Source organism: Pseudomonas poae (genome assembly GCA_028869255.1).
GTDB classification, from domain to species: Bacteria; Pseudomonadota; Gammaproteobacteria; order Pseudomonadales; family Pseudomonadaceae; genus Aquipseudomonas; species Aquipseudomonas poae_C.
Genome location: CP110972.1, coordinates 522291 through 578907, shown reverse-complemented (window position 1 = coordinate 578907; position 56617 = coordinate 522291). Strand labels below are relative to the sequence as shown.

The window sequence follows — 56617 nt, the reverse complement described above, 5'->3', positions numbered from 1 at the left end:
AAAGTCGGTCAGCCAGGCGTGCAGGCCTTCCTCGAGGATTTCATCGATGGCGGTAAAGCGCAGGCGCGCGTCCATCTCGGCGGCCAGGCGCTGCGCCGGGCGACCGTTGAGGCCAGGCAGGCTGGCGAGGATCTGGTCGATCTCTTCGCTGCAGGCCCGCAGGGAACGTGGGACATCGGCGCGCAACAGCAGCAGCTCGGCGACTTGCCGGGCGCCGGGCGCGTCGCGGTAAATCTCAGTGTAGGCCTCGAACGAGGACAACGCCCGCAGCAAGGCGCTCCACTGATAGTAGGCGTGGGCCGTGCCATCGGTGACGGCTTCGGCGCGCTCGCCGGCCATTTCATAGCGCGCATCCAACAGGCGCAGGGTGTTGTCGGCGCGCTCGATAAAGGTACCCAGGCGAATAAAACGGAACGCGTCGTTACGCATGATGGTGCCGTAAGTGGCGCCCCGGAACAGGTGGGAACGCTCCTTGACCCACTCACAGAACCGGCTCATGCCGTAACGGCTCAAGCCCTGTTGGGAGATGTCGCGAATATCCAGCCAGGTGGCGTTGATGTTTTCCCACATGTCGGCGGTAATTCGCCCACGCACGGCATGCGCACTGGCCCGTGCGGCGCCGAGGCAGCTGTAGATACTGGCCGGGTTGGCCGCATCCAGGGCGAAGAAATGCAGCAGGTGTTCGGCGTGCAGTTCGCCGTGGCGCTCGCGGTAGTCATCCAGGGTACCGGTGATCAACAGCGGCATGGCCAGTTCATGCAGGCCATCGCCGCGCCCATCCTGGGGCATCAGCGACAGCGAATAGCTGACATCAAGCATGCGTGCGAGGTTTTCCGCACGCTCCAGGTAGCGCGACATCCAGTACAAATCCGAGGCAGTTCTACTCAACATATTTCAATCCTCGACCACCCAGGTGTCTTTGGTACCACCGCCCTGGGATGAATTGACCACCAGCGAACCTTCGCGCAGCGCCACGCGGGTCAGGCCGCCGGGCACCACGCGGGTTTCCTTGCCGGACAACACAAACGGGCGCAGGTCGATATGACGCGGCGCGATGCCGTTTTCGACAAAGGTCGGGCAGGTGGATAAACACAGGGTGGGTTGCGCGATATAGGCGTGGGGCTTGGCCTTGATACGTGCACGGAAGGCTTCGATTTCCGCCGTCGTGGAGGCCGGGCCGACCAGCATGCCGTAGCCACCGGAGCCTTGGGTTTCCTTGACCACCAGGTCCGGCAGGTTGGCCAGCACGTGGGATAACTCGTCGGGCTTACGGCATTGGAACGTAGGAACGTTCTGCAGGATCGGCTCTTCATCCAGGTAAAAACGGATCATCTCGGTGACGAAGGGGTACACCGATTTGTCATCCGCCACCCCAGTGCCGATCGCGTTAGCCAGCACCACATTGCCCGAACGATAGGCGGCCAGCAGGCCAGGCACGCCGAGCATGGAATCGGGATTGAAGGCCAGCGGGTCGAGGAACGCATCGTCGAGGCGACGGTAGATCACGTCCACCGCTTTGGGGCCATCGGTGGTGCGCATGAACACGCGGTCATCGCGCACGAACAGGTCGGCGCCTTCCACCAGTTCCACACCCATTTCCCGCGCCAGAAAGGCGTGCTCAAAGAAGGCGCTGTTGAAGCGGCCCGGGGTCAGCACTACCACGCTGGGGTTATCAAGGGGGCTGGAGCTTTTCAGGGTGTCGAGCAGCAGGTTGGGATAATGGTCGATGGGCGCAATGCGCTGGGCGGCGAACAGTTCGGGGAACAGGCGCATCATCATCTTGCGGTCTTCGAGCATGTAGCTGACGCCGCTCGGGGTACGCAAGTTGTCTTCCAGCACATACCAGGTGCCGTCGCCATCGCGTACCAGATCGACCCCGGAGATGTGGGAATACAGATCGCGGTGCAGGTTGAGCCCCTGCATCGCCAACTGGTACTGCTCGTTGGCCAGCACCTGTTCGGCGGGGATGATCCCGGCCTTGATGATGCGCTGTTCGTGGTACAGGTCGGCGAGAAACATGTTCAACGCCTTGACCCGCTGGATGCAGCCACGCTCGACGGTCCGCCATTCGCTGGCGGGAATACTGCGCGGGATGGTGTCGAAGGGAATCAGGCGCTCGGTGCCTTGCTCGTCGCCGTAGAGGGTAAAGGTGATCCCGGCGCGGTGAAACAGCAAATCGGCTTCACGCCGGCGCTGGGCCAGCAATTCTGCCGGGGTTTCAGCCAACCAGCGGGCGAACTCGCGGTAATGGGGGCGAACCTGCCCTGCCCCGTCGTACATTTCGTCGTAATAAGTGCGGATCATGCCGAACTCCTTGTCACCCGGACGCAAGAACCATCGCAAGGCCCGTGCCAGCGGCATAAACACTTAAAAATCAGTGAGTTGAATTAACAAAAGGATCTGACCGCACCGTCCTGGTGCGCAGAATGCCCGGTGTACCGCCGTACGCCTCATCGCAATGCGGGCTTTGGCTATCAACAGCATAGTCAGAGTTGATTTCACTGCCCGCCTGCGCGTGCGGATAATCGCAACCATCTGCTGAACAGGATGCGTCCTACCGTTTCAGCTCACCGCTCTTCCCTTTAGGCCACCCTCTTTGGGTGGCTTTTTTTTGGTGCTTAAAAACCTCACGCAAGTTCCGTGGAGTTTTCCTACTGCACAAACAAAATCGGCCGACCCAAAGGTCAGCCGATACGCTGTGTTGCTCATAAAATGCAGCTACATGGGTAACCCACGCACCTCCTGCTTGACGCCCCATCCCTCGATAATTCCGCCCAAAGGCTCGACCACCGCCTCAAAGTCTTGCTCGAAGTCTCCTATGCCGTCGTAGGTTGCGAACATGATTTTGCTTAGCTCCAGGTACCAGGCGCCATCGTCGCGCGCACTGACCTGGGCATTCAGGGACTCCCCACGAAACTCACCCGCAGCCCTGCGCGCCCGTTCCTCATCCGGGAAAATGGCGTAGAACTCGATGGGGTGGAAACGTGAAAAATCGAAGCCGCCTTCTTTCATGCGGCGCAGAACGTTGGTGCTGATGTCTTCTTGATAGGCTGTGCTCATGAAAAGTGCTCCTCAAATTGATGGATAGACTTTCCGTGCTTCCCGAAGCCCGCGCCGTACTGGCGCGGGAACTACGGCTGTAACATCACCTGGGGCAATGACACCGCTGGAAAACAAGCATGTAGCTGACAAGACCAGACCTTAGCGATTCATTCGCTGATCTCACTTGCAGAGTAGCGCGAAGCTAGCACCTCCACCAGAGGTGCTTGAATGGCATACAGGGATTGTTCAGGCGGCGGGAGAGATGTCGAGGATCTGGATACTGTTCTGGTCTTTGAGGATCTTGACCGTAGGCTCGGGTTTGCGCCCCTCCAAGTCATTGAGGTCCAGCTCGGCGGCGACGGGCACCAGTTTGTTGCGAATCATGTGTGCCGCATCTTCGAGGCTGGGCTTCTGGTCGCAGGTGAACTGCTCCACGGACTGCACGCCGTGATCATCAACGAAGGTAATCTGCCACTTTTGCATCGGTGCCTCCTCGATAAAACCCATGTGTGGGCTCACATCTATCTGGACCTTGAGGGCTCGCCAAACGTTCCACCCAAGGCCGGAGGCACCTGATCAACTGCGCTTATTTTTCAGCGTGTTCTTTCAAGGCTTTCAAGGTGTTGAACGGCGCGTCCACCACAAACTTGTTGGCCAGCCACGAAGGCACGCTGCCGCCTGGCTCGGTGTGCACCTAGTAGGTGACTTCGGTCTGGTTGTCACCTTTTGGCACCAGTTTCCAGAAGCCGTCGACTTGGGCAACCCGCACGTAGCCTTTTTCTTCAGGCTTGTAGGTAGGCACCCCTTCCAGTTTACGAGTCAACGTACCGTCGGCGGCCTTGGTGGTGGTGATATGCAGGTAGGAATCACGGTCTGTTACCGGGAATGGCGCTTTGAATTGAGTGTAGGTCCAGCTCTCGTCGCCTTTCTTGTCGACCAGCTTCTGGGATTTGCATTCATGAATCCAGGAGCAGGCACCGGCGACGTCTTCCTGCAGGGCGACGATTTTTGCAACAGGCGCCTTGATCACTGTCACACCGCGATACGCCTTGTATTTGGAGCCGGCGATTTCACTCAGGGACACTTTGATACCGTCTTCGTCCTTGGCGACTTGCCAATCCTCAGCCTGGGCAGTGGCAGCAAACAACACCGTAAAACCGCACAACACAGCCATTCGTTTCAGCGAACCCATTGTTATATTCCTTATTGTCGACGTTCTGAAAAAAGTTCCGGTAGTAAAGCCCATCAAGCCGCCGTCATCTGCTCCCACCAGCCGATCAAGCGGATCGCATCGGACTGGTCGGTGCCGCACACCTCGATATCCGCCTTGAAATCACTGCACACCGCCGGGCGTTCCGGTTGCCCGAACAGCTGGCATAGCTGTTCGACCGACAGGTGCAGACAGCGTTCGCCCGCCGGTTTGCCGTTGGGCATTCCAGGTAGCGGCGAACTGATGGAGGGGGCGATGCAGCAAGCGCCACAGCCTTCACGGCATTTCATGACCAGCAGGTCCTCGACGACTCAATGTGGATGGCCGGGCTAGAGTACGCCCTTAAACAGCCGTTTTAAAATGGGCTAACAGGGGTTTTTCGCACAAAACAAAAGTGACCGACCAGTCTGCGACAGATGGTCGAGGGGCGGCGTCACGTTTACCGGAAACGTTTACTGCTTGAACTCGAATTCCAACGCGGCGCCTTCCACCTCGCGCCGCTCTTCGTTGCGCAGTTGCAGCTTCATCTCATTGCTGAGCAAGCGGCCATTGATCTGGAAAGCGCTGTTGTCGGTGGGTTTCTCACCGAACATCGGCGGCAACAGCGGCACGCTCTTGGGTTTGGGCGCAGTGCCCAGCGGCTGCAGGTGCCGGACCATATCCGAAGGCAGGGACAGATCCAACTGTGCCGGTGGCAATTGGGTTTGTGCCACCTCTTGAGCCGACTTGGAGGATTTACGTTTTTTCGCCGTGGCGGCTTTTTTCTTGGCCACCGCAGCTTTTTGGGCCGTCGCCGTTTTTTTCGCGGGAGTCTTCTGCTGGGTACTGGCAGCGGGCTTGGCGTCAGTCACAGGCGTTGCCGCCAGCACCGGGCTGACGTTACACAGGCTTAGCAGGCCAATCACCAAAACAGCACGAACAATTGAGGTCATATCGCCAACAGCATTAACGGCAGAGGGCCATATGCTCGCTTGTTGTGCACGGCATGACAAGCGCGGTGATTAGCCAGCTATCGGAACTGTCCCCCTTCCGAGCCTCAAAAACCGGCCGCCGTCTCTTGGCATAACTGGCTGGCCAGCATCCCCAGAGTCATCAGCGCCCGCTCTGCCTCGCGGTTCCACGGCGTGCCGCAGTTGAGGCGGATGCAGTGGTTGAACTGCTCGGTATTACTGAAGATCAACCCCGGCGCAATACTGATGCCCTGTTGCAGGGCACGCACGTGCAGTTCCTGGGTATTGACCCGCCCAGGCAAACTGACCCACAGGATAAAGCCACCGGTCGGACGGGTCATCTGTGTGCCTTCCGGAAAGTATTGCTGCACCGCCAACTGGAACGCGCTGAGGTTCTTACGGTATTCCTGGCGGATGTAGCGCAGGTGCCGGTCGTAGCCGCCGTTCTCCAGGTACGCCGCAACACCCATTTGCGTCACGCTGCATGCCGAATGGGTGCTGAACATCTGCAGTCGCTGGATTTCCTGCTGGTACTTGCCGGCGATCATCCAGCCGATGCGTACCCCGGGGGACAAGGTCTTGGAAAAGCTCGAGCAGTAGATGACCCGGTCCAGGCGGTCATAGGCTTTAAGCGCCTTGGTACGCCCCAGTTCGAACATCAGCTCGCCGTAGATATCGTCCTCGACAATCTGGATGTCGAAATCCGAGGCCAGGCGCAGCAATTGTTTCTGCCGCTCCTCGGGCATAGTGCCACCCAGGGGGTTGCTCAGGCGCGTGGTCAGCACCAGGGCCTTGATCGACCATTGGTTGGCCGCCAGTTGCAGGGCTTCCAGGCTCATGCCAGTGGACGGATCGCTGGGAATCTCGATTACCTTGAGGCCTAGCAGATCGGCCAACTGCAGCAAGCCGTAATAGGTCGGTGACTCTGCCGCAATCAAATCGCCGGGGCGCGTCAGCACCCGCAACGACATTTGCAGCGCATCCACGCACCCGTGGGTGATGACCACTTCGGAGGGGTCTACCACCACGCCCGCATCGCGCATGCGAATCGCAACCTGGCGGCGCAGTGGCTCGAAACCGGGGCTGAACATGTAACTGAACGCGCGCGGGCTCTGAAAACGCGTGACCTTGGCCAGTTGCTGGTGCAAGGCACGCACCGGCAAGTAGTCGACACTCGGCACGGCGGCGCCCAACGGAAATACACCTTCACGGCGCGACTCGCCCAATACCTGCTGAATGATGCTGCTGCGGGTGACCAACCCCGGGCGCTCGACCCGGGCGATGTCCGGCGTCGGCGCGGTCAGCGCCGGCGTCTGGTGCACGTAGTAGCCGGACTGCGGCCGCGCCCGGATCAGCCCCTGGTCTTCCAGGTTGGCGTAGGCCTGCAACACCGTGGCGTGGCTGACGTTGAGCTGCGAGCTCATCTTGCGCACCGAAGGCACGCGCTCACCCGGTTGATAGACACCGCGCCGGATGTCCTCAGCCAGTTGCTGGGCAATACGTTGGTAAAGCAACAGATTGGTCATGACGCAGCACTCGATTTCACGGGTATTTTATTTTTGTGTGAAACATACCGGCACAGTTTAGAAGTGTACGGGGACAGTTGCCACAATAGTCGAGCGCAGGCGGGAGTGACAGTAAAAACTGTGGGAGGGACGGTGCGACGATTCGACTTGCCCCCGATGGCGTTAGGTCAGTCAACCTCTTTGGTAACTGACACTCCCTCATCGGGGGCAAGTCGAATCGTCGCACCGCCCCTCCCACATTTTGATCTGTGCCAGGCTGCTAGCGGGCGGCGCCGAGTTGGCCCTTCGCGTCGGAGAACACGATCTCCACGCGACGGTTCTGCGCCCTGCCCCGCTCGGAGGCGTTGGCTTCCACCGGGTACTGGTCACCATACCCTTCGACCTGAATGCGTTTTTCGTCGACGCCCAGGTCCACCAGCACATCCGCCACCGATTGCGCACGGTCACGGGACAGCTTGAGGTTTTCCTGCTCGCCGCCGGTATTGTCGGCATAGCCCTCGATGCGCACCACACGCTTGGGGTTCAGTTGCAGGAACTGCACGATCTTCAGCACGGTGCGATTGGCCGAGTTTTTCAGCTCCGCGTCACCGGTGTCGAACAGCACATCGCCCAGGGTCATCACCAGGCCGCGATCGGTCTGGGTAGTGGCCAGGCTGGCGATCTGTTCTTCGAGCCATTTGCCCTGCTGCTGCACGCTGATCAGCTTGCTTTCACGCAGGGCTAGTTGCAGGCGCTGGCGCTCCAGCTCGAGCTTGGCGCCACGCTCCTGATTGAGCGCCTGTTCGGTGTGTTCACGGGCGATGGCGCTGTAGCGCTGGCTCAGATAGGCGTAGTGCACCACGTCCGCCCCGCTGCCCCAGTAACTGGACAAGCGATCGGCGCGGGCCAGGGACTCACCGGCGCGGATCACGTCCTTGGGCGCGATACGCAACACATTGGCGTCTTCCTTGACCTTCTGGAAGTCGCTGCCGGCCTGTTGCAGGGCCTGCTCGCTGTTCGGATGGCTGGCACAACCGCCCAGCACCGCACTGCCCAGCAGCACTGCACAGCTCAAACCACGAAACATCGGGCTCATTGGGCTTCTCCCAGTTGCAATTGCTTGCGCAGACGGGTGATGCGCGTGTTGAGCACGTTCAGTTGTTCCTGGCTCTTGCGGGTCAGCACTTGGGCTTCAGCCAGGCGCGCATCCAGCTCGGCCTGTTCGGCCTGCATGCGTGCGTCTTTGTAGGATTGGTCGGCCATGTCGGCCCTGGCCTGGGCGAATTTATCCTCGGCCAGTTTCAGTTCAGGCGATTCATCGGTGTTGGCACCCACGGCGTTGGCTTGGTCCAAGGCTTGCTGGGTGAGGCGAATTTGTTCATTCGGCGCAGGATCGGCTGCACATCCCGCCAGAGCGACAACGGCGAGGGCCGCGAAAAGAGGTCGAAGAGTCACTGAAAATCCCTACTTTGTTGGGGTGCCGACGGGTTGTTGCAATTGCGCTTTCCAACGTTCGAGATTGCGCTGCAGCGCGGCTTCCGTCACACCAGACCCGGGCAATTCTGTCATCTTTTTGGCGAGCTGTCCGCGCAACCACGGATCATTGCAGGCCGAGTTGTGGGAAATCGCCAGGTACAGGCCGGGCTGATCGATGGGTACGTCGCGGGCGACCAAGTCGTTGCTCATGCCCAGCGTCTGGGCCATGGCCATGCCGGAATAGCGCCCGGCCAGCACGTAATCCACTTCGCCCAGCAGCAGTTTCTGGAACGCCGGCGTCAGGCTGGGCAAACGCTGCAGGGTGAGTTGCTGGCCGGCAAAGGTTTCGAACTCACGGCTCAGGCGAGCACGCTCCGAGACCGCGCCCTTGTGGCCGTGCAGGTCGGCCGCCGTAGTGTAGGCCAGCGCGGAGTCCTTGCGCGTCCACACCAGGTAGTCGGTCTGCACCAGCGCCGGGTGGATGTAGTCGAGGGTTTCCAGTTCGCCCAGGTTCAGCGGCGCGTCGGCGAGAATGTCCATGCGCCCGCTGCGCACTTCGTCCAGGGCCAGGGAGCGTTTGCCGCCGTAGAGCAGGTCGACTTTAAGCCCCAGTTCCTTGGCCACTTGCTGCAACACATCCGCGGTGGCGCCGATCAGGTGCGTGGGGTCTTGAGGGTCACGCCAGAGTAACGGTGGTGCGTCCGGGCTGCCGGTGATCACCAGGCGCTCACATTTGCCGGCGGCGAAGGCCAGGCTCGGCAGCAACGTAAGGCCCAGCAGTAGGGTCCAGGGACGCAATTCCATGGCAAAGCTCTCCAGCAAGTCAAAAAAAGCCCGGTCACAAGACCGGGCTCTTTATAAGTGAAGCGACTGGATTAGACCAGCTTCTCCAACTCGGGCACAGCTTCGAACAAGTCCGCGACCAGGCCGTAATCCGCCACCTGGAAGATCGGTGCTTCTTCGTCCTTGTTGATCGCAACGATCACTTTGGAGTCTTTCATACCGGCCAAGTGCTGGATCGCGCCGGAGATACCGACGGCGATGTACAGCTGTGGCGCGACGATCTTGCCGGTCTGGCCGACCTGCATGTCGTTGGGTACGAAACCTGCGTCGACGGCCGCGCGGGAAGCGCCGACCGCAGCGCCGAGCTTGTCGGCCAGGGCGTACAGGTGCTTGAAGTTGTCACCGTTCTGCATGCCGCGACCGCCGGAAACGACGATTTTGGCAGCGGTCAGCTCAGGGCGATCCGACTTGGCCAGCTCTTCGCCAACAAAGCTGGAGGTGCCAGCGTCGTGGGCAGCAGCGACGGCTTCAACGGCAGCCGAACCACCTTCGGCGGCAACCGGGTCGAAACCGGTGGCACGCACGGTGATCACTTTGATCGCGGCAGTCGATTGCACGGTGGCAATGGCGTTACCGGCGTAGATCGGGCGCTTGAAAGTGTCGGCGCTTTCTACCGAAACGATCTCGGAGATCTGGTCAACGTCCAGCTGCGCGGCAACGCGTGGCAGGATGTTTTTGCCGTTGGAAGTGGCGGCAGCCAAAATATGGCTGTAGCCGGCGCCCAGCTCTGCTACCAGAGGGGCAACGTTTTCCGGCAACTGGTGAGCGTACGCGGCGTTGTCGGCCAGCAGTACTTTGCTCACGCCAGCGACTTTGGCGGCGGCCTCAGCCACGGCGCCAGCGCCTTGACCGGCGACCAGCACGTGAATGTCGCCACCGATTTTAGCGGCAGCGGCCACGGTATTCAGGGTGGCCGGGGCCAGTACCTTGTTGTCGTGTTCGGCGATTACGAGGATAGCCATGATCAGATCACCTTCGCTTCGTTTTTCAGTTTCTCAACCAGTTCAGCCACCGACTTGACCTTGATGCCCGCGCTGCGTGCAGCCGGCGCTTCGACTTTGACGGTCTTGTTGGTGGAGGCGGTGGAAACGCCCAGGGCTTCTGGAGTCAACGACTCAAGCGGCTTCTTCTTGGCTTTCATGATGTTTGGCAGGGACGCGTAGCGCGGCTCGTTCAAACGCAGGTCGGTGGTAACGATGGCCGGCAGTTTCAGCGAAACGGTTTGCGCGCCGCCGTCGATTTCACGGGTCACAGCGACGCTGTCGCCGTTCACTTCGACTTTGGAAGCGAAGGTGCCCTGGCCGTAACCGGTCAGTGCAGCCAGCATCTGGCCAGTCTGGTTGTTGTCGCTGTCGATCGCCTGTTTGCCGAGGATCACCAGTTGAGGCTGTTCCTTGTCGACAACGGCTTTGAGCAACTTGGCCACGGCCAGGGAGGTCAGCTCTTCAGCCGACTCAACCAGGATCGCGCGGTCGGCACCCAGTGCCAAGGCGGTACGCAGCTGCTCTTGAGCAGTGGTAGGGCCGATGGAAACCACAACGATTTCAGTCGCCACGCCTTTTTCTTTCAGGCGTACGGCTTCTTCCACAGCAATTTCACAGAAAGGGTTCATCGACATCTTGACGTTAGCAAGATCGACGCCGGAATTGTCCGCCTTGACGCGAACTTTCACGTTGTAATCGACAACGCGTTTGACAGCTACAAGAACCTTCATGGATTCCTCGTTACTCTCCGGTGAAAAGAAAGTCGCCTAGGCGAACCTGGCGGTTGATGCTCATCGGCACACAAGGGCACCTCCAAAAACGGCGGCGAATGACCTTGCTCACGGGAAATGATGACCGTTCGTCAGTGGTGACTGAGAGGTCATTCTTTATCGCGGCGTGTAAACTGCGCGCCGTTGTAGTGGCCCGCGTCACCCGTCTAGCTTTTGGACGTGCTCTTGAAACCTTCAGTCTGCCTACGGTAAGCGCAAAACCGACCGTATCTTGACCGGAACGCCTATTCTGGTCAATACGGCAAAATGGTCAGTCATAAGCCGCGTTGCTTTGATTTACCTAGCCTGCGGGCAATTCAAACAAACGTTTGTATTGGACGCTGCCAGTGGTCTATATATAATGCGCCACCTAGAGAGAAAGGTGGGTCTTGCCGTTGCCGCAAGACGACACCGAACCTCCACCCATTAGAAAAAAAGCCTGTTGAGCCTTGAGTAGGAGATAGCCTGTGGAACGCGAATACATGGAATTCGACGTGGTCATCGTCGGCGCTGGCCCGGCGGGCCTGTCCGCCGCCTGCCGATTGAAGCAGAAGGCCGCCGAAGCCGGTAAGGAAATCAGCGTCTGCGTGGTCGAGAAAGGCTCCGAAGTCGGCGCTCACATCCTTTCCGGTGCCGTGTTTGAACCCCGCGCCCTGAACGAACTGTTCCCGGACTGGAAGGAACTCGGCGCCCCGCTCAACACCCCGGTGGTGCGCGATGACATCTATGTACTGCGCAGCCCCGAGGCGTCCACCAAGGTGCCTGACTTCTTTGTGCCCAAGACTATGCACAACGAAGGCAACTACATCATCTCGCTGGGCAACCTGTGCCGCTGGCTCGCCCAGCAGGCCGAGAACCTGGGCGTGGAGATTTACCCAGGCTTCGCCGCCCAGGAAGCGTTGTTCGATGAAAACGGCGTAGTGCGCGGGATCGTCACCGGCGACCTCGGTGTCGACCGCGAAGGCAATCCGAAAGACGGCCTGTACACCCCGGGCATGGAACTGCGTGGCAAGTACACGCTGTTCGCCGAAGGTTGCCGTGGTCACATCGGCAAGCAACTGATCCAGCGCTTCAACCTGGACAGCGACGCCGACGCCCAGCACTACGGCATCGGCCTGAAGGAAATCTGGGAAATCGACCCGGCCAAACATCAGCCTGGCCTGGTGGTGCACACCGCCGGTTGGCCGCTGGACATCATGAGCGCCGAGAACACCGGCGGCTCGTTCCTCTATCACTTGGAAAACAACCAGGTGGTCGTCGGCCTGATCGTCGATCTGTCCTACAGCAACACGTTCCTGTCGCCGTTCGATGAGTTCCAGCGCCTCAAGCATCACCCGGTGCTGGCCCAGTACCTGGAAGGCGGCAAGCGCATCAGCTACGGCGCACGGGCCATCTGCAAAGGCGGACTGAACTCGCTGCCGAAGATGGTCTTCAAAGGCGGCGCGCTGATCGGTTGCGACCTCGGCACCCTGAACTTCGCCAAGATCAAAGGCAGCCACACGGCGATGAAGTCCGGCATGCTCGCGGCTGAAGCGGTAGCTGATCGCCTGTTCGCGGAATCCGAAGGCGGTGATGAACTGACCGCTTACGTCGACAGCTTCAAGTCAAGCTGGCTCTACGAAGAACTGTTCGCCAGCCGTAACTTCGGCCCGGCGATGCACAAGTTCGGCCCGATCATCGGTGCCGGCTTCAACTGGTTCGACCAGAACATCCTCGGCGGCAAAATGCCGTTCACCTTGCACGACACCAAGCCGGACTACGCCTGCCTGAAGCTCGCCAAGGACAGCAAGAAGATCAACTACCCAAAACCCGACGGCAAGCTGAGCTTCGACAAGCTGAGCTCGGTGTTCATCTCCGGCACCAACCACGAAGAAGAGCAGCCATGCCACTTGAAGCTCAAGGACGCGAGCATCCCGATCGGCACCAACCTGCCGCTCTACGATGAACCGGCGCAGCGCTACTGCCCAGCCGGCGTGTATGAAGTGGTGACCAAGGAAGATGGTGAGAAGCGCTTCCAGATCAACGCCCAGAACTGCGTGCACTGCAAGACCTGTGACATCAAGGACCCTTCGCAGAACATCACCTGGGTGACGCCGGAAGGCGCGGGCGGGCCGACTTACCCGAATATGTAAGTCATTGGCTTGACCAGAAGGCTCCCAGACGGGGGCCTTTTTTATGCCCGGCACCGATCAAATGTGGGAGCTGGCTTGCCTGCTCCCACATTGACTGTGTTACATCAGGCCGCCCGCTCTTCGCCCGGGTTACGCAAAAAGTAGCGCTTATATTCCCGACTGAACTGCGACGTACTCTGATACCCCACGCTGTGCGCCGCCTGCGCCACGCCCATGCCGTCGACCAACAGCAACTGCTGAGCCTTCAATAACCGCAGACGCTTCAGATACTGCACCGGCGACAACAAGGTGCAGCGCTTGAAATGCTCATGAAAGGTCGACGCACTCATGTGCGCATACCCCGCCAGGGTTTCGATATTCAGCGGTTCGGCGTAATGCGCATGCAGGTGATTCAACGACGTGGCGATCCGCGAAAACTGCCCCTGTTGCTCCACCAAGGCGCGCAACACATCGGCCTGCGGGCCGCGCAGCGCGGTGAACAATAATTCGCGCACCCGCGCCGGGCCCATGATCCGGCTTTCCAGCGGATCGTGCAGGCACTGCAACAGCCGCTCGACGCAGCCGCGCATCGCATCATCCAGCACCACCGAACTCATCGACTCCAGGGTCTGCGCGGCCGGCGGCGGGCCCGCCTGGATGCCCATGGCCATCACCAACTCGCCCAGCACCACGCGATCAATGCCGACGGTAACGCCATACAGCGGCGCATTCGGCAGGGCAAAGGTCTCGCATTCGAAGGGCACCGGCATCGCCTGGATCAGGTAATGCCCGGCGCCATATTCCAGGGTACGCGGGCCCAGATAGGCGACTTTGCTGCCCTGGGCGACGATCATCAGGCTCGGCTCGTAAATCTGCGGCCCACGCGCCACATCGCAGCTGGCGCGCAATACCTGCACGCCGGGCAGGTTCGTCGGGGAAAAACCGTCGCGGGGCGTAAGCCCCTTTATCAAGGCCACCAGCGTGGCGTTGGCGTCGAGATGGCGGGTCAACAACATAAAAGCAGTTCTCAGAAGTATTCAGACCGGAACATCCGCAAGCTTCAAGCCTCAAGCTGCAAGAGAGCGTGCAGTTTACAGCGTGCAGCTTAAGGCTTGACGCTTTTAGCGGCGCCTCCGGAGCTTTAGGCATGAGGTTCGGAGCAATCGCCATGGCCGCATCGGGGGGTGGCGCGGAGAATGGCCCGCCTTACCTGTCACTGCTTTTGCGAGGTTTTCCCCATGTACACCGCCATCGGTTATGCCGCCCAGTCGGCCACCACTCCCCTCGCCCCCATGTCGTTTGAACGCCGCAGCCCTCGCGCCGATGACGTGGCGATCGAGATCCTGTACTGCGGCGTGTGCCACTCCGATATCCACCAGGCACGCAACGAGTGGGGCATCGCCGTGTACCCGCTGATGCCGGGCCACGAGATCGTCGGCAAAGTCACTGCAGTCGGCGCCAGCGTCACCGCGCATAAAGTCGGCGACCTGGTCGGCGTGGGCTGCATGGTCGACTCGTGCCGTCACTGCGAAGCCTGCAAATCGGACCTGGAGCAATACTGCCTCGAAGGCCCGACCATGACCTACGCTACCCCGGACCGGGTTGATGGCAGCAACACCATGGGCGGCTACTCCGACAGCATCGTGGTCAGCGAACACTTTGTGGTGAAGATCCCGGCCAAGCTCGACCTGGCCAGCGCCGCGCCGATTCTGTGCGCAGGCATCACCACCTACTCGCCGCTCAAGCACTACGGCGTCAAGGCTGGCGATAAAGTCGGCATTCTGGGCATGGGCGGCCTGGGCCATATGGGCATCAAGTTCGCCAAGGCCATGGGCGCGGAAGTGACCCTGTTCACCCGCTCTGCAAGCAAGGCCGAGGAAGGCCGTCGCCAGGGCGCCGATCACGTGATCGTGTCCACCGACGCCGAGCAGATGAAAGCCGCCGCCGGCAGCTTCGACTTCCTGCTGGATACCATCCCGGTACAGCACGATCTGAACCCCTACCTCGACGTGCTGCGCTTTGACGGCGTGCATATCCTGGTCGGCCTGATCGAGCCGGTGGACCCACCGGTCCACGCCGGCAAGCTGGTGATGAGCCGCCGCGTACTGGCGGGGTCGCTGATCGGCGGCATTGCCGAAACCCAGGAAGTCCTGGATTTCTGCGCCGAGCATGACATCACCTGCGACATCGAAATGCTCGACATCCGCCAGATCAACGAGGCTTACGCCCGCATGATCGCCGGTGATGTGAAGTACCGCTTTGTCATCGACATGGCGACCTTGAAGGTCTGATCAGCCCTTCGCACCCAACTCCGCTGACAGCCGCGCTGCGACCTGTTTGATCACAGGGATCAGCTCGGCCATCTTCTCCAGCGGCATGTAGGGCACGGTACTGGCGATGCTGATGCCGGCGACGATTCGCCGGCTGGCATCGCGCACCGGTGCCGCCACGCAGCGGATCGACGGTTCGTTGTCTTCCAGATCGAAGGCGTAGCCTCCCACCACATACTCACGCATGCGCTGCTCGAACTGCGCCCAGGATTGTTCCGGGTGCTGCGGCCATTGCAGGTTTTTCCCACCCACCGGCTGGCTGACTTCGTACAAGCGTTGCCACTCCTCCACCGTGTCATCCAGCAGTAACGCCTTGCCGATACCGGTGCGCGCCAACGGCATGCGGTGGCCGACCCGCGAGCGCATTTCCGGGCCGTTACGGCCGGGGTTCTTGTGCAGGTAGAGCACGTCGTCGTACTCGCGAATGGCCAGGTGGATGGTGTCGCCGGTCAGCGCCGACAACTCATCCAGATACGGAATGGCCAGGGTCACCAATGGCAGCTCTTCGCGGGCCTGAAAGCCCAGCTCGATCAGCTTGGGGCCCAACAGGTAGCCGACCTGCGGCACCACGCGCAGGTAACGCTCCTCCACCAGGCAACTGGCCAGGCGGTGGGTTGTGCTGCGGGTGGTGCCGATGCGCCGGGCGATCTCTTTCAAGTCGCGTGCACCAGCCGCCACCGCCTGCACCACGCCCAGGCCACGCAGCAGGGTCTGGGTGCCGGTGGGCGCGGCGTCTTTGACGGGGGTGTGGGCGTTTTCCTGCATATCGGGCCTATAAGTGTAAAAGCGGGGGCATTATGACAAATACCGAAGGTCAGCACAGCGCAGATCCTAAGGTGGGAGCGGGCTTGCTCGCGAATGCGGTGTGTCAGTCAACCCACCTGTTTTTGACAGACCGCATTCGCGAGCAAGCCCGCTCCCACATTGGATTTTCTGTGTTGTTTAGACCGAGCTTTTATCGCTGTTTCATACGGTCGATAATCACCGCCAGCAACAGGATCGAACCCCGGATCACGTACTGGTAGAAGGTGTCGATGTTCTTCAGGTTCATCGCGTTCTCGATGATCGCCAGAATCAGCACCCCGGCAATCACATGGCGGATCATGCCGATGCCGCCGCTCAGCGACACACCACCCAATACACAGGCCGAAATCACCGTGAGCTCGAAGCCCTGACCAATCATCGGCTGGCCCGAGGTCATGCGTGACGCAAGGATCACCCCCGCCAGCGCGCCGATCAGGCCGTGCACGGCAAAGATGATGATCTTGGTTCGATCAACGTTCACCCCGGCCAACAGCGCCGCCTCCTGGTTACCGCCGATGGCCATGGTGTTGCGCCCGTAGGTGGTGTAGTTGAGCAACCAGCCGAAGAACACAAAGCACAGCACGGTGATGATGATCGGCACCGGCACGCCCAGCAGTTGGCCGTTGCCGAACACGAAGAAGCGCTCATCCATCACCCCTACGGCCTTGCCGTTGGAAAAGATATAGGCCAGGCCGCGCACGATCTGCATGGTCGCCAAGGTCGCGATCAGCGCGTTGATGCGCAATTTGGCGATGACGATGCCATTGATCAGCCCCACCACCAGGCCCATGGCCAACGCCGCCGATACGCCGAGCACCACGCTGTCGGTGTCGCGAATCACGATCCCCGCCACCACCCCGGCACAGGCAATCACCGAGCCCACCGACAAGTCGAAGTGCCCCGACGCCAGGCAGAACAACATGGTGCAGGCGGCGATGCCGACCGTGGAAATCGCCAGGCCCAGCCCGCGCATGTTCAGTGGCGAGAGGAAGTTGTCGATAAACACGGCGCTGAGCACAAAGATGCTCAATGCTGCCAGCAGCATCACCCAGTCATCGAGGAACTTGCGCTGGTTGAAACCCGGCCAGAAGCCCTTTGCAGTTTTTACCTGAGACATACCCAAACCCTCTTGTTCTTCAAGCCCGCGAACGCGGGAGCGCCAGTTGCAGCAGCCGTGCTTCATCCGCTTGATCGCGGTCCAGTTCGCCGGTCAGGGCGCCTTCGCTCATCACCAGGATGCGGTCGGAAATACCCATCACTTCCATCAGGTCGCTGGACACCACGATCACCGCAATGCCGCTGGCCGCCAGGTTATGGATGATCTGGTAGATCTCCGACTTGGCGCCGATATCGATGCCACGGGTCGGTTCGTCCAGCAGCAGCACCTTCATCGGCATCGACAGCCAGCGGCCCAAAATCGCCTTTTGCTGATTGCCGCCCGACAGGTACATGATTTTCTGTTCGGCATTCGGCGTTTTGACTTTCATCGCCTTGATCTGCTGGTTGGCGTTGCCCTTTTCCCAGCCGTCACGCAGCAGCCAGCCAAATGTGGAATGGGCGCCACGCGCGCTGATATTGATGTTTTCGGCCACGCTGGACAGCGGGATGATCCCTTCTTTCTTGCGGTCTTCCGGGCACAGCAACACGCCGGCGGCGATAGCATCGCGGGGTGAATGCAGCTGCAGTTTTTGCCCGCATAGCTCAAGGCTTCCAGCGGTGCTGCGATTCAAACCGCTGAGCAAACGAAACAGCTCGGTTCGCCCGGCGCCGACCAACCCGAACAGCCCGAGAATCTCGCCCTTGCGCACTTGAAAACTGACCGGCTCGCGCAAGCCAGGCCCCAGCAAACCCTCGACCTTGAGGGCGACCTCGCCGTGCTCACGCGGGCGGTAGTCGTAGATGTCCTGGATATCGCGGCCGACCATGCAGGTCACCAGTTGGTCGTGGGTCAGCGCGCTCATGTCGTCGAAGGTGCGCACGTAGCGGCCGTCCTTGAACACCGTGACGGCGTTGCATATGCGGAACACTTCTTCCATGCGATGCGACACGTAAAGCACCACTTTGCCCTCATCGCGAAGGCGCGTGATGATCGCCATCAGCCGGTCGATTTCCCGTGCAGACAAGCTGCTGGTCGGCTCATCAAAGGCAATCACATGCGCGCCACGCGACAGTGCCTTGGCGATTTCCACCAGTTGGCGCTGGCCCAGGGACAGGCGCCCAAGCTTCTCATCCGGGTCGATTTCATCGGCGAGCCCCTTGAGGCACGCCAGCGCCTGCTTGCGCAGCAGGCCGCGATTGACCACGCCGAAGCGCGTCGGCAAATGCCCGAGAAACAGGTTCTCGGCCACGCTCATTTCCGGCACCAGGTGCAACTCCTGGTGGATCACCGCCACGCCGCTGGCAATGCTGTCGGCGGCGGATTTGAAGTCCATGGTCTGGGCGCCGATCTGCAACGTGCCGCTGCTCGGCAGGTAGGCGCCACCGAGGATTTTCAACAGCGTCGACTTGCCGGCGCCGTTCTCGCCCATCAGCGCGTGCACCTCACGCGGCCGCGCTTCAAAGCTGATCTGCGCCAGGGCTTTTACACCGGGAAACTCCTTGCCGATGCCGTTGAAACGCAGGGCCGCGCCGCTCATTTCCACAGACCGATTTTGCTCAACTCTTCCTTGAAGTTGGCGCGGGTGATCAGGGTGACGTTGTCCAGGGCGGTGAACTTGGCCGGCTCAGTGCCTTTGGTGACCCACTCGAACATCGCGCTGGCGGTTTTATAGCCCGACGCGTCAGGGCTCAGCAGCATTGAGCCGTAGAAGCCGGTATCGGATTTTTTCAGTTCCTCGATGGCGTCGGTGCCGTTGATACCCACCCCGATCACATTGGCCGCCTTGAAGCCGGCGCTTTCAGTGGCGCGCACGCCGCCCAGTACGGTGCTGTCGTTCATGCCGCCGATCAGCAGGTTTTTCGCGCCGCTCGGCAGTTTCACCAGGGCCGAGTTGGTGGCGTCCATGCTGCCGGGTACGTCGAGGGTTTTCTGTGCGCTGAACAGGATATGGTCAGCCGGCAGGCCGGCGGCCTTGAGCCCTGCGACCGAGCCGTCGGTGCGTTTTTTACCGGTTTCGAGCTCGTCGAAGGTGTTGATCACGGCGTAGGTTTCTTTCCAGTCCCAGCCACGTTTTTTTGCTTCAGTGGCCATGGCTTCGCCTTGTTTCTGGCCGATTTTGTAGGCGTCCAGGCCGACGTAAGGCACGTCTTCCATAGGCTTGCCTTTGGCGTCGACGAAACGGTCGTCCACTGCCAACACCTTGAGGTTATTGAGCTTGGCCTTGGCCATGATCGCCGGGCCCAGGGACACGTCCGGCGGGCAGATCACAAAACCCTTGGCGCCGTTGGCGGCCAGGGTGTCGATGGCCGACAGGGTTTTCTCACCATCGGGCACGGCGATCTTGATCACGGTGAACCCCTGGTCCTTGCCGGCTTTTTCGGCGAAGGCCCATTCGGTCTGGAACCAGGGTTCTTCGGCTTGCTTGACCAGGAAGCCGATCTTCACTTCTTCGGCAGAGACGACCCCGCTGAAGGCCATCGTGAGCGCCAGGGCGCCGAGTGTCTTCTTGAACATGAACCACCTCTTCTTGTTATCGAAAAATCTTAGTCGTGGTACATCACAGAACGCCCGCCATCGATCATCAGGCAGGTTGCATTGATAAAGGGCGCCTCGTCAGTCGCCAGAAACAGTGCCGTCATCGCCACCTCGACCGGCTGGCCGATGCGTTTGGGCGGGTGCAGGTCGAACGCACGCTGGCGCTCGGCATGCGGGTCGGGAAAACCGTTCCAGTAATCGACATTCAGCTGGGTTTCGATATAGCCCGGGGCGATGGCATTCACGCGGATGCCCTTGGGCGCGTATTCGATACCGAGGGCGCGGGTGAGGCCGAGCAGGCCGTGCTTGGCCACCGGGTACGGGAAGCAACCGGGGATGATGTGGCTGGAATGGGTGGAGGCGATATTGATGATGTTGCCGATGCCTTGCTCGATCATGTGCGGCAGCACCGTGCGGCAGCCGAACCAGGCGCCGTCGAGGTCGATGGCGAAGCAGCGGCGCCAGTCCTCGTCGGTCATCTCCAGCGGGTCACGGAACACATTCACCCCGGCGCAGTTGACCAGCACATCCACCCGGCCGAAGCGCTCGATGGCCAGGTTGACCAGCGACTGCCATTGATCCTTGGAAGTGATGTCGCAGCCTTGCGCGACAATCTCGGCGCCGCGTTCGCGCCAGTGGGCGGCGACTTTCTCGACTTTTGCGGCCTGGATATCCGCGATCACCAGGCGTGCCTGCTGGGCCTGGAAGCAGGCGACGATCGCCTCGCCAATGCCCTGGGCGGCGCCGGTGATGATCACCACTTTGTTTTTCAGCCGCTCGCCGTAAGTCGGCTCGGGCACGGCGGGTAATGCCAACGGTTGGGGCTGCATCGCTTCACCTGTTTTATTTTTGGTAGTGAGTGCTGATGCAGCCGACTATAAACCCATCATTTGAAATATCTCAATATATAAATTTGCATCCCATATATTGAGCTAAAAACAAAAAAATGTGGGAGCGGGCTTGCTCGCGAATACGGTTATTCAGCCAATGATTTATTGACTGACACACCGCATTCGCGAGCAAGCCCGCTCCCACATTTGCTCTACCGTGTTTGGCTAGCCGAGGGCGAAGTCGCGCAGCGCATCGCCTTCCATGCGATAGCGCACCCATTCCTCCTGCGGCTGGGCGCCGATGGATTTGTAGAAGGCAATCGCCGGCTCGTTCCAGTCCAGCACACTCCACTCGAAGCGGCCGCAACCGTTGTCGCAGGCGATCTTGGCCAAATGGCGCAACAGCTTCTTGCCGGCGCCGCCACCGCGTTGTTCCGGGTTGATGTACAGGTCTTCGAGGTACAGGCAGTTGCTGCCGAGCCAGGTGGAATAGCTGAAAAAGAACACGGCAAAACCGATCGGCAAACCGTCCCGCGAACAGATCAGGCCATGGGCAGTGGCGCCCTCGCTGAACAGGCTGCGTTCGATATCCACCACACTGGCGATCACTTCATGCCGGGCTTTCTCGTACTCGGCAAGCTCGGTGATAAAAGCCAGGATTTGCGCAGCATCGCTGGGCACGGCGGGGCGAATCTCGATGGACATGGGTGCGCCTTGGGCAATTTCAAAGCCCACATACTAAAGCGGTTTGATGACGAGTTGCAGCGCAATTTCGTGGTCACCGGCACACAAAATCTTACAGGTGACGCAAGACCGTTCGTCGCCATCCAGGCACGAACGCGTGGGCCGGGCTGACCAATAGAGGGTAAGGACATTAATCATATGGAGACACCCCCATGAAGAATTCCAAGTTTGCCGCCCTCGCCCTCACCGGCCTGTTGTCTGCTGCGTCGCTGAGCGCGTTTGCCGCCAGCTCGACCACCGGGCCTACCGACCCGACGCCTGACGCCACCACCGAGTCGCAGAAATCCATGGGCACCGGACTCGACACCAATGGCGGCGCGATTATCCAACCGGGCGCCGACCCCCGCACCCAGGGTAACGACACCCAACGCCAGGCACCGGCTGCCGTGGGTAACGGCAAGATGGGTCCGTCGATCAATCAGCCCAACATCAACAAGGGCGATGACTCGAACGTGCCTGGCGCGCCAAAACAGCCTGCGCCTTGAGGCCTCGATAGCCAAACGAACACCCGATCATTTCCCAGTGAAGAGGTACGCATGAACGTCGATAGAAACCTTGAAAAAGAAGTCCTCACCCGCCTGCTGCACGCCCACCCGAACGGCCTGGGCAAGGAGGTGCTGGATAACTACCGCGGTGAAAAGGAGGTCGCCAGTGTCTTGGCGTTTCTGCAAGACCGCGGGCTTATCAAGGATGGGCATGTGACCACCGACGACGCCGGTGAATATTCGTTGAACCTGCCGATCAAACTGACCGCCTCCGGTGTGGATGAGGCGCGCAAGCTGGAAGGTGAAGGTTCTCGTTCCAACTGACGTGACAAAACTCATGTGGGAGCGGGCCTGCCCGCGATAGCGGGCCTGCCCGCGATAGCGGAATGTCAGTCAGCCCATTTGGAACTGACCCACCGCATTCGCGGGCAAGCCCGCTCCCACATTTTTTGGCCGGTGTTTATTCGGCGAGCAATGCGTCGACTTCAGGGGTGCCAGGTGAGGTTGCCGGGCCCCAGCGCGTCACCGCCAGTGCAGCCGCCGCATTCGCTCGGCGTGCCGCTGCAGCCGGTGTCAGGCCATTGGCCAACCCGGCGATAAACACGCCCGCATGGGCATCCCCGGCGCCATTGCTGTCCACGGCCTTTACCTTGAATCCGGGCACATGCTCTATCTCATCCGCACGCCCTACCCAGCAGCCATTCGGCCCATCGCGTACCACCAGCAGCGTTTCGGCTGGCAGATGCCGGCTCAGCTCGGGCAGCGCGGCGCCAATGTCCGCCGCAGCGGTGAACGCCAGGGCTTCGGGGCCATTGCTGGTCCAGATGTCAATGCGCGGCAATAACGCACGCATCAAGGCCGAGTCCGGCGCCTTGACCAACGGGCCCGGGTCGAACACCACCACGATCTCCCGGGGCAACGCGAGCAGCCAGTCGATCAGCGGCTGCGCCTTGCCCTCCAGCAGCAGGCTGTAGCCGCTGACATACACATAGTCGTCTGCCTGCGGCAGCACACTGGCCAAGTCCTCGGCACTCAGCTCACCCTCGGCCCCGATATGGGAGATGAAGGTGCGCTCAGTGGTGGCTTCGGTCAGCGACACGCACAAACCGGTGTCCTTGCCGCTGCTGGCCGCCAGGGCCATTTCAACGCCCTCGGCCTGCATCGCCGCACGGGCGAGGTCACCGAAGCGCCCGGGGCCGTGACGGCCCAGGTAGACCACCGGCAAGCCATTGCGGCGCGCGGCGGCCATCACGTTGAAGCCTCCGCCGGCTTCGAAGCTGGCGGAGTGCGCCAGTACGTCGCCGCCGGTCGCGGGCAAGGTGTCGAGGGCCATGACCAGGTCGATGATGACCTGGCCGGTGTGCAGCAATCTAGACATTGGGGCTCTCTACTAAAGCCGGACGACGGTCAGCCGCGCCGCCCAGTACCGCATAAATCCCGCCGGCTACCAGGAAGGTGACGATCCAGCCCAGGCCGTTGTGGCCCAGCCAGGAGTCGGACAAAGGCCCGGCGAACCAGATGTTTTCGGCGGTAGTGCCGATGGTGGTGAAGCTGAAACCCAGCACGATGGCCACGGCCCACGCGCCGAAGGCACGCCATTCCACACCGCCGCGATACCAGTAGAGGCTGCTTGGGCTCACATCCAGCAAGTCTTTGGGGCTGTAGTAGTGACGATGGATCAGGTCGACCACGAAGATCCCGACCCACGCGGTGATCGGCACTGCCAGCAGCGAGATGAAGGTAATGAACGGGCCGTAGAAACTGTCGGCGATCAGCATGAAGTAGATAGAGCCGGCAAAGATCGCCACGATATCGACGATCACCGCGTGTACGCGCTTGACCTTCAACCCGAGGGTCAAGGTGGTGAGACCGGCCGAGTACACCGACAGGTTATTGGACAGCAGCAGCCCGCCAAACGCGGTGATCAGGTACGGCACGGCCATCCAGGTCGGCAGCATGTCGCGGATCGCGATGATCGGGTCCGTGGCCGAGGCCAGGTCGTTGTTGCCCACCGACAACAGGCCGCCGAGGGTGATCAGCAGCACCAGCGGAATGCCCGCGCCAAATGCGGCAGACGCCACCAGGCGCACGGCCTTGACGCTGCGGTGCTGGTAGCGCGACATATCTGCACCGGCGTTGGCCCAGCCAATACCGGTACCGGCCGCCATGGTGCCGACGCCGATGATCATCGCGCTCAGCGGCGCCGGGGTGGCGTTGAACACCGCGCTCCAATCGATGGTGGCGCAGAGGAAGCCGCCGACCAGGATATTCAGTGCGCCGAATACATAAGTCGCCCACTTCTGGATCACCAGCAAGGTGGCGTGGCCCAGGCCGGAAACGGACAGGGTCAGCAGCACGAAGATGGCGATGAAGATCAGGGTCAGCAGCGGTGCGCTTTTGGCCTCGACCGGCGAGCCGAACAGGATCGAACACAACGACAGCAGCACGAAGGCGGCGGTGGTGGTATTGACGGTTTCCCAGCCCAGGCGCGACATCAGCGACACCAGGGTCGGCCCGATATTGCCGCGCACGCCGAAGATGGCACGGGACAGCGTCAGGCTGGGTGCCCGCCCACGACGACCGGCAATCGAGATGATGCCCACCACCGCAAAGGAACCGGCGGCGCCGAGGATCGCCACGATGACCGCCTGCCAGATGGCCAGGCCACGAAACGCCACCAAGGTCGCGCCCAGCGGCAAGCCGAGGATGCTGATATTGGCCGCGAACCACACCCAGAACAGTTGCAGCGGATGGCCGTTGCACTCGCTTTCAGGGACCGGCTCGATACCGCGTGTTTCCAATTGCCCAGCGCTTTGGCCGGAAGAAGTGCTGCTCATGGGGGTGCTCCTGATGCCTGTATTGTTGTGGTTGTGGCAGATAGTCAAAGCTTTAACCGGTCGTCCTGACTCAATGCGGTCGGTGTAGGAGCTGGCTTGCCTGCGATGGCGGTGTAGTGACTGCTACACCGCCATCGCAGGCAGCCAGCTCCCACACTCTTGATCTGTGGTGCTCAGCGCAATTCAAGCAGCCCTTGAACCAGTGGCTGCAAATCAAGGTGATTCACGGTTTTGACCTGTTCGATCATCGCCTCAGGCCAGCACTGCATCCCCAGACACGCGCCCAACATGGCGCCGAGGATCGCGGCGATGGTGTCGGTATCGCCGCCGAGGCTGGCGGCCAGGCACACGGCTTCAAAGGCACTCAATGCGCCCACCGCCACTTGCTGGGCGAGGGCAAACGACACCACCACCGACTCCTGGGAGGCGACGGAGGTGCCGATCAATTCGTACAGCAGGTCGGCAAACAGCGCTTTGTCGCCGCTGCCGACACTTAAGGTCCGCGCCCAACTGATGCGTGTGGAAATGCGTCCACCGGCAATCCAATGGCCATGGCTTTCCGCTTGCTGAGCGATCTGCGTACCGATGTTGAGCGCTTCCCCCAAGTCCACGCCGTTGATGCCGGCCGACACCACCGCCGCCACCGCTGCCGCGCTGGAGATACCCAACGAGGTGTTATGAGTCACCTGACACGCCTGGATCACTGCCTGGATAAACCCAGCAGGGTCGCTGACATCGGCCGCAATCCCCACCGGCGTGATGCGCATGGCCGCGCCATTGGTGGTGCCGTAGCGCCCGGATTCTTCCGGGGTGTGGCCGGCGAGGATCATGTCGATTGCACGTTTGGTGGACGGGCCGAGCAAATCCTGGGAGCCCTTGGCGCGCATCACCGCTTCCCAGTCGATCAGGCGTTGGGCGAGTACGGTCGGCTCGATCTTGCCCTGGCCTTCCACCAGCAGCTCACCCACCAGGATTGCCTGCTCGGTATCGTCAGTGATGGAACCGGCCGGCATGTTCGGCGCGATCGGCTGGTCGCCGTCGGCATCTTCCAGGGCGGTAATGGCGCCGAAGCGCACCCGGACTTGCTCACGGCTCAAGGACTGGGTGGGCATGCCCAGGGCATCGCCCAACGCCAAGCCGTAGAAGGCACCGAGTGCGCGATTTTGCAGAGTCATTTCGAAGTTCCAAACGGGAGGTGCAGGCGAAAGTGCAGAGGGTCGAGCAAGCTTTCGACGTACTCCATAAAGCGTTCGCGGCGGTCGAAGGTGGTGCGCGAGGCTTTGAGAAACACAGTGCCGGCCGGGCGACCGAGCAGCTCGGCGTCTTCATCGCTCAAGGGCTCGGCGCCGATCCACTGGTCACCTTCGGCGCCCACGTAGCCATAGGCGGCCAGGGTAATAGTCAGGGAATCGTCGATCAGGCCGACGCGCGGCAAGCTTTCCAAGCCACCGGAGGCGGGCATCAGCGAGCGCTCCAGCGACACGGCCGTGCCGTCGGTGGTGCGCCGGCGGCGGTCGAGGGCAATGAATTGGTCGCTGCCGAAGCGGCTGAGCAAGTCGGGGCGGGTCACGGCTTCCAGGCGCAGGATATCGGTGATCACCAGTGCGCCGGTATCGGCCAGGGCCTGGGCCCAGCCGCTGCGTTGGTCGAGCACCATGCCGTCAAACGTGACGATGGAGCCAACGCCGCTCTGGGTGGCGATGTAATTGCGGCGTTTAAGCTCGGCAAGGGCTTCGCGCAAGGTGCCTCGGCTGACCGCAAACTCTTCGGCCAATTGATGCTCGCCCGGCAGCAGGAAACCGTCGGCCATCACTCCCCCCTCGATACGGCGGATGAGCTCGTCGACGACGCGTTTTTTCTTATCAAATCGAACATGTCTAATCATGTACAAATTGATAACCGAAAGCGCCTGATGACAGCAAGCGAATTATTTCAGGGAGATAAAAAAATCGGCCTCAGGGCTCCAGGCCGATACGGAAAAACTCGCCGCCGCTCCATACGCCAAGCCAGTTCTGACCGTTGATCGGACGGCTCACCGCCAACTCGACCAATTGGTAAAACACGTTGCGATGTACCAGCGCTTCGAGGTTGGTGCGCACCCGCAGATAGGGCGACGGTTCCTGGGTGACCGGGTCGATCACCACCCGCAATGGGTGTTCGATATCGGCCTGGATGTGCTCGTCGACGTTAGTGGTAAACCGCAGCACTTGGCTTTCGCCCTGGCCTTCGACTTCCAGGGTAACCGCGACAAACGGCGCGTCATCGACGCTGATGCCGACTTTTTCCACGGGGGTGACCAGGAAATACTCATCGCCATCGCGGCGGATGATGTTGGAGAACAGCTTGACCATCGGCTTGCGCCCGATCGGTGTGCCTTGGTAGAACCAGGTGCCGTCGCGGGCGATGCGCATGTCGATAGTGCCGCACAAATCCGGGTTCCACAGATGCACCGGCGCCGGCCCCTTGCCCTTGGGCAGTTGCGCCAACAGATCATTGGCCTTGGCGGAATCGGTCATGGGAATCTCCTGTTGCTTACTGATCGCTCATGCCCAGCAAGCCTCGGGCGTATTGCGCCAGGGGGCGGGCAATCAGATCTTGTGGCCTGTTGTCGTGGAACGTCAGTAAACCGCCACGACTGCGAATACGCGCAGTATCAATCAAATACTGGGTGCTGGTCTCGATCAACATGATCTGGATCACCCCGCTGTCGAGGCCGACGCGGTCGAGGGCCTGCTGGTCGGTCCACTCGTCGGCATTGCCGATACGGTCATCCGCCGCAGCAAATCGGCAATACAACAGGTAGTGAGCGCCGGCCGCACGGGCTTCGGACATCGCCTGCTCCAGACCTTCGGGCTGGCGGGCGCGGCGCACCATGGGGAAATATTCGACGAAGCCGTTGAAGGCCTCCTCAGCCACCACGTTGGGTCGCGGGTAGGCACTGCCCGGCGGCACAAAGGCGCCTGGGCGATAAACACAAAGGAGTCCGGCTGTATGCGAACCGAGGCGGTACGACGGGTATCGCTGTGGTCGAGCAACCCGGCGTCGCTCATCTGATAACGGGTGCCTTCGGCCATATCGCTGACGGTCATGCAACCACTCAGCGTCAACGACGCCAGCAACAAAACCAGACTACGCATCCTAATCCTCCAGAAGCCGGTGACGGAAAACCGGCGAATGGGCACGAGATGCAGAATCCGCGCCACTCAGCAGCGCCTCAAATCAAATGTGGCAGCGGGCTTGCTCGCGAAAGCGGTGGCTCAGTCGATATTTCTGCTGACTGACACTCCGTCTTCGCGAGCAAGCCCGCTCCCACATTGGGCTAAGTGCGGTCTCAGCCGCCGATGATTTTCATGATGGTGGCACCGCCGGAGAAAGCCACTTCCTGCTTGTCACCCAAGGCTTTCATCAGCAAGCCCTGCAAGGCCGGCAATGCCTGGTGACGCGGTTGGTCGAGCAGGTCGCCGACATAGTGACGGTTACTCGACGACAGGCAGCCATGCAACCAACCGGTGGACGACAGGCGCAGCCGCGAACAGGTGCGGCAGAACGGCACGCTTTCGTTGGCGATCACACCGAAGAAGCCTTTACCCGGCACTTCATAGCGCACCGCCGTAGCATCCACCGGCGCGTTGGCTTGCAGGTATTCGTGGTGTTCGCCGATCAGGCTGAGCAGTTGTTGCAGGCTGACGAATTGCTGCAGGAACGCATTGGAGTCCTTGGCCAGGTGGCCCATGCGCATCAGCTCGATAAACCGCAGCTCGTAGCCACGCTCCAGGCAGTAGTCGAGCAGCGGCATCACCTGGTCCAGGTTCTGGCCACGCAGCGGCACCATATTGACCTTGATTTTGATCCCCGCCGCTCGCGCCTGGTCCATACCGTCGAGTACGGTGGCCAGGTCGCCACCACGGGCGATGCTGCGGAAGGCGTCGGCATCCAGGGTGTCGAGGGAGACGTTGATCCGGCGAATCCCGGCATCCACCAGCAGCGGCAATTTGCGCGCAAGCAGTTGGCCGTTGGTGGTCAGGCTGATATCACTGAGGCCCATCCCCCCAACGGCGCCCATGAAGGCTTCCAGTTTGGGGCTGACCAGCGGCTCACCGCCGGTGATGCGCAAGCGCTCAATACCCGCTGCCTCTATCAGATAGGCCACGCCACGCGCCATGGCCTCGGCCGAGAGTTCGTCCTGGGCAGCCACCAACCGCTTGCCGTTCGGCACGCAGTAGGTACACGCGTAATTGCAGGCTGAGGTCAGGCTGATCCGCAAATTGCGAAAACGCCTGCCTTGACGATCAACGATCATGGATCACTCCGGCAGAGGATGATTCGGGCACGCTAAAAGCTGACCTATAAATCAGCTTTTAGCAAGATCCTTGCCTGAGTATATTCCTGGGGTACTGCACCTGGCTGTAAATAATCAGCTGGCAGGCGTTTCGACGGGAGGCTGTGGCAGCTCCGTACTGTGCTTGCGCTTGTTACCCATGCGCACGCCGATGTCCATCAGGAATTGGAAGAAACCTTCCTGATCTTCCAGCACATTACTCCAGAACGGCGAGTGGTACAGCGCTACGGCGCCGTGCACCAAAGCCCACGCGGCGCAGTAGTGGAAATACGGTGGCACGTCTTCGAGCTTGCCTTCGCTAATACGGCCCTTGATCAGCAGGGTCAGGCGTTCGAAGTTCGAAGCACGGATCTTGTGCAGCTCCTCGACCATTTCCGGCACCTGATGGCCTTTAACCACCTTCTCTTCCAGGCGGTCGAACAGTCGGTAGCGCTGCGGGTCACGCATGCGGAACTCGAAGTAGGCACGCGACAGCGCCTCCTTGTCCTTGTCGACGTCAGCCGAGTGCAGCAGCTCGTTCAGGTCGCGCTCGTAGTCGAGCATCAGGCGCAGGTAGATTTCGGCCTTGGACTTGAAGTGCTTGTAGATCGTGCCTTTGCCGATACCCACGGCATCCGCAATCATCTCGACGGTGACACTGTCTTCACCTTGTTCGAGGAACAACTTGAGTGCGGTGTCGAGAATTTCCTGCTCACGGCGGCGAAACTCACGGACCTTACGGGGTTCTTTGTGCATGAGGAAGAGGTCTGCAGAGGTCGGAATTAGGGAGGGTTGCGCAGGGCCACGGATACGTGGCGATACGATTTACCCGATGCGAGGGATTATCCCGACTGAACGGTCGTTGGGCAACGCCTATGTGAACCCGCAACGCACTTTACTTTCAGCACGCCAACGAATTCATTGGTTCCAGTCAGAAATAATACGCAACAACTATCGCTGCGCACCCGTTCAATGAGAACTCAAGCGAAGCGCGCGTATTCCAAATCTGTTTAAAAAACGATCAGATGCGACTGGACTGAATGGGATACTGATCAATACTTGAACTGTCGGCGTGGCATCTCCCCCAAGTGACGCGTCGACCTGGGTACCGACGGACTGCGTGCCCTTGTTTTACTCCTAATGGTCTTAACCCGGATTCACCCCCCAGAACCCGGGTTTTTTTTGCCTGCGATTTGAGCGGCTCAGCCAGCCACGCGGGCCAAGGGAAACAGACGCTTGAAGTTTTCGGTGGTCTGCTCAGCAAAGCGCTCGTAGGACTCGCCACGCAGCATCGCCAGATAATCCGCCACATCGCGCACGTATTCCGGCAGGTTCGGCTTGCCACGATGGGGAATCGGCGCCAGGTACGGCGAATCGGTTTCCACCAGCAGGCGGTCGGCCGGCACCTGGCGCGCCACGTCGCGCAGCGCATCGGCATTGCGGAAGGTGACAATGCCCGACAAGGAAATGTAAAAGCCCAGGTCCAGGGCGGCCTTGGCCATGTCCCAATCCTCGGTGAAGCAATGCAGCACACCGGCTTGGGGCAATGCGGCTTCACGCAGCAGGGTCAGGGTGTCGGCGCGGGCGCCACGGGTGTGGACGATCACCGGCTTGCCGGTTTGCTGGGCGGCTTGCAGGTGCAGGCGGAAAGACGCCTGCTGCAGTTCGGCGGCCTCCGGCTCGTAGTGGTAGTCCAGGCCGGTTTCGCCAATCGCCACCACCCGCGGGTGGTTGAGCTCGCCGAGCAGCCAGTCGAGGGCCGGGGCTTCGCCGGGCTTGAGGTCCAGCGGGTGGATACCCACCGAGCAATCCACGTCGGCATAGCGCTCAGCCAGGGCTTTGACATCGGCTGCGTTCTCGGCGCTCACGCCGATGCACAGGAAGTGCCCTACCCCGCGCTGGCGGGCGGCTTCGAGGGCGGCGTCGAGGGAGCCGCCGTGCTGGGCAAGGTCGAGGCGATCAAGGTGGCAATGGGAATCTACGAGCATAAGAATTTACAACTTGAGTCACGGGAAGTGTCTGGCCAACGATACACCCGTCGGCCACGGAAATTAACGCCGGCCGAGCAAACCGACCCACTGCACCAGCAGCGCTTCGAGCAACAGCACGCGGTTGAGGTTGGCCTTGCCGAGCACCTTCTGGCGCTGGGCGAGGATCCAGTCCTGGATATTCAGCACCTTGTCCTGCGCACTTTTCTGCGCGAGGTACTGCACCACCTTGCGCATGTCGGGCAGGCCCAGGCCGCTTTCATCCTGGGTCAGCTGGTAGCGCAGGATCAGGCTCGACCAGTCGCAGAACCAGTCGAACAGCAGCAGCAGGGGAATATCCTTCCAGGCGGCTTCAGCCAACTGGGTGGCGGACAGCTCTTGCTTGAGCAACTTTTTCACGCCATCCACCACCAGGGCACGCTGTTCACGTACACCTTGGGCCTGCAGCTTGACGGCGGCCAGCGGCGAACCGGCAGCCAGCGTCAGCAACTCGACACGTTCCTGCTCCGAGCACTCCGGCAGCGCCTGTGCCAGCCACTGCAGGCTCATGGCCTCGCTCGGCAACGGGCACGCCTGCTGCACGCAACGGCTGCGGATGGTCGGCAACAAGCGGCTGGACTGGTGGCTGACCAGCAACAGCACCGTATCGCCGGAAGGCTCCTCCAGGCTTTTGAGCAAGGCGTTGGCGGCGTTGATGTTCATCGCCTCCACGGGTTCGATCAACACCACCTTGCGCCCGCCCATCTGCGCGGTCTGCACCACGAAGCTGACGAGGTCCCGCACCTGGTCGACCTTGATCGCCTTGTCGGCTTCCTCGGGCTCCAGCAAATAGTTGTCGGGGTGGCTGCCGGCCTTGAGCAGCAGGCAGGATTTGCAGTCGCCACAGGCTTGGAGGTTGACCGGGCGCTGGCACAACAGACTGGCCATCAGGCGCTCGGCCAAAGCACGCTTGCCGATACCGATTGGCCCATGCAGCAGGTAGGCATGCGCATGCTGGGCCCGGCCGGCCAACTGCTGCCAGAGGCTATCCTGCCACGGGTAGGCTTCAGCCACGGGCGCGCTCCAGCAGGATCGGCAGCAACGCATCGATGGCTTGCTGCACCTGGGCCAGTGGCTGGGCGGCGTCCAGCAGGAGTAGCGCGCAGGCTCAGCCTTGGCACGCTGGAGGAAAGCGCTGCGCACGGCGTCGAAGAACGCCTGGCCTTCCAGCTCGAAACGGTCCAGGCGACCACGGGCGCTGGCGCGAGCCATGCCGACTTCCACCGGCAGGTCAAACAGCAGGGTCAGGTCAGGGCGCAGGTCGCCTTGAACGAAGGTTTCCAGGGTGGCAATGCGCTCCAGACACAAGCCGCGGCCCCCGCCCTGGTAGGCATAGGTTGAGTCGGTAAAGCGGTCGCAAATTACCACGGCGCCGCGTGCCAGGGCTGGGCGGATGACTTCGGCCAGGTGCTGCGCACGGGCAGCAAACACCAGCAATAGCTCGGTATCCGGGTTCATCTGTTCTTCACCCGGGGCCAGCAGCACTTCACGAATGCGCTCGGCCAGCGGTGTGCCGCCGGGCTCACGCGTCAGCACCACTTCGATGCCCTCGGCGCGCAAGCGCTCGGCCAGGTAATCGCGGTTGGTACTTTTGCCGGCGCCTTCGGGGCCTTCCAGGGTAATAAACAAGCCAGTCACAGGCAGTCCTTAGTCAGAGTCATTGCGGGCTTTGCGGTGCGGTGGCGTCCGGCGCGGGCTCGGCCGGCTTTTCTACCGGAGCTTCAGCCGGGGCATCGGCAGGCGGTGCTGCCTCTTGCGCAGGTTTCACCGCCGGCGCCGGGCTGGAGCGGTAATCGGCGCGACGCTTGAGCTGGAACTCACGCACGGCGGCATTATGCGCATCCAGGTCATCCGAGAAAATATGGCTGCCATCGCCACGGGCGACGAAATACAGGCTGCTGCCCGGCACCGGGTTGAGCGCCGCATGGATCGCCTCGCGGCCGACCATCGCAATCGGCGTCGGCGGCAGCCCGGCAATCATGTAGGTGTTGTAGGGGTTGGCTTCCTTGAGGTGGGCGCGGGTCAACTTGCCGTTGTAGCGCTCACCCAGGCCGTAGATCACGGTGGGGTCGGTCTGCAGCAGCATCCCGATCTTCATGCGACGTACAAAGACACCGGCGATCTGCCCACGCTCTTCAGGCACACCGGTCTCCTTCTCCACCAGGAGGCCATGATCAGCGCTTGATAAGGGTCGGTGTACGGCGCATCGGCGGCGCGTTTGCTCCACTCCTGGGCCAGTACATCATCCAGGCGGTTGTAGGCTTTTTTCAGGAACTCGACATCGGTCATCCCACGCACGAAGCGGTAGGTATCCGGGAAGAACCGGCCCTCAGGGAACACCCCAGGGTGGCCGAGCTTGTCCATCACTTCGCTGTCACTCAGGCCAGCGAGGGTCTGGACGATCTTTTCGTGCTTGGCCAGGGCCGAACGCACCTGGCGGAAGTTCCAGCCCTCTACCAGCGTGAGGCTGTATTGCACCACTTCACCGCGTTGCCACACGCCGATCAGACCTTCAGCTGTCAGGCCGGGGGTCATGCGGTATTCGCCACTGTGCAATGGCTGCCCGTCGAGATTGAAACGCCAGTACAGACGCAGCCAGAAAGCACCGTCCAGCACGCCGTCGGCTTCCAGGCGATTGAACGTGCCGGTGGGGGTGGCCCCCGCCGGTACGTCGAGCAATTGCTCCTGGGTCAGCTTCAAAGGCTGCTTCAAGGCAGAATCGAGTTTCCAGGCGCCAACGCCCAACAGCAACGCCGCCGAGACCAGACCGATCAGCAGCAGTACAACCAGTTTTCGTATCAACTCAAATATCCAATAGCGCGCGAACAATGCCCTGCAGTTTACGGGTGAGCGGCCCAACCGACCAGCTCATCGCAGCGCAGCCACGCACCGGCCAAATGCCATAAACGCTGTTGCACACAAAGACTTCGTCGGCCTGCTGCAACAGCTCCAGGCTGATATCGGCCACGGCCACCGGGATGCCCAGGGCTTGCGCCTGTGCCAGAACCTCGGCGCGCATGACCCCGGCAACCCCGCAACGATTCAGATCAGCGGTTAGTAACAAACCATTGCGCACTAGGAACAGGTTACTGAATACGCCTTCGATGACGCGACCAGACATATCCCGCATCAAACCTTCGGCATGCTCGGCATCTTGCCACTCGGCGCGGGCGATCACCTGTTCCAGGCGGTTGAGGTGTTTGAGGCCGGCCAGCAAAGGCTGTTCGGACAATCGGGTAGCACACGGAAACAGGCGGATACCGTCAGTTCCATGGGCTTGGGGATAGGTAGCGGGCGCACTGCCCTGCAAGATACGGCGTACCGGCGCGCCAGGGTTGATGCCATAACCGCGCAGGCTGTCGCCACGCGTGAGGATCAATTTGAGAACACCGTCGCCGAGGGCCGCGGCATAGGCCAGCACTTCGATGCGGATCAACGCGTGATCCGCATTGAGTGCGAGGCGCGTGCAGCCCTCATCGAGACGCTGCAGGTGGCGGTCGAGCAGCACCGGCTGCCCGGCCTTGATGGCGATGGTCTCGAACAGCCCATCGCCATACGCCAGGCCGCGATCTTTCAGGGGCACCGTGTCCGCTGGCTGACCGTCGACCCAGCTGTGCATCACTCGGCGAACCGGCGGAACACCAGGGAACCGTTGGTGCCGCCAAAACCGAACGAGTTGGAGATCACCACGTCGATCGGCATTGGCTGTGCTTCGTGAGGCACGAAGTTCAGGTCGCAGCCTTCGTCTGGCTCATCCAGGTTGATGGTCGGCGGAGCGACCTGATCCTTGATGGCCATTACGCTGAAGATCGCTTCGACCGCGCCCGCCGCACCCAACAGGTGGCCGGTCATGGACTTGGTGGAGCTGACCGCCAGGTTGTAGGCGTGCTCGCCGAACACCGACTTGATGGCTTCGGCTTCCGCCAGGTCGCCGGTCGGGGTCGAGGTGCCGTGGGCGTTGATGTACTGCACCTGGTCCGGGTTGACCTTGGCATCGCGCAGCGCATTGGTAATGCAGCGTGCGGCGCCGGCACCGTCGGACGGTGGCGAGGTCATGTGGTAGGCGTCGCCGCTCATGCCAAAACCGATCAGCTCGGCGTAAATGGTGGCGCCACGCGCCTTGGCATGCTCCAGCTCTTCGAGTACCAGGGCACCGGCGCCGTCGGACAGCACGAAACCGTCACGGCCCTTGTCCCACGGACGGCTGGCACGGGTCGGCTCGTCGTTGCGGGTCGACAGCGCACGGGAGGCACCGAAGCCGCCCATGCCGAGGCCGCAGGCCGCCATTTCGGCGCCGCCGGCAATCATCACGTCGGCTTCGTCATAGGCGATATTGCGCGCCGCCATGCCGATGCAGTGGGTGCCGGTGGTGCACGCCGTGGCGATGGCGTAGTTCGGCCCCTGTGCGCCCAGGTGGATGGACAGGAAACCGGAAATCATATTGATGATCGAGCCCGGGACGAAGAACGGTGAAATTCGACGGGGGCCGGAATCGTGCAGCGTGCGGCTGGTTTCTTCGATATTGGTCAAACCGCCAATACCCGATCCCATGGCCACGCCGATGCGGTCACGGTTGGCGTCGGTGACTTCCAGGCCGGCATTACGCACCGCCTGAAAACCGGCTGCCAGGCCGTATTGAATGAACAGGTCGAGTTTGCGGGACTCTTTGACCGAGAGATATTCCTCGACATTGAAGCCCTTTACCGAGCCGCCAAAACGGGTGGAATAGGCAGAAAGGTCCGTGTGTTCGATCAGACCAATACCACTGCGGCCAGCCAGAATGCCCTGCCAACTGCTCGGCACATCCGTGCCCAGTGGCGACAACATACCCATACCGGTGACTACGACGCGTCTACGCGACACAGCACTCTCCTTTTTCTAATGACGACACTTTTGCTTCAGCGCTTACTTTTCATCAGGGCTAAAGAAAAAACCGCACGCCGTTACAGCAGTGCGGTTTTTCCCTAACAGCAAGCGACGACTACAAACTATTACGCCTGGTGGCTAGTAACGTAGTCGATAGCAGCTTGAACAGTAGTGATTTTTTCAGCTTCTTCGTCCGGGATTTCGGTCTCGAATTCCTCTTCCAGAGCCATCACCAGCTCAACGGTGTCAAGGGAATCGGCACCCAGGTCTTCTACGAAGGAAGCAGTGTTGACCACTTCTTCTTCTTTAACGCCCAGTTGCTCGGCGACGATTTTCTTGACGCGCTCTTCGATGGTGCTCATACCTTGTTTAACTCCTAATGGACAAATTCAGGCAGCTGGCCAGTGGGTAAGTGTATAGAAAGCCATTTCAGCTTTTCAACTGAAAGCTTCACCCTGTACCCGGTCCGCCACCTGCCTATAAATTAAGTTGCAGCTTTATAACGGATTTTAGACAGCTCGTATGACATTTTTTTGAAGCGATCCGTCACAATTTAGCTCATGTACATCCCGCCGTTCACCGGGATTGTAGCCCCAGTCACGTATGCCGCACCGTCGGATGCCAGGAAAGTGACCACATTCGCGATCTCTTGAGCCTGGCCCAGACGGCCCAGCGGAATCTGCGTCAGCAAGCCTTCACGCTGTGCCTCCGGCAGTTCGCGGGTCATATCGGTGTCGATGAACCCTGGGGCCACCGAGTTGACCGTAATCGACCGCGAGCCGACTTCACGCGCCAGAGCACGGCTGAAACCTTCCAGACCGGCCTTGGCGGCTGCGTAGTTTACTTGGCCTGCGTTGCCCATGGCACCCACTACGGAGCCAATATTGATAATTCGACCCCAACGCGCCTTGGTCATGCCGCGCAAAACGCCCTTGGACAGGCGAAACAGACTGTTCAAGTTGGTGTCGACCACGTCGTACCACTCGTCGTCTTTCATGCGCATCATCAGATTGTCGCGGGTGATACCGGCGTTATTCACCAGAATAGCCGGCGCACCGAACTGTGCGCTGATTTCGGCCAGTACGGCAGCCACGGACTCATCGCTGGTGACGTTCAGCTCAAGGCCAGTGCCTTGAACGCCGTTTTCCTTCAGGGTCGCGGCGATACGCTCGGCGCCCGAAGCGGAAGTGGCGGTGCCGATTACAACGGCGCCCTGACGGCCCAGTTCCAGGGCGATCGCCTGGCCAATGCCACGGCTTGCGCCGGTAACCAGTGCAACTTTACCTTGCAGACTCATGCAGGCTTCTCCTAAGTGCGGGAATCAGGCCAGTGCCGCGCGAGCGGCAGCGAAGGCATCCGGGGTATTCAGGTTGGCGGTCGACACACCGTCGGCGCAGCGTTTGTTCAGGCCGGCCAGGACTTTACCCGGGCCGCACTCGACCAGTTCGGTGGCGCCATTGGCGGCCAGGGTCTGAACCGATTCAACCCAGCGTACGGGCTTGTAGAGCTGTTCCAGCAGGTCGCGCTTGAGGGTGTCGAGGTCGGCAGCCACGGCTGCGCTGACGTTCTGCACCAGCGGGATCTGCGGCGCTTGCCAGTTAATGGCGGCGATGGACTCGGCAAAACGCTCGGCCGCCGGGCGCATCAGCTCGCAGTGCGATGGCACGCTTACCGGCAACGGCAGCGCACGCTTGGCACCACGGGCCTTGCAGCCTTCGATGGCGCGCTCGACCGCCGCCTTGGCGCCGGCGATCACCACCTGGCCCGGGGAGTTGAAGTTCACCGCGCTGACCACTTCGCCCTGCGCCGCTTCGGCGCAGGCTTCGATCACCACGGCATCGTCCAGCCCCAGGATTGCGGCCATGCCGCCCTGCCCGGCCGGAACGGCTTCCTGCATCAGCTGGCCACGACGTTCGACCAGCTTCACCGCCTCACCGAGGGTCAGGCTGCCCGCCGCCACCAGGGCGCTGTACTCGCCCAGGCTATGACCGGCCACGTAAGCCGGGCGCGCGCCACCTTCCGCCAGCCACAAGCGCCACAGGGCGATCGAAGCCGTCAGGATAGCTGGCTGGGTTTTGTCGGTTTGATTGAGTTGCTCTTCCGGCCCTTGCTGGGTCAGCGCCCACAGGTCGTAACCCAGGGCATCGGAAGCTTCCTTGAAAGTTTCCAGGATCAACGGATGTTGCGCGCCCAGCTCGGCCAACATGCCGAGGGACTGCGAACCCTGCCCTGGAAAGACGAATGCGAGGGATGTAGACATGTAACAAGCCCCTAATGATCTGGTCGTCAAAAATGCGCGCCCCCGATCTTAAGACGGGTGGGAGCGTACGAAACTGACAGATTGGATGGTCAATTGAACTGGCCGGTCACATTTAAGCACTCCCGGGCCGATTCGCCTAAGGCAACAAGTCCTCAAGACGGCCGTGCAAGCGTTGCGGCAGGTTTTCCTGGATCTCGATCACAGCCCGCGCAATCGCACTTTGAAAGCCTTCCACACCCGCCGAACCATGGCTTTTCACCACAATGCCCTGCAGGCCGAGAAAACTCGCGCCGTTATGCCGCGCCGGCGCCAGGTCAGCCTGCAAGCGCTTCATCAACGGCAGCGCCAGCGCGCCCACCATGCGCGACGCCAGGTTCTGCTTGAACAACGCCTCGATACGCGTGGCAATCATGGTCGCCAGCCCTTCGCTGGACTTAAGCAGGATATTGCCGACAAAACCGTCGCACACCACCACATCCGCTTCACCCCGGTACAGACCGTCACCTTCGATAAAACCGATGTAGTTCAAGCCCGGCGCACCTTGCAACAAAGTGGCCGCAAGCTTGACCTGCTGGTTGCCCTTGATGTCTTCGGTACCGATATTCAGTAAAGCCACTCGCGGTCGAGCCACACCCAGCGCTTGCGCGGCCACCGACCCCATCACGGCGAACTGCAGCAAATGCTCGGCAGTACAATCGACATTCGCGCCCAGGTCCAGCAGCTGGCAATAGCCTTGCTGCGTTGGAATCGCCGCGACCATCGCCGGCCGATCAATCCCCGGCAGTGTCTTGAGCACATGCCGCGACAACGCCATCAAGGCCCCGGTATTGCCGGCACTGACACAGGCTTGCGCCTTGCCATCACGCAACAACTCAAGAGCCACCCGCATTGAAGAGTCAGGCTTGCCGCGCAGGGCTGCCGCCGGCTTGTCATCCATGCTGATGGTTTCGCTGGCCGGCGTAATCGTCAGGCGCGCGCGATCCACCGCCGGATGGCTGGCAATCAGTTCTTCAAGAAGGGAGGGTTGACCGACAAGGGTCAGGTGCAACGAGGGTGTGGCAGACAGGCTGGCAATGCTGGCCTGAACAATGCTGCGGGGACCGAAGTCCCCGCCCATTGCGTCAATCGCGATGACTAGAGCAGACAAGTGATTACTCGTCAGCGCCCTTGTCGATCACTTTACGGCCACGGTATACGCCTTCTGGCGATACGTGGTGACGCAGGTGAACTTCACCGGTGGTCTTTTCTACGGACAGGGTGCTAGCCTCGAGAGCGTCGTGCGAACGACGCATGTCACGGGCGGAGCGGGATTTTTTGTTCTGCTGAACAGCCATAATTGATTAACTCCTAAACGTTTGGGTCACGCTTTAACTGCGCCAATACACTGAACGGGTTGGACCGCGTTACCTCGTCCTCGCTCGGCTCGGCCTCGTCATCGAGACCCTCCGGCTGCTGGCATTCTTCCGGATGATGAGCAGGCACAATGGGCAAGGCGAGCAGAAGCTCTTCCTCGATCAGTGCATGCAGATCCAAAGGATCTTCGCCCAGTTCCAGCACGTCATAACCTTTCGGCAACGACTGGGTATTCGCACCCTCCTTCACCACAGCGTAACTGCATTCGCTGTGAATCGGCAGGGTGACCAGCTCAAGACAACGCTGGCAAACCATTTTGACTTCGGTGTCGATAAAACTGTGGATTACCACAGACTTACGTTCATCTCGTTCAAAAACGAATTTGGCCTGCACCGTACCGACAGTGTCGGAAAGCGGGTCGCAGAGTCTCTCCAAATCGGCCAGCAGCAATTCACCTTGAAGGGAAGTGCCACGATCAGCCAATTTGCGCGGGTCAACGTGAGGTGGAATCGGGTCATTCAACATAGGCGCAGCATTATAGGGATGCACCCAGCCATGTCAAAGGAAATTCAGCCCTGTGCGTCAGCCGGTCACGCCGCTAGAATCCCCCGCTGCCTTGAGGAGACGCCCATGCTGCCTTTATTACTTGCATCCAGCTCGGTTTATCGCCGGGAATTGCTGAGCCGCCTGCACTTGCCGTTCATCTGCAGCTCGCCGGATATCGATGAAAGCCATCACGAAAATGAGCCCGCCGTAGAGCTGGTCAAACGCCTGGCCGAACAGAAAGCCCGCGCCCTCGCGGCAAGCCATCCCGGGCATTTGATTATCGGCTCGGATCAGGTGGCGGCACTGAACGGGCGGATCATCGGCAAACCCCACACCTTCGAGAACGCCCGCGAGCAGTTGCTGGCGGCCAGTGGCAAACAGGTCAGCTTCCTGACCGGCCTGGCACTGCTGAATACCGAGACAGGGCACTGCCAGGTCGACTGCGTACCCTTTACCGTGCACATGCGCGAACTGAGCGTTGAGCGAATCGAACGCTACCTGCGGATCGAGCAGCCATATGACTGTGCCGGCAGCTTCAAGGCAGAGGGGCTGGGCGTGAGCCTGTTTCAGAGCACCGAAGGGTCGGATGCGACCAGCCTGATAGGGCTGCCTTTGATCCGCCTGGTCGACATGCTGCTGGCTGAAGGCGTACAAATCCCTTAAGCACAGCACAAAACCAACTGTGGGAGCTGGCCTGCCTGCGATAGCGGTGGGTCAGCCACTATAAATGTCGACTGAAACACCGCTGTCGCGGGCACGCCCGCTCCCACATTTTGAGCTATGCAGCCTCACAAACTCAGCGCAGCGTAGGCCCCTGAAAGCCCATATACAGCGCCAGCTTCTCCGCCACACTGGCCCCCAGCTTCTTGGAGAATCGATCAAACGGCGATTCTTCAACCGTGAAGTCAACCAGCTCTTTCTCGCCGATCACATCCCGCGCCACCGAACTGGCACTGCCCAGGCCATCGACCAAGCCCAGCGGCAACGCTTGCTCGCCCGACCACACCAAGCCGGAGAACAGCTCCGGATGGTCTTTATCCTTCAGACGGTCGCCACGCCCCTGCTTTACGCTGGCAATGAACTGGCGATGAGTGGTGTCGAGCACGCCCTGCCAGAACGCGGTCTCGTCAGCCTTTTGCGGCTGGAACGGATCAAGGAACGACTTGTGCTCACCCGACGTGTAGGTGCGGCGCTCCACCCCCAGCTTCTCCATGGCGCCGACGAACCCATAACCTGCCGCAGTCACGCCAATGGAGCCGACCAGGCTGGCCTTGTCGGCATAGATCTGGTCAGCGGCACTGGCGATGTAATAGGCACCCGAGGCACCCAAGTCGGAAATCACCGCGTAAAGCTTGATATCCGGGTGCAGGCCACGCAGACGGCGTATCTCGTCATACACATAACCCGACTGCACCGGGCTGCCGCCAGGGCTGTTGATGCGCAGGATCACGCCTTTGACCTTAGGGTCTTCAAAGGCGGCGCGCAGGCTGCTGACGATATTGTCGGCGCTGGCGGACTCCTTGTCGGCAATCACCCCGCGCACTTCGATCAAGGCGGTGTAGTGGCTGCCACGGGTCGCGCTTTTTTCCATGTCCATCAACGGACTGAACAGCACCAGCATGGCAATCAGGTAAGTAAAGGTCAGCAGCTTGAAGAAAATCCCCCAACGCCGCGCACGACGCTGCTCCTGGACGCTGGCCAGGAGAGTCTTCTCCAGCAGCTTCCAGCTTTTATCATCACTGTTTTCGGCCTTTTCGGGCGCCTTCCACTCGTCACTCATACCATCAACCCCAGCAAAGACTTATTGAGCCCGGCTGAGCCAGGCCTGCAATTCGGAAAAATGATCTATCGTCAGCCTGGGCTCGTATTGCTGCAACGTCTCGCCGGCCTGAGCCCCATAGCTGACCGCTACGCTGTCCATGCCAGCATTGCGCGCCATCATCAGGTCGAAGGAGGCGTCACCCACCATCAATGCCTGGCGCGGTGCTACGCCGCAATGAGCCAGGATCTGCTCCAGCATCAGAGGATGGGGTTTGCTGGCGGTTTCATCTGCGGCGCGGGTGATGTCGAAAAAACCCTCAAAACCATGGGCCTTGAGCACCCGATCCAGCCCACGACGGGCCTTGCCGGTAGCCACAGCGAGGTGATAACCCTCGGCGCGAAAGGCCTCCAGCGACTGCATCACACCATCGAACAATGGCGAAGGCGTGGCCTCCAGCGCAATGTAGTGATCGGCGTAGTGGTCGCGAAACGCGACCAGCTCAGCGTCGCTGATCCGGGGGTACAAGGTACGGATCGCTTCAGGCAAGCCCAGGCCGATAATGCCCTTGACCGCAAAGTCGGTGCACCGCTCAAAACCCAAGCGGGTCGACGCCACGTGCATCGATTCGACAATCCGGCCAATGGAATTACACAGGGTGCCGTCCCAATCGAAAATCAGCAGCTTGTAATCAAGGTGCGACACTCAAACGCTCCACGGTCTTGGCCCACATCTCGTCGACCGGCGCCTGCAGTTTCAATTCGCCACCATCGGGCAACGGCACAGTGAGCATGTAGGCGTGCAGGAACAGGCGCTTGCCGCCCAGATCGCGGATTTCCTTGGAGAAATCCTCGTCGCCGTACTTAGTATCACCGGCAATGCAGTGACCCGCGTGCAGGGTGTGCACGCGAATCTGGTGAGTACGCCCGGTCACTGGCTTGGCTTCGACCATGGTCGCGAAATCACCAAAGCGGCGCAGCACCTTGAACAGGGTCAGGGCTTCTTTGCCCTCCTCGTCCACTTCGACCATACGTTCGCCGGAGCGCAGGTTGCTCTTCTGCAAGGGTGCCCGCACGCTTTTGATCGAGCTGGCCCAGTTGCCACGCACCAGCGCCATGTAGCGCTTGTCCACGCCATCGCCACGCAGGGCGGTGTGCAGATGGCGCAACATGCTGCGTTTTTTGGCGATCATCAGCAGGCCGGAGGTGTCACGGTCGAGGCGGTGGACCAGTTCCAGTTCCTTGGCGTCCGGACGCAATTGGCGGAAGGCTTCGATCACGCCGAAGTTCAGCCCGCTGCCGCCGTGAACCGCAATGCCGCACGGCTTGTTGATCACGATCAGCTTGCTGTCTTCGAAGACAATCGAGGCTTCAAGGCGTTGCAACAGGCCCTGGGCCAGCGGCACCGGCTCATCACGCTCAGGCACGCGCACCGGCGGCACACGGACGATATCGCCCGCCTGCAACTTGTACTCGGGCTTGATCCGGCCCTTGTTCACACGCACTTCGCCTTTACGCAAGATGCGATAAATCAAGGTCTTGGGCACGCCTTTGAGCCTGGCCAGGAGAAAATTGTCGATGCGTTGGCCGGCATATTCCGGCGAGACCTCGAGCAGCTGGACGCTGGGGGTCTGGGGGGCGGTAGTCGTCATGGCGGCGATGATAACAATTTTTTATGGAATTGAAGCACTTAATCATTGCTGCTATAGTCGCGAACGCCGCCAAAAGCGGCCTGGCCAGAGGACTAACGGCAAACTGCCGGCCCTGACCATCGCAATTCATCAGGACGCGAGGCCGTCCTACGGGGCTTTCGCCGCCCTGGAAGGCTCAAGATTGTAACGAGCGCAGGTGACATGAGGCCTGAAGCGAGTGCAGAAAGCAGAGTGAATACTCGCGTTCTGCGCCGATATTTACGGCCAGTTCACAAAGTGCAGTCAGTCTTGAGCCAGACCATGGCGAATGCTTCGGAAACAACGCCTGTTAAGAGCCGAGTGAGAGCGCAATCGCCCTCATTCAGTCTTGTTTAGCCATGAGCGTGGACTCCCCATTGGAGAACACGGTAAATGCCAACCCGCTGCGGATTCTGCGCGCGGCAGCACCCGAATTATCAGGGATACGTGTAGGGTGGAGATGCACAACCGTCGGACCGTGTAGCACTAGGCTTATATTTAGACGCTTCATCTCGTCCACAGTCGCCGGTTGATTCCTCCTCCTGACCTTAGCTTTTGTTGAAGTGGTGCCTTTGTCACCACCGCTAACAAGCAGGACGCGTCCGTCGCGATACCGGCCCACATTGGCTGATTATTGCTGGACACTGGAGTGGCCAACCACTCTTGACGCACCTGACACCGACCGTGAGAAGTCGTGTGTGCCGAACGCCGTTTCCGGCAGCCCGGAAACCGACGGTACAACATGAAAAGAATGCTGATTAACGCAACTCAACCCGAAGAGTTGCGTGTTGCACTGGTAGATGGCCAACGCCTCTACGACCTGGACATCGAATCCGGTGCACGCGAGCAAAAGAAGGCCAACATCTATAAAGGCCGTATTACTCGCATCGAACCAAGCCTTGAGGCTGCCTTTGTCGATTTCGGCTCCGAGCGCCACGGCTTCCTGCCCCTCAAAGAAATCTCACGCGAATACTTCAAGAAAGCCCCTGAAGGCCGCGTGAACATCAAGGACGTCCTGAGCGAAGGCCAGGAAGTCATCGTTCAGGTCGAAAAAGAAGAACGTGGCAACAAGGGCGCCGCCCTGACCACCTTCATCAGCCTGGCCGGCCGTTACCTGGTGCTGATGCCGAACAACCCACGTGCCGGCGGTATTTCCCGTCGTATCGAAGGCGAAGAGCGCAACGAACTGCGTGAAGCGCTGAACGGCCTGATCGCACCGGCCGATATGGGCCTGATCGTTCGCACTGCCGGCCTGGGCCGCAGCAGCGAAGAAATGCAGTGGGACCTCGACTACCTGCTGCAACTGTGGACCGCCATCAAAGAAGCCTCGCTGGATCGCTCCGCGCCATTCCTGATCTACCAGGAAAGCAACGTGATCATCCGCGCCATCCGCGATTACCTGCGCCAGGACATCGGCGAAGTGCTGATCGACAGCGTCGAAGCCCAGGACGAAGCCCTGACCTTCATTCGCCAGGTGATGCCGCAGTACGCCAGCAAGATCAAGCTGTACGAAGACAGCGTTCCGCTGTTCAACCGTTTCCAGATCGAAAGCCAGATCGAAACCGCCTTCCAGCGCGTGGTCGAACTGCCTTCCGGCGGCTCCATCGTGATCGACCCGACCGAAGCCCTGGTGTCCATCGACATCAACTCGGCGCGTGCCACGAAAGGTAGCGACATCGAAGAAACCGCCCTGCAGACCAACCTGGAAGCGGCTGAAGAAATCGCCCGCCAACTGCGCCTGCGTGATATCGGCGGCCTGATCGTGATCGACTTCATCGACATGACCCCAGCCAAGAACCAGCGCGCCGTGGAAGAGAAAGTCCGCGAATGCCTGGAAGCTGACCGTGCCCGTGTACAGGTCGGTCGTATCTCGCGCTTCGGCCTGCTGGAAATGTCCCGTCAGCGCCTGCGTCCATCCCTGGGCGAGAGCAGCGGCATCGTCTGCCCGCGTTGCAACGGCACCGGCATCATCCGTGACGTTGAATCGCTGTCCCTGGCGATCCTGCGCCTGATCGAAGAAGAAGCCCTGAAAGACCGCACTGCCGAAGTCCGCGCACAAGTGCCGATCCCGGTGGCAGCCTTCCTGCTCAACGAAAAACGCAACTCGATCACCAAGATCGAACTGCGTACCCGTGCCCGTATCGTGATCCTGCCGAACGATCACCTCGAAACGCCGCACTTCGAAGTGCAGCGCCTACGTGACGACAGCCCGGAAGCTCACAGCGGCCAGTCCAGCTATGAAATCGCCGCTGCCGCTGCCGAAGTCGAAGAAGTTCAGCCAGCCGCCGCGACCCGCACCCTGGTTCGCCAGGAAGCGGCCGTGAAGACTGCCCCGGCGCGTGCTAACGCACCGGTGCCGACTGAAGTCGCTGCCCCAGTTGCCGCACCGGCCGCCCTGCCTGAGCCAAGCCTGTTCAAGGGCCTGGTGAAGTCGCTGGTCAGCCTGTTCGCTACCAAAGAAGAGCCTGTAGCTCCGGTTGTGGTTGAAAAACCTGCCACCGAGCGCCCGGCACGCAACGAAGAACGTCGCAACGGTCGCCAGCAGAGCCGTAACCGCAACGGTCGCCGTGACGAAGAACGCAAACCTCGCGAAGAACGTGCACCGCGTGAAGAACGCGCACCGCGTGAAGAGCGCGCGCCTCGCGAAGCCCGCGAAGAGACCCCAACCGTAGCCCGCGAGGAACGTGCACCGCGTGAAGAGCGCGCACCACGCACCCCACGTGCTCCGCGTGAAGATCGCAAGCCTCGCGGCGAGCGTGAAGAACGCGTGCGTGAACTGCGTGAGCCGCTGGATGCCGCACCGGCCGTCGCCGCCGAAGCCGCCAGCGAAGAACGCCCGGCTCGCCAGCCGCGTGAAGAACGCGCCCCACGTGAAGAGCGCCAGCCGCGCCCACCGCGTGAAGAGCGTCAACCACGCGCCGAGCAAGCGGCTGCCGCCAGCGAAGAAGAAGTGCTGACCGGTGAAGAGCAACTGCAGGAAGATGGCCAGGACAACGCCGAAGGCGATCGTCCACGCCGCCGCTCCCGTGGCCAGCGTCGCCGCAGCAACCGTCGTGAGCGTCAGCGTGACGCCAACGGGAATGTGATCGAAGGCTCGGAAGAAGCCGGCGAGAACGCAGAAGGCGCGAACAACGAACCGACTGGCGCCGAACTGGCTGCCGGCCTGGCCGTTACCGCTGCCGTTGCCAGCTCGGTCATCAGCGCACCTGCTGAAGCCCAGGCTCACGAGCAGGCTGAACGCGCTACCGCTGCTGTCGAAGAAACAGTTGTGGTGGAAGCGCCAGTCGCCGAAACAGCAGTTGTTGAAGCACCGGTTGTTGAAGCGCCTGCTGCGCAAGCTCCAGTGGTAGAAGCTCCGGTTGTCGAAGCGCCTGTTGTCGAAGCCACCACTCCAATCGAAGCGCCAGTTGTTCCGGAAGTGGAAGTCGCCCCGGTTCAAGAAGCCCTGCCAGAAGTTGAAGTGGCAGCGGTTGAGCACGCACCGGTGGTTGAGGCTCAGCCAGTGGCTGAAACCGTCGTTGAGGCACCGGTTGTCGAAGCAGCTCCGGAAGTTCGTGAAGTTCGTGAAGAACAGACCGCCTTCCAATGGACTGCCGAGCCTGCCGCCCCGGTTGAAGCGCCAGCACCTGCCCCTGTGGTAGAAGAAGCGCCAGCGCCGGTTGCTGAAATCGTGATTGCCGAGCCAGCTCCAGTAGTTGAGCCAGCACCGGTCGTTGAGGCCGCGCCAGTGGTTGAAGCGCCGGTGGTTGCCGAGGTCGTCGAGCCAGTGGTTGAAGCAGCACCGGTCAGCGCCCTGACCGAAAACGGCCGTGCGCCGAACGACCCACGTGAAGTGCGTCGTCGTCGCAAGGAAGCTGAAGCAGCTGCTGCCGCAGCACAGGAAGCAGAGCACGAGAGCAAACCTCTCGCCTGATTCCATCAGCGACTAAAAAGCCCCGCCTGAGCAATCAGGCGGGGCTTTTTTATGCCGCTGTCCCAGCGTGGCACCGCTACCTGTTATTTCTAACAGTTACCGCTCGCAACACTAAATCGTACAATCGTGATTGTCCGTGACCGCATGGGACATCCCAGAACATTTTAGTTCTGAACAGTCATGGTGTTATCTCTATTGAAGATAAGGAGACACTGATGGCAGCTCAACAGTCGGCATGCAGGACATCAATCGAATTGGATTATGATGACCTGCCCATTGCGCGTTATAGCGTGTGGCATTCCAAATCCAAAAAACCTCTTGCACGCGTTCACGATAGTTCGGGCAGCTGTTCTTTTTATAAAGTGGTTGAAACGTCGGCTGAATGGAGCGTAGAAACACTTTTATTTTTCAAGGCAATCCACATTGATCCAGAGACCTGCATGGACTCGAAATTGAGCGCCGCACTACTGGACCAGAGCATCAAGTGGACCATGGCTTTATTCCCACAATGCTGCGATAGGCTAGCTTTTGAATATGCGGCCATCGTCAATTTCGCCGTCGCCCTATGCGAATCAAGGGGTTCGGATATAACGCTGCAGAACGTAGTAGCCCGAGACGTTGAGGTGCTAGGTGTGCCTGTCGATTTCGCCCTAGACTATGTGCTGAAACCATTGAATGCCAAGCAGACTACCAAGTTCAAGGACGAGTTTTATTGGGCGCTCTATATCATTCTCGGAAAGCAAGCAGAACGCCCGACCCCCTATTATCTGGCGTGGTGCAATGAGTTGGGATCGAGCTATGAGCGCTATATCCAACTGAGGAATATTGACGGCCAGTTCGGTCTCGCGGTGGTTTTTTATGGCTGTTTAATAGAGCGCCAATCCTTGACGATTGATATGGCCAGATTGAGCGAGGCGGTAGAAGCAACTATTTTAATACATGACTGCACGACTATAACGAAACATGTCGCAGAGAAAGAAATCTGCAACATCTTAAATTTTGTGCCTCAAGGCCGTAAAGCACTTGGAAACCTGTTGGTTCGTGCCGGAAACATCTATAACGACCTGCATAATAGACCGATCAGCTCGCCGTGGGAGTGGATGTATGCGGGGTCGATCCAGGCGATGTGGATGCTACGGGCTAATAACCCAAGGTATCCCTTTCTTGATGATTTATGCCGAGCAATCGGCCCTCAGGATGCAGAACCGCCACCAATAGAAACGTTGACATGGTATGAACCCAGTGAAGCCATGGTAAAAACCAAGCTGATATAAAAGTACGTAAACGCTTGATCGGTTTTCGCTTATTGATTGGCCCGACGCATTCGCGGGCAAGCCCGCTCCCAGCGTTAACTAGGTTTAAAGTCCAGCATCTGTGGCAGATCGACATCCCACAGCACCCCAGGATCGATCACCTGCACCTCATGCACGGTCGCACTGGCGAATAGCGGCTTGGCGCCACGATCTCCCCTCAACGCCATCAAGCCAGGCCCAAACTCACGACCAAAAGCCACAGGGTGCCCGTATTCACCTTCCTGCACTGGCACACTGATGCCACCCGCTCCCAGCGCCCCCACCACCCGCTCTATGCTCGACGACTGTATAAACGGCATATCCCCCAGCACCACCAGCCACCCATCCGCCTCACCACTGGCAGCGACCGCCGCCGCAAGGCTGTCTCCCATGCCCCCTGAGCGCAGCAGCAAAACCTGACAACCATGAGCCGAGGCCATGCGAATCACTTCAAGCCGGTCGGGCGAGGTCACTACCCAACGATTCACCACCGTCGCCGGCAAATTCACCAGCACCTGCTCGATCACCGTCCGTGTCACGCCATCCCGGCCGACGCAATCGGCCAGCAGCTTGTCCTGATCCGCACCGGCCGCTGCGCGAAACCGGCTGCCCTGCCCCGCCGCCAGCACAATCGCCGTGATACTCACTGCGCAACCACCGGCAGCGGTTTTTTCTGCAGCGGCGCCACGCCATTCTTGATCGCGACGATTTCCGCCATCAGCGACAACGCAATCTCCGACGGCGTATGGCTGCCGATATGCAAGCCAATCGGCCCATGCAAACGCGCAATGGCCTCGCCGGACAAGCCCAGCGCGGCAAGGTTTTCCCGGCGTTTCTGGCTATTGACCCGCGACCCCAGCGCGCCGATATAGAACGCACTGGAGTTCAGCGCCGTCAGCAAGGCCATGTCGTCCAGGCGCGGGTCATGGGTCAGACACACGATCGCGGTGCGCTCGTCGGTCTGGATATTCAGCACCGCTTCATCCGGCATGCCCGGCACAAAGCGGCCGTGCTGCGCTTCCCAGCCATAGACAAACTCTTCACGCGGGTCGCAGATCAGCACTTCGAAATCCAGCAACCGCGCCATTTCCGCCACATACCGCGACAGTTGCCCGGCACCGATCAACAGCAAGCGCCAGCGCGGGCCGTAGATAGCCCGCAAGCGTTCGCCATCGAAGGTCACGACATCGGTTTTGCTCGCGCCGCTCAGCGTCACCTCACCCGTGGCCAGGTCCAGCTCGCGGGCGACGATTTCATGCGCCTCACAACGCTGCAACAGATGCGAGACCCAATCCCAGTTCTCCACACGCTCTTCGGTCAGGCGCAGGGTTCCGCCGCACGGCAGGCCGAAACGCGCCGCCTCATCGCGAGTAACGCCATAGGTCACCAACTGCACCGCAGGCCCGTCTTCGGCCAGGCGCCCGTCCTGCAGGCGAGCGATCAGATCGTCCTCGATGCAACCGCCGGACACCGAGCCGATCACCACCCCATCGTCACGCAGCGCCAACATGGCGCCCGGCGGACGCGGTGCGCTGCCCCAGGTCTGGACCACGCTGTACAACACGACTCGGTGCCCGGCGCGGCGCCAGTCGAGCACGCTGCGCAGGACATTCAGATCCACACTGTCCATCAAGCCTCCCGCCAGCGTTATTGATGAAGTATTAACTGACTGTAAAACAAAAAGTTCCAAAATGGCCTGCCTGAAACGCAAACGCCCCGAACAAGTCGGGGCGTTTGGGCAGGGCTTTGGCGTCAGTTCACGCCATCAGCACTTACTTTACGGAAGCAGGGGCAGGACCTTCGGCCACACCCAGGTCATCTTCCTGACGGGTGTCGGAGATGCCAGTACCGCCGGACGCCAGCTCGCTTTGCAGCTTGTCGGTGTCCAGCTCCTTGACCCACTTGGCCACAACGATGGTGGCAACGGCGTTACCTACCAGGTTGGTCAGCGCACGGGCTTCGGACATGAAGCGGTCGATACCCAGGATCAGCGCCAGGCCGGCAACCGGCAGGTGGCCTACGGCCGACAGGGTTGCAGCCAGCACGATGAAGCCCGAACCGGTCACGCCTGCAGCGCCTTTGGAGGACAGCAGCAGCACCAGCAGCAGGGTGATCTGGTGGGTGATGTCCATGTGGGTGTCAGTCGCCTGAGCGATGAACACGGCAGCCATGGTCAGGTAGATCGAAGTACCGTCGAGGTTGAACGAGTAGCCGGTCGGGATCACCAGGCCTACTACGGATTTCTTCGCACCCAGACGCTCCATCTTGATCAGCATGCGTGGCAGTGCGGATTCGGAGGAGGACGTACCCAGAACGATCAGCAGCTCTTCACGGATATAGCGAATCAGTTTGATCACGCTGAAACCGTGGGCGCGGCAGATACCACCCAGCACCACCAGCACGAACAGGATGCAGGTGATGTAGAAGCAGATCATCAACTGGCCCAACTGCACCAGCGAACCCACACCGTAGGCACCGATGGTGAACGCCATGGCGCCCAGGGCACCGATTGGCGCGAGCTTCATGATCATGTTGATGATGTTGAACATCACATGCGCGAAGCGATCGATGAAGTCCAGCACCGGCTTGCCGTAGGCACCCAGGCGATGCAGGGCGAAACCGAAGATCACCGAGAACATCAGCACTTGCAGGATGTCACCGTTGGCGAACGCACCGACGATGGTGTTCGGGATCACGTTGAGGATAAAGCCAACGATGCTCTGGTCTTTACCGGCAGTCACGTAGGCCGCGACTTTCGAGGCGTCCAGGGTGGCCACGTCGATGTGCATGCCGGCGCCCGGTTGCACAACGTTCACCACGATCAGGCCGATCAGCAGGGCAACGGTGGAGACGATTTCGAAGTACAGCAGCGCGTAGCCGCCGGTTTTGCCGACCGATTTCATGCTTTGCATGCCAGCGATGCCGCTGACAACGGTGCAGAAGATGATCGGGGCAATGACCATTTTGATCAGCTTGATAAAGCCGTCACCCAGTGGCTTGAGGGCCACACCGGTCTCTGGGTAGAAGTGACCGAGCAAAATACCGATAACGATTGCAACGATCACCTGGAAATACAGGGATTTGTAGATTGGCTGACGAGTCGTCATTGCAAAGTTCCTCAATCGTCCCGTGTGGCAAATATCCGCCATTGCCCACGACACTTGAATTGCGAACCCTCCTGCACTGGAGGGATTTGTTGTTTGCGAGACCTGTGCACCAAGCCTGCGCTGTGATCTATATCGCAAACGCCGTGCCACTTTGCTGAAAAACCCCGCAGGCCCTTAGACATCAGGGCTTGAGCATTTCAGGCGCCGTTTGAGGCGATCAAACAGGTGGCGGATTTCCGCCCACTCATCCCGTCTCGTCCTACAATTTGGCGGATATCCGCCTTGTCGGTTCAGGTGGGTGTGACTACCATCCGCCACTCCATGGACGAGGCCTTCGCATGCGTGAACGTACCATCGCCAGTCACTACGCCCGGGCAGCCCTTGGCGGGGCGCGGCGGGCGGGTTACGACTATTGCGACCTGCTGCAACAGCTGGGCATCACGCCGCAGCTGCTGAGCGAGCCCCGCGCCCGCATCGCGCCGGAGCAATTTACCCGGCTGTTGCAGATGCTGTGGCTGGCCCTGGACGACGAGTACCTGGGGTTTGCCGACGGCCCCAGCAAACGCGGGACCTTTGCCATGATGTGCCATGCGCTGATCCACTGCCGCACGCTGGAGAAGGCTCTGGAACGCGGCTTATTATTTTATAGCCTATTCCCGCAAGGTCCGCGCTGGCAGCTGACCCGCGAAGGCGACATGGCCCGCTTGAGTCTGGATGATTCGCAGTTGTGGGACCCGGATCACTTCCTCAGTGAATGCCTGCTGGTGATCTGGCATCGGTTGGGCAGCTGGTTGATCGGCCAGCGCATTCGGCTGCACCAGGCGACGTTCAGCTACCCGGCGCCGGCCCACGCCGGTGAATATGACCTGTTGTTCCCCTGCACCCAGGTATTCGGCGCAACGCACAGCAGCCTGGTGTTTCCCAGCCGCTACCTGAGCCTGCCGCTGCTGCAGGATGAACGCACCCTCAAGCATTTTCTCGAACGCTCCCCCGCCGACCTGTTGTCCCGTCCGGATGAAGGCGACAGCCTGAGCAGCCAGTTACGCCGCCTGCTCAGCCGCGACCGCACGCCCTGGCCGGACCTGGAGGCCGTCGCGCAGCACCTGCACATCAGCCCGCAAACCCTGCGCCGACATTTGCGTGAAGAAGGCACCAGCTTTCAGGCGCTCAAGGATGAGTTGCGGCGGGACATCGCCATCTATCACCTGGGGCGGGCGGATTTGTCCTTGCAGGAGATCGCCGAACAGTTGGGGTTTTCCGAACCGTCGGCGTTTCATCGGGCGTTCAAGAAGTGGACGGGGCTGACGCCGGGGGCCTACCGCGCGCAAGAGAGTTAGATTTTTATTGATTGAGCTGACGCTTTCGCGAGCAAGCCCGCTCCCACATTCGACTGCATTCCACTGTTAGAACTCGGTCAAAATGTGGGAGCGGGCTTGCTCGCGAAGAGGCCCTTACAGCCAATAAAGATCAGACTGCCGGAAAGTGAATCTTGAACGCCGCCCCACCCAACGGTGAATCCCCAAGGGTCAGCCGTGCGCCATAGCTTTCAATGATGTCTTTAACCACCGCCAGGCCAATGCCCTGCCCCGGGTGCTGACGGTCCAGCCGCTCGCCCCTTTGCAGGATGCGTGCACGCTGGTCCGGCGGTACGCCCGGCCCATCATCTTCGATGCACAGCTCAGTGCCTTCCAGGCTTTCTACCAGGCTGATGCGCACTTCGCTCAGGCACAACCGATAGGCGTTTTCCAGCAGGTTGCCGAGCAACTCCAGCAACGCGCCCTTCTCGATCGGTACATCGCACTCCGGCGGCAAGTCAAAGAACACCGTGACGCGTTTGTCGCGGTAGACCTTGTCCAGCGTATCGCACAGGCTTTGCAGCACCGGCGCCAGCCGCACCTGATGGCGCACCAGGCCGCTTTTACGCAGGCTGGCGCGCTGCAGCTGGTAGCTGATCTGCTGGCTCATGCGCTCGATCTGGGATTGCAGCACCCACGCCTGGTCACGGTCTTCGGGGCGCTGGGCCATGTCTTCGCTCACCCCCTGCAACACCGCCAGTGGGGTTTTCAGGCTGTGGGCCAGGTCGTCGAGGGAATCGCGGTAACGCGCACGTTGTTCGCGCTCGCTGTGCAGCAAACGGTTAAGGGAGCCGGTCAGGCGCAGCAGCTCGCGAGGGTGTTCTTCGCTGAGGCTTTCGCGGGTGCCGCCTTCGATCTGGTCGAGTTCCTGGCTCAAGCGCCGTAGCGCTTGCAAGCCCCAGGTCAGGCCCAGCCAGAGCAAGGTCAGCAGCACCAGCAAGGCCGCGCCGAACCCCAGGTAGAGGTTTTCGCGCAAGCCTTCAAGGGTCAGCTGGTATTCGCGCACCGGCTGCAGGGCGACGATACTGAACGCCGCGCTCTTGCCGCCAAGCAGCTTGACCTCCACGTCATAGACGAAGAATTCCTGGCCGTTGGCTTCGCGAATCCGCGCAAACTCGTTGCCGCGCCCGTCGTAGCGCGGCTTGTAGTTGATGTTTTCTTCCTTGGTCGCCCGCGAGCGCCACACCAGGTGGCCTTCACGGTCATAGATATAGCCCAGCAGCCGGCTATCGGTGAGGTTGAAACGCTCATCCGGCAACTGCGCCGGCATCAGCAGGCGGTTATTTTCGACCCGCGCTGCCGAAATCAAGGTGGTGACGTCCGACGCCAGGCGTTGCTCGATGGAATCCTGCAACGCCAGGCTGAATGCGCCCTGCATCGCCGGTAACAAACCCAGCATAAACAGCACGGCCAGGGTGGCGGCCGCCAGCATCAAGCGCACGCGTAACGAGCGAATCAACGGCAGCGCTCGTTAAACAGATAGCCCAGGCCGCGCACGGTGTCGATCGGCTTGAACCCCCGCCGGGCCTTCCAGCTTGCGGCGCAGGCGGCCGACCAGCACTTCGATGACGTTCGGGTCGCGCTCGTCGTCATCGGGGTAGAGCTGTTCCATCAAACGGTCCTTTGCCACCACTTGCTGGTGATGGCGCATCAGGTATTCGAGGATCCGGTATTCGTAGGCGGTCAGTGCCAGGGGCTGCTCGTCGAGGGATGCCTGCTTACGGTTGAGGTCCAGCAACAACGGCCCAGCGACGATGGTCGACTGCGTAAAGCCGCTGGAGCGGCGCAGCAAGGCGTTCATCCGCGCCTCCAGCTCTTCGAACTGGAATGGTTTGACCACGTAGTCGTCGGCACCTGCGGCCAGGCCCTCGACCTTGTCCTGCCAGTTGCCGCGCGCGGTCAGGATCAGGATCGGGAAGGTCTTGGCCTGGCTGCGCAGTTGACGGATCAGGTCCAGGCCGCCCATGCCGGGCAGGCCCAGGTCGATGATCGCCAGGTCATGGTTGAATTGCCCGGTCTGGTACAGGGCTTCCTCGGCATTGGCCACGGCCTCGACCACATGCCCGCTGTCGGTGAGTCGGGTGAACAGGTGATGACGCAGCAGCGCCTCATCTTCCACGACCAGCAATTTCATAAGGCTCTCCAAAGCAATTCAACTGTCCGACAGGGGGATATCATAGCGGCCCTGCAAGTCTTGCGGGCGCAGTTTAATGCCATTGTAGTGGCCGGTCAGGTGTTCGTAGCCGGCGCGGTAGCTCGGCTGCGGGCTGGTGAGGCCCAGCGACTGCCCCCAGGGCGTCGGCTGGCTGCCCGCGTCTTCAACGCTGACGCGCTGAATCAGGGTGCTGGTTTTTTTGGTTTTCTCACGACCGAATGCGGCAAAGGCACCATCCGAAGCCTGGACGCCGGCGGTAGCACTGAGCATGGTTAACGCCAACATCAGCTTTTTAATCGCAGTCATGGGGCTTACCTCTACGCGTTTGGCTGTTGAACGCAGACTACGCAAGCGCCCCTGAACTCCCCCTGAACAGGCTCTGAACCTCGCCTGAACCACAGCGGGCTATCCTCAGGTGCAGCAACTCGGCAAAATACCGCCCATGACGCCCTTACCCGCTTGCTGCACCCCACTCGACGCCCATTGGCCGCTGCCCGAACCGTTGCCGGGCACGGTGTTTCTGAGCACCCGCTTTGACCCCAGCCTGCTGGCCGCGGGTGATTTCCAGCGCAGCGCCGTGCCGCCACCGCCGAGCATCCAGCGCTCGGTGGCCAAGCGCCAGGCCGAGTTCCTGGCCGGCCGGCTGTGTGCCCGCGCCGCGCTGCAACAACTCGATCACCTGGACTGCATCCCTGCAATCGGCGAAGACCGCGCCCCGGTGTGGCCCGCGCATATCAGCGGTTCCATCACCCACAGCACCGGGCACGCGGCGGCGATTGTCGGGCACAAGGCGCAATGGCGCGGGCTGGGCATGGACCTGGAGAATGTCCTGAGCCTGGAACGGGCCGAGCGCCTGGCCGGGGAAATTCTGACTGCGGATGAATTGCAGCGCATGGCCGCATTACCGCGTGAGCAGCATGCCCTGCTGGTGACGCTGACGTTTTCCGCCAAGGAAAGCCTGTTCAAGGCGCTCTACCCGATTGTGCACAAGCGCTTTTATTTTGAGCATGCCGAGTTGGTGGAGTGGTCCGACGCAGGGGCTGTGCGCCTGCGATTGCTGACGGACCTGTCCAGCGAGTGGCGCCATGGCACGGAGTTGGCGGGGCAGTTTGTGGTGAATGGCGAGCAGTTATTGAGCCTTGTGGCCATCAGCGCCTGATAGATCGCTATCGCAGGCAAGCCAGCGCCCACATTTGGAATGTATTCTCCTGTGGAAGCTGGCTTGCCAGCGGTGGCGGCATCAGGGTTTATCCTGGTCTCTGGGCCAACTCAAACTGAAACATGCCCCGCCCAGGTTGTTGCTCTTGCTGATCAGCGCCCGCCCGCCGTGCCAGTAAATAATCCGCCGCACAATCGACAACCCCAGGCCATGCCCGCCCGAGGCGCGGGTGCGGCTGTCGTCCAGCCGCAGGAACGGCGTGAAGATGCGCTCCCAGGCACTTT

General features: G+C 60.7%; 54 protein-coding genes and 5 pseudogenes (2 of these 59 only partly in view). 9 read left to right on the top strand and 50 right to left on the bottom strand.

The genetic code is table 11. The annotated features are described in order from the left end of the window. The 13 genes and pseudogenes from LRS56_02765 to LRS56_02705 form a co-directional block, all read right to left on the bottom strand. Positions 1-891, bottom strand: partial view of an alpha-E domain-containing protein gene (locus LRS56_02765; protein WDU63501.1) — the 5' portion only. 60 nt of this gene lie to the left of the window's left edge; the window shows 891 of its 951 coding nt (coding positions 1-891); it begins with the start codon at positions 889-891; its stop codon lies beyond the left edge, outside the window. A gap of 3 nt (positions 892-894) precedes the next feature. Next, complete coding sequence (locus LRS56_02760; GenBank protein ID WDU63500.1) at positions 895-2304, bottom strand: circularly permuted type 2 ATP-grasp protein; 1410 nt, start codon at positions 2302-2304, stop codon at positions 895-897. Between the two features lie 414 nt (positions 2305-2718). Continuing rightward, positions 2719-3060, bottom strand: coding sequence for a ribonuclease E inhibitor RraB (locus tag LRS56_02755; protein ID WDU63499.1), 342 nt, complete (start codon positions 3058-3060; stop codon positions 2719-2721). Positions 3061-3288: 228 nt separating this feature from the next. Further along, entirely contained in the window at positions 3289-3525 is a 237-nt protein-coding gene (locus tag LRS56_02750; GenBank protein ID WDU63498.1) for a hypothetical protein, read from the bottom strand. Between the two features lie 103 nt (positions 3526-3628). Beyond that, positions 3629-4234, bottom strand: a pseudogene (locus tag LRS56_02745) (START domain-containing protein). A 53-nt stretch (positions 4235-4287) separates the two neighbouring features. Then, positions 4288-4542 (bottom strand): YkgJ family cysteine cluster protein, encoded by a 255-nt coding sequence (locus LRS56_02740; protein ID WDU63497.1) that lies wholly within the window; start codon positions 4540-4542, stop codon positions 4288-4290. 162 nt (positions 4543-4704) lie between these two features. Further along, complete coding sequence (locus tag LRS56_02735) at positions 4705-5184, bottom strand: translation initiation factor 2 (GenBank protein ID WDU63496.1); 480 nt, start codon at positions 5182-5184, stop codon at positions 4705-4707. 104 nt (positions 5185-5288) lie between these two features. Beyond that, positions 5289-6728 carry a PLP-dependent aminotransferase family protein gene (locus tag LRS56_02730; protein ID WDU63495.1) on the bottom strand — a complete coding sequence of 480 codons (1440 nt, stop codon included), beginning with the start codon at positions 6726-6728 and terminating at the stop codon, positions 5289-5291. A 259-nt stretch (positions 6729-6987) separates the two neighbouring features. Next, on the bottom strand, positions 6988-7803 hold the full coding sequence (locus tag LRS56_02725) for an OmpA family protein (GenBank protein ID WDU63494.1): 816 nt from the start codon (positions 7801-7803) through the stop codon (positions 6988-6990). After that, on the bottom strand, positions 7800-8162 hold the full coding sequence (locus LRS56_02720) for a DUF4398 domain-containing protein (GenBank protein ID WDU63493.1): 363 nt from the start codon (positions 8160-8162) through the stop codon (positions 7800-7802). The genes LRS56_02725 and LRS56_02720 overlap by 4 nt, the downstream gene beginning before the upstream one ends. A 9-nt stretch (positions 8163-8171) precedes the next feature. After that, positions 8172-8987, bottom strand: coding sequence for a transporter substrate-binding domain-containing protein (locus LRS56_02715; GenBank protein ID WDU63492.1), 816 nt, complete (start codon positions 8985-8987; stop codon positions 8172-8174). Positions 8988-9058: 71 nt separating this feature from the next. Further along, on the bottom strand, positions 9059-9988 hold the full coding sequence (locus LRS56_02710) for an FAD-binding protein (GenBank protein ID WDU63491.1): 930 nt from the start codon (positions 9986-9988) through the stop codon (positions 9059-9061). A 2-nt stretch (positions 9989-9990) separates the two neighbouring features. Continuing rightward, on the bottom strand, positions 9991-10740 hold the full coding sequence (locus LRS56_02705; protein WDU63490.1) for an electron transfer flavoprotein subunit beta/FixA family protein: 750 nt from the start codon (positions 10738-10740) through the stop codon (positions 9991-9993). A gap of 506 nt (positions 10741-11246) precedes the next feature. On the opposite strand from LRS56_02705, the gene LRS56_02700 reads away from it, so the two are divergent. Further along, entirely contained in the window at positions 11247-12911 is a 1665-nt protein-coding gene (locus tag LRS56_02700; GenBank protein WDU63489.1) for an electron transfer flavoprotein-ubiquinone oxidoreductase, read from the top strand. A 104-nt stretch (positions 12912-13015) separates the two neighbouring features. On the opposite strand, the gene LRS56_02695 is transcribed toward LRS56_02700, so the two are convergent. Beyond that, the gene (locus LRS56_02695) at positions 13016-13906 is read right to left on the bottom strand and encodes an AraC family transcriptional regulator (GenBank protein WDU63488.1); all 891 of its coding nucleotides are present in this window, start codon (positions 13904-13906) and stop codon (positions 13016-13018) included. A 222-nt stretch (positions 13907-14128) separates the two neighbouring features. Between LRS56_02695 and LRS56_02690 the strand changes: the two genes are divergently transcribed. Further along, a complete protein-coding gene (locus LRS56_02690; protein ID WDU63487.1) occupies positions 14129-15181 on the top strand; it encodes an NAD(P)-dependent alcohol dehydrogenase in 1053 nt (350 codons plus the stop codon). Here LRS56_02690 and LRS56_02685 read toward each other — a convergent pair whose 3' ends face one another. The 6 genes from LRS56_02685 to LRS56_02660 form a co-directional block, all read right to left on the bottom strand. Beyond that, complete coding sequence (locus LRS56_02685; protein WDU63486.1) at positions 15182-15985, bottom strand: IclR family transcriptional regulator; 804 nt, start codon at positions 15983-15985, stop codon at positions 15182-15184. It abuts the gene before it with no gap. 190 nt (positions 15986-16175) lie between these two features. Beyond that, positions 16176-17141 (bottom strand): L-arabinose ABC transporter permease AraH, encoded by a 966-nt coding sequence (gene araH, locus LRS56_02680; GenBank protein ID WDU63485.1) that lies wholly within the window; start codon positions 17139-17141, stop codon positions 16176-16178. Positions 17142-17160: 19 nt separating this feature from the next. Then, entirely contained in the window at positions 17161-18660 is a 1500-nt protein-coding gene (gene araG / locus LRS56_02675; GenBank protein ID WDU63484.1) for an L-arabinose ABC transporter ATP-binding protein AraG, read from the bottom strand. Continuing rightward, on the bottom strand, positions 18657-19637 hold the full coding sequence (locus tag LRS56_02670) for a substrate-binding domain-containing protein (GenBank protein ID WDU63483.1): 981 nt from the start codon (positions 19635-19637) through the stop codon (positions 18657-18659). Before LRS56_02670 ends, araG begins: the two co-directional genes overlap by 4 nt. A gap of 29 nt (positions 19638-19666) precedes the next feature. Further along, entirely contained in the window at positions 19667-20488 is an 822-nt protein-coding gene (locus tag LRS56_02665) for an SDR family oxidoreductase (protein WDU63482.1), read from the bottom strand. Positions 20489-20713: 225 nt separating this feature from the next. Beyond that, on the bottom strand, positions 20714-21193 hold the full coding sequence (locus LRS56_02660; protein WDU63481.1) for a GNAT family N-acetyltransferase: 480 nt from the start codon (positions 21191-21193) through the stop codon (positions 20714-20716). Between the two features lie 191 nt (positions 21194-21384). Here LRS56_02660 and LRS56_02655 point away from each other — a divergent pair, with 191 nt between their 5' ends. Both LRS56_02655 and LRS56_02650 read left to right on the top strand, forming a co-directional pair. After that, entirely contained in the window at positions 21385-21717 is a 333-nt protein-coding gene (locus tag LRS56_02655; GenBank protein WDU63480.1) for a hypothetical protein, read from the top strand. 51 nt (positions 21718-21768) lie between these two features. Further along, a complete protein-coding gene (locus LRS56_02650) occupies positions 21769-22041 on the top strand; it encodes a hypothetical protein (protein ID WDU63479.1) in 273 nt (90 codons plus the stop codon). A 136-nt stretch (positions 22042-22177) separates the two neighbouring features. Here the strand turns inward: LRS56_02650 and LRS56_02645 are convergent, their stop codons facing one another. From LRS56_02645 to LRS56_02550, 20 genes and pseudogenes are all read right to left on the bottom strand, one after another. Further along, positions 22178-23095, bottom strand: coding sequence for a PfkB family carbohydrate kinase (locus LRS56_02645; protein WDU63478.1), 918 nt, complete (start codon positions 23093-23095; stop codon positions 22178-22180). Then, on the bottom strand, positions 23088-24554 hold the full coding sequence (locus LRS56_02640) for a cytosine permease (protein WDU63477.1): 1467 nt from the start codon (positions 24552-24554) through the stop codon (positions 23088-23090). The genes LRS56_02645 and LRS56_02640 overlap by 8 nt, the downstream gene beginning before the upstream one ends. A 173-nt stretch (positions 24555-24727) precedes the next feature. Next, positions 24728-25729 (bottom strand): ADP-ribosylglycohydrolase family protein, encoded by a 1002-nt coding sequence (locus tag LRS56_02635; protein WDU63476.1) that lies wholly within the window; start codon positions 25727-25729, stop codon positions 24728-24730. Then, positions 25726-26439, bottom strand: a complete 714-nt coding sequence (locus LRS56_02630; GenBank protein WDU63475.1) for a GntR family transcriptional regulator — start codon at positions 26437-26439, stop codon at positions 25726-25728. The genes LRS56_02635 and LRS56_02630 overlap by 4 nt, the downstream gene beginning before the upstream one ends. Before the next feature lie 70 nt (positions 26440-26509). Next, positions 26510-27070 carry a DUF1285 domain-containing protein gene (locus LRS56_02625; protein ID WDU63474.1) on the bottom strand — a complete coding sequence of 187 codons (561 nt, stop codon included), beginning with the start codon at positions 27068-27070 and terminating at the stop codon, positions 26510-26512. Positions 27071-27086: 16 nt separating this feature from the next. Further along, positions 27087-27691 (bottom strand): annotated as a pseudogene (locus tag LRS56_02620) (DUF4823 domain-containing protein). Between the two features lie 194 nt (positions 27692-27885). Then, positions 27886-28854 carry a radical SAM protein gene (locus LRS56_02615; GenBank protein ID WDU63473.1) on the bottom strand — a complete coding sequence of 323 codons (969 nt, stop codon included), beginning with the start codon at positions 28852-28854 and terminating at the stop codon, positions 27886-27888. Between the two features lie 114 nt (positions 28855-28968). Next, the gene (locus LRS56_02610; GenBank protein ID WDU63472.1) at positions 28969-29628 is read right to left on the bottom strand and encodes a TetR/AcrR family transcriptional regulator; all 660 of its coding nucleotides are present in this window, start codon (positions 29626-29628) and stop codon (positions 28969-28971) included. Positions 29629-30074: 446 nt separating this feature from the next. After that, a complete protein-coding gene (locus LRS56_02605) occupies positions 30075-30860 on the bottom strand; it encodes a TatD family hydrolase (GenBank protein WDU63471.1) in 786 nt (261 codons plus the stop codon). Positions 30861-30923: 63 nt separating this feature from the next. Continuing rightward, positions 30924-31913, bottom strand: a complete 990-nt coding sequence (locus LRS56_02600) for a DNA polymerase III subunit delta' (GenBank protein WDU63470.1) — start codon at positions 31911-31913, stop codon at positions 30924-30926. Beyond that, positions 31906-32537 (bottom strand): annotated as a pseudogene (gene tmk / locus LRS56_02595) (dTMP kinase). The gene LRS56_02600 and the pseudogene tmk overlap by 8 nt, the downstream one beginning before the upstream one ends. 19 nt (positions 32538-32556) lie before the next feature. After that, positions 32557-33701 (bottom strand): annotated as a pseudogene (gene mltG, locus LRS56_02590) (endolytic transglycosylase MltG). A 1-nt stretch (position 33702) separates the two neighbouring features. Then, the gene (gene pabC, locus LRS56_02585; GenBank protein ID WDU63469.1) at positions 33703-34518 is read right to left on the bottom strand and encodes an aminodeoxychorismate lyase; all 816 of its coding nucleotides are present in this window, start codon (positions 34516-34518) and stop codon (positions 33703-33705) included. Beyond that, the gene (fabF, locus tag LRS56_02580; protein ID WDU63468.1) at positions 34518-35762 is read right to left on the bottom strand and encodes a beta-ketoacyl-ACP synthase II; all 1245 of its coding nucleotides are present in this window, start codon (positions 35760-35762) and stop codon (positions 34518-34520) included. The genes pabC and fabF overlap by 1 nt, the downstream gene beginning before the upstream one ends. A 128-nt stretch (positions 35763-35890) precedes the next feature. Beyond that, positions 35891-36127, bottom strand: a complete 237-nt coding sequence (gene acpP / locus LRS56_02575) for an acyl carrier protein (GenBank protein ID WDU63467.1) — start codon at positions 36125-36127, stop codon at positions 35891-35893. 191 nt (positions 36128-36318) lie between these two features. Next, positions 36319-37062 (bottom strand): 3-oxoacyl-ACP reductase FabG, encoded by a 744-nt coding sequence (gene fabG, locus LRS56_02570; protein ID WDU63466.1) that lies wholly within the window; start codon positions 37060-37062, stop codon positions 36319-36321. Positions 37063-37086: 24 nt separating this feature from the next. Next, complete coding sequence (gene fabD, locus LRS56_02565) at positions 37087-38025, bottom strand: ACP S-malonyltransferase (protein WDU63465.1); 939 nt, start codon at positions 38023-38025, stop codon at positions 37087-37089. A 136-nt stretch (positions 38026-38161) separates the two neighbouring features. Beyond that, positions 38162-39172: a phosphate acyltransferase PlsX gene (gene plsX, locus LRS56_02560; protein WDU63464.1), complete on the bottom strand. Its 1011-nt coding sequence runs from the start codon at positions 39170-39172 to the stop codon at positions 38162-38164. Positions 39173-39176: 4 nt separating this feature from the next. After that, positions 39177-39359 (bottom strand): 50S ribosomal protein L32, encoded by a 183-nt coding sequence (rpmF, locus tag LRS56_02555; protein ID WDU63463.1) that lies wholly within the window; start codon positions 39357-39359, stop codon positions 39177-39179. Between the two features lie 13 nt (positions 39360-39372). Further along, positions 39373-39903, bottom strand: coding sequence for a YceD family protein (locus tag LRS56_02550; GenBank protein WDU63462.1), 531 nt, complete (start codon positions 39901-39903; stop codon positions 39373-39375). A 105-nt stretch (positions 39904-40008) separates the two neighbouring features. Here LRS56_02550 and LRS56_02545 point away from each other — a divergent pair, with 105 nt between their 5' ends. Next, positions 40009-40587, top strand: a complete 579-nt coding sequence (locus LRS56_02545; protein WDU63461.1) for a Maf family protein — start codon at positions 40009-40011, stop codon at positions 40585-40587. A 133-nt stretch (positions 40588-40720) separates the two neighbouring features. Here the strand turns inward: LRS56_02545 and LRS56_02540 are convergent, their stop codons facing one another. Genes LRS56_02540 through rluC form a run of 3 tightly spaced genes read right to left on the bottom strand, consistent with a single transcriptional unit; the run spans position 40721 to position 43334 of the window. Continuing rightward, entirely contained in the window at positions 40721-41704 is a 984-nt protein-coding gene (locus tag LRS56_02540; protein WDU63460.1) for a S49 family peptidase, read from the bottom strand. Positions 41705-41725: 21 nt separating this feature from the next. Beyond that, complete coding sequence (locus tag LRS56_02535) at positions 41726-42388, bottom strand: HAD-IA family hydrolase (GenBank protein ID WDU63459.1); 663 nt, start codon at positions 42386-42388, stop codon at positions 41726-41728. Continuing rightward, complete coding sequence (rluC, locus tag LRS56_02530) at positions 42375-43334, bottom strand: 23S rRNA pseudouridine(955/2504/2580) synthase RluC (protein ID WDU63458.1); 960 nt, start codon at positions 43332-43334, stop codon at positions 42375-42377. The genes LRS56_02535 and rluC overlap by 14 nt, the downstream gene beginning before the upstream one ends. A 769-nt stretch (positions 43335-44103) precedes the next feature. Between rluC and rne the strand changes: the two genes are divergently transcribed. Both rne and LRS56_02520 read left to right on the top strand, forming a co-directional pair. After that, the gene (rne, locus tag LRS56_02525) at positions 44104-47265 is read left to right on the top strand and encodes a ribonuclease E (protein WDU63457.1); all 3162 of its coding nucleotides are present in this window, start codon (positions 44104-44106) and stop codon (positions 47263-47265) included. A gap of 215 nt (positions 47266-47480) precedes the next feature. After that, the gene (locus tag LRS56_02520; protein WDU63456.1) at positions 47481-48539 is read left to right on the top strand and encodes a hypothetical protein; all 1059 of its coding nucleotides are present in this window, start codon (positions 47481-47483) and stop codon (positions 48537-48539) included. Positions 48540-48613: 74 nt separating this feature from the next. Here the strand turns inward: LRS56_02520 and LRS56_02515 are convergent, their stop codons facing one another. The 3 genes from LRS56_02515 to LRS56_02505 all read right to left on the bottom strand — a co-directional run bounded on the left by LRS56_02515 (position 48614) and on the right by LRS56_02505 (position 51664). Next, entirely contained in the window at positions 48614-49204 is a 591-nt protein-coding gene (locus tag LRS56_02515; protein ID WDU63455.1) for a nucleotidyltransferase family protein, read from the bottom strand. Continuing rightward, positions 49201-50187, bottom strand: a complete 987-nt coding sequence (locus LRS56_02510) for an XdhC family protein (GenBank protein ID WDU63454.1) — start codon at positions 50185-50187, stop codon at positions 49201-49203. Before LRS56_02510 ends, LRS56_02515 begins: the two co-directional genes overlap by 4 nt. Before the next feature lie 142 nt (positions 50188-50329). Then, positions 50330-51664 carry a dicarboxylate/amino acid:cation symporter gene (locus LRS56_02505; GenBank protein ID WDU63453.1) on the bottom strand — a complete coding sequence of 445 codons (1335 nt, stop codon included), beginning with the start codon at positions 51662-51664 and terminating at the stop codon, positions 50330-50332. A gap of 338 nt (positions 51665-52002) precedes the next feature. On the opposite strand from LRS56_02505, the gene LRS56_02500 reads away from it, so the two are divergent. Continuing rightward, positions 52003-53001 (top strand): AraC family transcriptional regulator, encoded by a 999-nt coding sequence (locus tag LRS56_02500; GenBank protein ID WDU63452.1) that lies wholly within the window; start codon positions 52003-52005, stop codon positions 52999-53001. 130 nt (positions 53002-53131) lie between these two features. Here LRS56_02500 and LRS56_02495 read toward each other — a convergent pair whose 3' ends face one another. From LRS56_02495 to LRS56_02485, 3 genes and pseudogenes are all read right to left on the bottom strand, one after another. Then, entirely contained in the window at positions 53132-54478 is a 1347-nt protein-coding gene (locus tag LRS56_02495; protein WDU63451.1) for an ATP-binding protein, read from the bottom strand. After that, a pseudogene (locus LRS56_02490) lies at positions 54475-55153 on the bottom strand (response regulator). The gene LRS56_02495 and the pseudogene LRS56_02490 overlap by 4 nt, the downstream one beginning before the upstream one ends. 18 nt (positions 55154-55171) lie before the next feature. Then, a complete protein-coding gene (locus LRS56_02485; protein ID WDU63450.1) occupies positions 55172-55480 on the bottom strand; it encodes a hypothetical protein in 309 nt (102 codons plus the stop codon). 136 nt (positions 55481-55616) lie between these two features. On the opposite strand from LRS56_02485, the gene LRS56_02480 reads away from it, so the two are divergent. After that, positions 55617-56333: a 4'-phosphopantetheinyl transferase superfamily protein gene (locus tag LRS56_02480; protein ID WDU63449.1), complete on the top strand. Its 717-nt coding sequence runs from the start codon at positions 55617-55619 to the stop codon at positions 56331-56333. An 81-nt stretch (positions 56334-56414) separates the two neighbouring features. On the opposite strand, the gene LRS56_02475 is transcribed toward LRS56_02480, so the two are convergent. Next, a protein-coding gene (locus LRS56_02475; protein WDU63448.1) for an ATP-binding protein crosses the window boundary here: on the bottom strand, positions 56415-56617 show its 3' portion. The gene runs 1408 nt beyond the window's last position; the window shows 203 of its 1611 coding nt (coding positions 1409-1611); its start codon lies beyond the right edge, outside the window — the gene reads right to left on this strand; it ends in the stop codon at positions 56415-56417.

What these genes read in the sequence shown, in the direction of transcription:
- LRS56_02760 (WDU63500.1), bottom strand. Translation starts at nt 2,304, where the DNA reads ATGATCCGCACTTATTACGACGAAATGTACGACGGGGCAGGGCAGGTT.
- LRS56_02755 (WDU63499.1), bottom strand. Translation starts at nt 3,060, where the DNA reads ATGAGCACAGCCTATCAAGAAGACATCAGCACCAACGTTCTGCGCCGC.
- LRS56_02750 (WDU63498.1), bottom strand. Translation starts at nt 3,525, where the DNA reads ATGCAAAAGTGGCAGATTACCTTCGTTGATGATCACGGCGTGCAGTCC.
- LRS56_02740 (WDU63497.1), bottom strand. Translation starts at nt 4,542, where the DNA reads ATGAAATGCCGTGAAGGCTGTGGCGCTTGCTGCATCGCCCCCTCCATC.
- LRS56_02735 (WDU63496.1), bottom strand. Translation starts at nt 5,184, where the DNA reads ATGACCTCAATTGTTCGTGCTGTTTTGGTGATTGGCCTGCTAAGCCTG.
- LRS56_02730 (WDU63495.1), bottom strand. Translation starts at nt 6,728, where the DNA reads ATGACCAATCTGTTGCTTTACCAACGTATTGCCCAGCAACTGGCTGAG.
- LRS56_02725 (WDU63494.1), bottom strand. Translation starts at nt 7,803, where the DNA reads ATGAGCCCGATGTTTCGTGGTTTGAGCTGTGCAGTGCTGCTGGGCAGT.
- LRS56_02715 (WDU63492.1), bottom strand. Translation starts at nt 8,987, where the DNA reads ATGGAATTGCGTCCCTGGACCCTACTGCTGGGCCTTACGTTGCTGCCG.
- LRS56_02710 (WDU63491.1), bottom strand. Translation starts at nt 9,988, where the DNA reads ATGGCTATCCTCGTAATCGCCGAACACGACAACAAGGTACTGGCCCCG.
- LRS56_02705 (WDU63490.1), bottom strand. Translation starts at nt 10,740, where the DNA reads ATGAAGGTTCTTGTAGCTGTCAAACGCGTTGTCGATTACAACGTGAAA.
- LRS56_02695 (WDU63488.1), bottom strand. Translation starts at nt 13,906, where the DNA reads ATGTTGTTGACCCGCCATCTCGACGCCAACGCCACGCTGGTGGCCTTG.
- LRS56_02690 (WDU63487.1), top strand. Translation starts at nt 14,129, where the DNA reads ATGTACACCGCCATCGGTTATGCCGCCCAGTCGGCCACCACTCCCCTC.
- LRS56_02685 (WDU63486.1), bottom strand. Translation starts at nt 15,985, where the DNA reads ATGCAGGAAAACGCCCACACCCCCGTCAAAGACGCCGCGCCCACCGGC.
- araH (WDU63485.1), bottom strand. Translation starts at nt 17,141, where the DNA reads ATGTCTCAGGTAAAAACTGCAAAGGGCTTCTGGCCGGGTTTCAACCAG.
- araG (WDU63484.1), bottom strand. Translation starts at nt 18,660, where the DNA reads ATGAGCGGCGCGGCCCTGCGTTTCAACGGCATCGGCAAGGAGTTTCCC.
- LRS56_02670 (WDU63483.1), bottom strand. Translation starts at nt 19,637, where the DNA reads ATGTTCAAGAAGACACTCGGCGCCCTGGCGCTCACGATGGCCTTCAGC.
- LRS56_02665 (WDU63482.1), bottom strand. Translation starts at nt 20,488, where the DNA reads ATGCAGCCCCAACCGTTGGCATTACCCGCCGTGCCCGAGCCGACTTAC.
- LRS56_02660 (WDU63481.1), bottom strand. Translation starts at nt 21,193, where the DNA reads ATGTCCATCGAGATTCGCCCCGCCGTGCCCAGCGATGCTGCGCAAATC.
- LRS56_02655 (WDU63480.1), top strand. Translation starts at nt 21,385, where the DNA reads ATGAAGAATTCCAAGTTTGCCGCCCTCGCCCTCACCGGCCTGTTGTCT.
- LRS56_02650 (WDU63479.1), top strand. Translation starts at nt 21,769, where the DNA reads ATGAACGTCGATAGAAACCTTGAAAAAGAAGTCCTCACCCGCCTGCTG.
- LRS56_02645 (WDU63478.1), bottom strand. Translation starts at nt 23,095, where the DNA reads ATGTCTAGATTGCTGCACACCGGCCAGGTCATCATCGACCTGGTCATG.
- LRS56_02640 (WDU63477.1), bottom strand. Translation starts at nt 24,554, where the DNA reads ATGAGCAGCACTTCTTCCGGCCAAAGCGCTGGGCAATTGGAAACACGC.
- LRS56_02635 (WDU63476.1), bottom strand. Translation starts at nt 25,729, where the DNA reads ATGACTCTGCAAAATCGCGCACTCGGTGCCTTCTACGGCTTGGCGTTG.
- LRS56_02630 (WDU63475.1), bottom strand. Translation starts at nt 26,439, where the DNA reads ATGATTAGACATGTTCGATTTGATAAGAAAAAACGCGTCGTCGACGAG.
- LRS56_02625 (WDU63474.1), bottom strand. Translation starts at nt 27,070, where the DNA reads ATGACCGATTCCGCCAAGGCCAATGATCTGTTGGCGCAACTGCCCAAG.
- LRS56_02615 (WDU63473.1), bottom strand. Translation starts at nt 28,854, where the DNA reads ATGATCGTTGATCGTCAAGGCAGGCGTTTTCGCAATTTGCGGATCAGC.
- LRS56_02610 (WDU63472.1), bottom strand. Translation starts at nt 29,628, where the DNA reads ATGCACAAAGAACCCCGTAAGGTCCGTGAGTTTCGCCGCCGTGAGCAG.
- LRS56_02605 (WDU63471.1), bottom strand. Translation starts at nt 30,860, where the DNA reads ATGCTCGTAGATTCCCATTGCCACCTTGATCGCCTCGACCTTGCCCAG.
- pabC (WDU63469.1), bottom strand. Translation starts at nt 34,518, where the DNA reads ATGCACAGCTGGGTCGACGGTCAGCCAGCGGACACGGTGCCCCTGAAA.
- acpP (WDU63467.1), bottom strand. Translation starts at nt 36,127, where the DNA reads ATGAGCACCATCGAAGAGCGCGTCAAGAAAATCGTCGCCGAGCAACTG.
- fabG (WDU63466.1), bottom strand. Translation starts at nt 37,062, where the DNA reads ATGAGTCTGCAAGGTAAAGTTGCACTGGTTACCGGCGCAAGCCGTGGC.
- fabD (WDU63465.1), bottom strand. Translation starts at nt 38,025, where the DNA reads ATGTCTACATCCCTCGCATTCGTCTTTCCAGGGCAGGGTTCGCAGTCC.
- rpmF (WDU63463.1), bottom strand. Translation starts at nt 39,359, where the DNA reads ATGGCTGTTCAGCAGAACAAAAAATCCCGCTCCGCCCGTGACATGCGT.
- LRS56_02550 (WDU63462.1), bottom strand. Translation starts at nt 39,903, where the DNA reads ATGTTGAATGACCCGATTCCACCTCACGTTGACCCGCGCAAATTGGCT.
- LRS56_02545 (WDU63461.1), top strand. Translation starts at nt 40,009, where the DNA reads ATGCTGCCTTTATTACTTGCATCCAGCTCGGTTTATCGCCGGGAATTG.
- LRS56_02540 (WDU63460.1), bottom strand. Translation starts at nt 41,704, where the DNA reads ATGAGTGACGAGTGGAAGGCGCCCGAAAAGGCCGAAAACAGTGATGAT.
- rluC (WDU63458.1), bottom strand. Translation starts at nt 43,334, where the DNA reads ATGACGACTACCGCCCCCCAGACCCCCAGCGTCCAGCTGCTCGAGGTC.
- rne (WDU63457.1), top strand. Translation starts at nt 44,104, where the DNA reads ATGCTGATTAACGCAACTCAACCCGAAGAGTTGCGTGTTGCACTGGTA.
- LRS56_02520 (WDU63456.1), top strand. Translation starts at nt 47,481, where the DNA reads ATGGCAGCTCAACAGTCGGCATGCAGGACATCAATCGAATTGGATTAT.
- LRS56_02510 (WDU63454.1), bottom strand. Translation starts at nt 50,187, where the DNA reads ATGGACAGTGTGGATCTGAATGTCCTGCGCAGCGTGCTCGACTGGCGC.
- LRS56_02505 (WDU63453.1), bottom strand. Translation starts at nt 51,664, where the DNA reads ATGACGACTCGTCAGCCAATCTACAAATCCCTGTATTTCCAGGTGATC.
- LRS56_02500 (WDU63452.1), top strand. Translation starts at nt 52,003, where the DNA reads ATGCGTGAACGTACCATCGCCAGTCACTACGCCCGGGCAGCCCTTGGC.
- LRS56_02485 (WDU63450.1), bottom strand. Translation starts at nt 55,480, where the DNA reads ATGACTGCGATTAAAAAGCTGATGTTGGCGTTAACCATGCTCAGTGCT.
- LRS56_02480 (WDU63449.1), top strand. Translation starts at nt 55,617, where the DNA reads ATGACGCCCTTACCCGCTTGCTGCACCCCACTCGACGCCCATTGGCCG.